This is a genomic window from Muricoccus nepalensis, from assembly GCF_006438825.1.
In the GTDB taxonomy this organism is placed as follows: Bacteria; Pseudomonadota; Alphaproteobacteria; order Acetobacterales; family Acetobacteraceae; genus Roseomonas; species Roseomonas nepalensis.
In genome coordinates, this window is the sequence record NZ_RCZP01000019.1 from 1 (window position 1) to 57,671 (window position 57,671).

The 57,671-nt window shown below is 72.7% G+C and carries 44 protein-coding genes and 1 pseudogene (1 of these 45 running past the window's edge); 19 read left to right on the forward strand and 26 right to left on the reverse strand.

What is annotated here, in order from left to right; genetic code table 11:
- The 4 genes and pseudogenes from EAH89_RS17540 to EAH89_RS17555 all read left to right on the forward strand — a co-directional run.
- A pseudogene (locus tag EAH89_RS17540) lies at nt 1-476 on the forward strand (IS5 family transposase); the annotation flags it as partial.
- A 396-nt stretch (nt 477-872) separates the two neighbouring features.
- Nucleotides 873-1,178 carry a hypothetical protein gene (locus EAH89_RS17545; protein ID WP_140885012.1) on the forward strand — a complete coding sequence of 102 codons (306 nt, stop codon included), beginning with the start codon at nt 873-875 and terminating at the stop codon, nt 1,176-1,178.
- A gap of 225 nt (nt 1,179-1,403) precedes the next feature.
- On the forward strand, nt 1,404-6,053 hold the full coding sequence (locus EAH89_RS17550; protein ID WP_140885013.1) for a hypothetical protein: 4,650 nt from the start codon (nt 1,404-1,406) through the stop codon (nt 6,051-6,053).
- Nucleotides 6,054-6,256: 203 nt separating this feature from the next.
- A complete protein-coding gene (locus EAH89_RS17555) occupies nt 6,257-7,231 on the forward strand; it encodes a hypothetical protein (protein WP_140885014.1) in 975 nt (324 codons plus the stop codon).
- 23 nt (nt 7,232-7,254) lie between these two features.
- Here EAH89_RS17555 and EAH89_RS17560 read toward each other — a convergent pair whose 3' ends face one another.
- A complete protein-coding gene (locus EAH89_RS17560) occupies nt 7,255-7,662 on the reverse strand; it encodes a PAS domain-containing protein (RefSeq protein WP_206667592.1) in 408 nt (135 codons plus the stop codon).
- Nucleotides 7,663-7,672: 10 nt separating this feature from the next.
- Entirely contained in the window at nt 7,673-12,904 is a 5,232-nt protein-coding gene (locus tag EAH89_RS17565) for a PAS domain-containing protein (protein WP_140885015.1), read from the reverse strand.
- A 578-nt stretch (nt 12,905-13,482) separates the two neighbouring features.
- On the opposite strand from EAH89_RS17565, the gene EAH89_RS17570 reads away from it, so the two are divergent.
- The 10 genes from EAH89_RS17570 (at nt 13,483) to mazG (ending at nt 24,414) form a co-directional block, all read left to right on the forward strand.
- A complete protein-coding gene (locus tag EAH89_RS17570; RefSeq protein ID WP_140885016.1) occupies nt 13,483-15,513 on the forward strand; it encodes a cache domain-containing protein in 2,031 nt (676 codons plus the stop codon).
- An 87-nt stretch (nt 15,514-15,600) separates the two neighbouring features.
- A complete protein-coding gene (locus tag EAH89_RS17575; RefSeq protein ID WP_140885017.1) occupies nt 15,601-16,575 on the forward strand; it encodes a lytic murein transglycosylase in 975 nt (324 codons plus the stop codon).
- Nucleotides 16,572-17,480 carry a septal ring lytic transglycosylase RlpA family protein gene (locus tag EAH89_RS17580; protein ID WP_241667072.1) on the forward strand — a complete coding sequence of 303 codons (909 nt, stop codon included), beginning with the start codon at nt 16,572-16,574 and terminating at the stop codon, nt 17,478-17,480. The genes EAH89_RS17575 and EAH89_RS17580 overlap by 4 nt, the downstream gene beginning before the upstream one ends.
- Before the next feature lie 50 nt (nt 17,481-17,530).
- A complete protein-coding gene (locus tag EAH89_RS17585) occupies nt 17,531-18,748 on the forward strand; it encodes a D-alanyl-D-alanine carboxypeptidase family protein (protein ID WP_140885018.1) in 1,218 nt (405 codons plus the stop codon).
- Nucleotides 18,738-19,379, forward strand: coding sequence for a dTMP kinase (tmk, locus tag EAH89_RS17590; RefSeq protein WP_140885019.1), 642 nt, complete (start codon nt 18,738-18,740; stop codon nt 19,377-19,379). The genes EAH89_RS17585 and tmk overlap by 11 nt, the downstream gene beginning before the upstream one ends.
- The gene (locus EAH89_RS17595; protein WP_140885020.1) at nt 19,376-20,404 is read left to right on the forward strand and encodes a DNA polymerase III subunit delta'; all 1,029 of its coding nucleotides are present in this window, start codon (nt 19,376-19,378) and stop codon (nt 20,402-20,404) included. Before tmk ends, EAH89_RS17595 begins: the two co-directional genes overlap by 4 nt.
- A gap of 32 nt (nt 20,405-20,436) precedes the next feature.
- Nucleotides 20,437-21,993, forward strand: coding sequence for a methionine--tRNA ligase (gene metG, locus EAH89_RS17600; RefSeq protein ID WP_140885021.1), 1,557 nt, complete (start codon nt 20,437-20,439; stop codon nt 21,991-21,993).
- Entirely contained in the window at nt 21,993-22,766 is a 774-nt protein-coding gene (locus tag EAH89_RS17605) for a TatD family hydrolase (RefSeq protein ID WP_140885022.1), read from the forward strand. The genes metG and EAH89_RS17605 overlap by 1 nt, the downstream gene beginning before the upstream one ends.
- Before the next feature lie 10 nt (nt 22,767-22,776).
- Nucleotides 22,777-23,574: an MBL fold metallo-hydrolase gene (locus EAH89_RS17610; RefSeq protein WP_140885080.1), complete on the forward strand. Its 798-nt coding sequence runs from the start codon at nt 22,777-22,779 to the stop codon at nt 23,572-23,574.
- A 42-nt stretch (nt 23,575-23,616) separates the two neighbouring features.
- The gene (gene mazG / locus EAH89_RS17615; RefSeq protein ID WP_140885023.1) at nt 23,617-24,414 is read left to right on the forward strand and encodes a nucleoside triphosphate pyrophosphohydrolase; all 798 of its coding nucleotides are present in this window, start codon (nt 23,617-23,619) and stop codon (nt 24,412-24,414) included.
- Here mazG and EAH89_RS17620 read toward each other — a convergent pair.
- From EAH89_RS17620 to dusB, 10 genes are all read right to left on the reverse strand, one after another.
- On the reverse strand, nt 24,411-25,247 hold the full coding sequence (locus tag EAH89_RS17620; RefSeq protein ID WP_241667073.1) for an inositol monophosphatase family protein: 837 nt from the start codon (nt 25,245-25,247) through the stop codon (nt 24,411-24,413). The genes mazG and EAH89_RS17620 overlap by 4 nt on opposite strands.
- Nucleotides 25,244-26,506 (reverse strand): GTPase HflX, encoded by a 1,263-nt coding sequence (hflX, locus tag EAH89_RS17625; RefSeq protein ID WP_241667074.1) that lies wholly within the window; start codon nt 26,504-26,506, stop codon nt 25,244-25,246. The genes EAH89_RS17620 and hflX overlap by 4 nt, the downstream gene beginning before the upstream one ends.
- Before the next feature lie 25 nt (nt 26,507-26,531).
- Entirely contained in the window at nt 26,532-26,864 is a 333-nt protein-coding gene (gene hfq, locus EAH89_RS17630; protein WP_140885025.1) for an RNA chaperone Hfq, read from the reverse strand.
- Nucleotides 26,865-27,027: 163 nt separating this feature from the next.
- Entirely contained in the window at nt 27,028-27,690 is a 663-nt protein-coding gene (locus tag EAH89_RS17635) for an HAD family hydrolase (RefSeq protein WP_140885026.1), read from the reverse strand.
- A complete protein-coding gene (locus EAH89_RS17640) occupies nt 27,687-28,562 on the reverse strand; it encodes a D-amino-acid transaminase (RefSeq protein ID WP_140885027.1) in 876 nt (291 codons plus the stop codon). Before EAH89_RS17640 ends, EAH89_RS17635 begins: the two co-directional genes overlap by 4 nt.
- Nucleotides 28,563-28,589: 27 nt before the next feature.
- A complete protein-coding gene (gene ntrX / locus EAH89_RS17645; protein WP_140885028.1) occupies nt 28,590-29,990 on the reverse strand; it encodes a nitrogen assimilation response regulator NtrX in 1,401 nt (466 codons plus the stop codon).
- Nucleotides 29,980-32,229, reverse strand: a complete 2,250-nt coding sequence (locus EAH89_RS17650; protein WP_140885029.1) for a sensor histidine kinase NtrY-like — start codon at nt 32,227-32,229, stop codon at nt 29,980-29,982. The genes ntrX and EAH89_RS17650 overlap by 11 nt, the downstream gene beginning before the upstream one ends.
- A 10-nt stretch (nt 32,230-32,239) precedes the next feature.
- Nucleotides 32,240-33,682 carry a nitrogen regulation protein NR(I) gene (gene ntrC / locus EAH89_RS17655; RefSeq protein ID WP_140885030.1) on the reverse strand — a complete coding sequence of 481 codons (1,443 nt, stop codon included), beginning with the start codon at nt 33,680-33,682 and terminating at the stop codon, nt 32,240-32,242.
- A gap of 58 nt (nt 33,683-33,740) precedes the next feature.
- Nucleotides 33,741-34,877, reverse strand: coding sequence for a two-component system sensor histidine kinase NtrB (locus EAH89_RS17660; protein ID WP_140885031.1), 1,137 nt, complete (start codon nt 34,875-34,877; stop codon nt 33,741-33,743).
- A gap of 10 nt (nt 34,878-34,887) precedes the next feature.
- Nucleotides 34,888-36,006, reverse strand: a complete 1,119-nt coding sequence (gene dusB / locus EAH89_RS17665; RefSeq protein ID WP_140885032.1) for a tRNA dihydrouridine synthase DusB — start codon at nt 36,004-36,006, stop codon at nt 34,888-34,890.
- A gap of 146 nt (nt 36,007-36,152) precedes the next feature.
- On the opposite strand from dusB, the gene ispD reads away from it, so the two are divergent.
- Complete coding sequence (ispD, locus tag EAH89_RS17670; protein WP_140885033.1) at nt 36,153-37,298, forward strand: 2-C-methyl-D-erythritol 4-phosphate cytidylyltransferase; 1,146 nt, start codon at nt 36,153-36,155, stop codon at nt 37,296-37,298.
- On the opposite strand, the gene EAH89_RS17675 is transcribed toward ispD, so the two are convergent.
- The 14 genes from EAH89_RS17675 to EAH89_RS17740 all read right to left on the reverse strand — a co-directional run bounded on the left by EAH89_RS17675 (nt 37,276) and on the right by EAH89_RS17740 (nt 53,276).
- On the reverse strand, nt 37,276-38,418 hold the full coding sequence (locus EAH89_RS17675) for an acetoin utilization protein AcuC (RefSeq protein ID WP_241667078.1): 1,143 nt from the start codon (nt 38,416-38,418) through the stop codon (nt 37,276-37,278). The two genes, ispD and EAH89_RS17675, sit on opposite strands and share 23 nt — an antisense overlap.
- Nucleotides 38,415-39,602 carry an acetyl-CoA acetyltransferase gene (locus EAH89_RS17680; protein ID WP_140885034.1) on the reverse strand — a complete coding sequence of 396 codons (1,188 nt, stop codon included), beginning with the start codon at nt 39,600-39,602 and terminating at the stop codon, nt 38,415-38,417. Before EAH89_RS17680 ends, EAH89_RS17675 begins: the two co-directional genes overlap by 4 nt.
- 89 nt (nt 39,603-39,691) lie before the next feature.
- Entirely contained in the window at nt 39,692-40,528 is an 837-nt protein-coding gene (locus tag EAH89_RS17685; protein ID WP_140885035.1) for a flagellin, read from the reverse strand.
- A gap of 244 nt (nt 40,529-40,772) precedes the next feature.
- On the reverse strand, nt 40,773-41,543 hold the full coding sequence (locus EAH89_RS31780; protein ID WP_162559127.1) for a cold-shock protein: 771 nt from the start codon (nt 41,541-41,543) through the stop codon (nt 40,773-40,775).
- Between the two features lie 82 nt (nt 41,544-41,625).
- The gene (locus EAH89_RS17695; RefSeq protein WP_140885037.1) at nt 41,626-42,933 is read right to left on the reverse strand and encodes an NAD(P)/FAD-dependent oxidoreductase; all 1,308 of its coding nucleotides are present in this window, start codon (nt 42,931-42,933) and stop codon (nt 41,626-41,628) included.
- On the reverse strand, nt 42,923-43,714 hold the full coding sequence (locus EAH89_RS17700; protein ID WP_140885038.1) for an FAD binding domain-containing protein: 792 nt from the start codon (nt 43,712-43,714) through the stop codon (nt 42,923-42,925). The genes EAH89_RS17695 and EAH89_RS17700 overlap by 11 nt, the downstream gene beginning before the upstream one ends.
- Nucleotides 43,715-43,719: 5 nt before the next feature.
- Nucleotides 43,720-44,223 (reverse strand): (2Fe-2S)-binding protein, encoded by a 504-nt coding sequence (locus tag EAH89_RS17705; protein ID WP_140885039.1) that lies wholly within the window; start codon nt 44,221-44,223, stop codon nt 43,720-43,722.
- 99 nt (nt 44,224-44,322) lie between these two features.
- The gene (locus EAH89_RS17710) at nt 44,323-45,360 is read right to left on the reverse strand and encodes an ABC transporter ATP-binding protein (protein WP_140885040.1); all 1,038 of its coding nucleotides are present in this window, start codon (nt 45,358-45,360) and stop codon (nt 44,323-44,325) included.
- Complete coding sequence (locus EAH89_RS17715) at nt 45,357-46,355, reverse strand: ABC transporter ATP-binding protein (RefSeq protein ID WP_140885041.1); 999 nt, start codon at nt 46,353-46,355, stop codon at nt 45,357-45,359. The genes EAH89_RS17710 and EAH89_RS17715 overlap by 4 nt, the downstream gene beginning before the upstream one ends.
- 2 nt (nt 46,356-46,357) lie before the next feature.
- Nucleotides 46,358-47,299, reverse strand: a complete 942-nt coding sequence (locus EAH89_RS17720; RefSeq protein ID WP_456306509.1) for an ABC transporter permease — start codon at nt 47,297-47,299, stop codon at nt 46,358-46,360.
- On the reverse strand, nt 47,296-48,237 hold the full coding sequence (locus EAH89_RS17725) for an ABC transporter permease (protein WP_140885042.1): 942 nt from the start codon (nt 48,235-48,237) through the stop codon (nt 47,296-47,298). The genes EAH89_RS17720 and EAH89_RS17725 overlap by 4 nt, the downstream gene beginning before the upstream one ends.
- Nucleotides 48,238-48,247: 10 nt before the next feature.
- The gene (locus EAH89_RS17730; protein ID WP_140885084.1) at nt 48,248-49,852 is read right to left on the reverse strand and encodes an ABC transporter substrate-binding protein; all 1,605 of its coding nucleotides are present in this window, start codon (nt 49,850-49,852) and stop codon (nt 48,248-48,250) included.
- A gap of 145 nt (nt 49,853-49,997) precedes the next feature.
- On the reverse strand, nt 49,998-51,581 hold the full coding sequence (locus tag EAH89_RS17735; RefSeq protein WP_140885043.1) for an ABC transporter substrate-binding protein: 1,584 nt from the start codon (nt 51,579-51,581) through the stop codon (nt 49,998-50,000).
- A gap of 72 nt (nt 51,582-51,653) precedes the next feature.
- On the reverse strand, nt 51,654-53,276 hold the full coding sequence (locus tag EAH89_RS17740; protein WP_206667593.1) for an ABC transporter substrate-binding protein: 1,623 nt from the start codon (nt 53,274-53,276) through the stop codon (nt 51,654-51,656).
- A gap of 171 nt (nt 53,277-53,447) precedes the next feature.
- Here EAH89_RS17740 and EAH89_RS17745 point away from each other — a divergent pair, with 171 nt between their 5' ends.
- From EAH89_RS17745 to EAH89_RS17760, 4 genes are all read left to right on the forward strand, one after another.
- Nucleotides 53,448-53,900, forward strand: a complete 453-nt coding sequence (locus tag EAH89_RS17745; RefSeq protein ID WP_140885045.1) for a GtrA family protein — start codon at nt 53,448-53,450, stop codon at nt 53,898-53,900.
- A complete protein-coding gene (locus tag EAH89_RS17750) occupies nt 53,897-54,865 on the forward strand; it encodes a glycosyltransferase (protein ID WP_140885046.1) in 969 nt (322 codons plus the stop codon). The genes EAH89_RS17745 and EAH89_RS17750 overlap by 4 nt, the downstream gene beginning before the upstream one ends.
- A gap of 98 nt (nt 54,866-54,963) precedes the next feature.
- A complete protein-coding gene (locus EAH89_RS17755) occupies nt 54,964-56,688 on the forward strand; it encodes a type I secretion system permease/ATPase (protein ID WP_140885047.1) in 1,725 nt (574 codons plus the stop codon).
- Nucleotides 56,685-57,671, forward strand: the 5' portion of a protein-coding gene (locus tag EAH89_RS17760) for an HlyD family type I secretion periplasmic adaptor subunit (RefSeq protein ID WP_140885048.1). It continues 384 nt past the right edge of the window; only the first 987 of its 1,371 coding nucleotides appear in the window; it begins with the start codon at nt 56,685-56,687; the stop codon falls past the right edge of the window. Before EAH89_RS17755 ends, EAH89_RS17760 begins: the two co-directional genes overlap by 4 nt.

Here is a 57,671-nt window from a genome sequence, read left to right on the forward strand (position 1 = left end):
CAGAAGGCAGCAGGGGCGGCCAAAAAGCCGCGACAGCGGCGGAGCGGGACGAGCGTGAGGCGCTTGGCCGTTCTCGTGGCGGCTTCGGCACCAAGGTCTGCGTCATCGCGGACAGCGCAGGCCGCGCTGTCGCCTTCTCACTGGCGCCAGGGCAAGCGCACGAGCTGCCTTATGCCATGCCCCTTCTCGCCACGCTTCCCGGCGCGCCGCTCTGGGTGGTGGGCGACCGAGGCTACTCCAGCCATGCCTTCCGCCAGCACGTCTGGGACCTCGGCGCACGCCCCGCGATACCGCCCAAAAGGAACGAGGCGCCGGTCGCCTGTCGAGACTGGATCTACAACAACCGCAACCACGTCGAACGCCTCTAGGCCAGGCTTAAGGAGCGGCGCGCCGTCGCCACGCGCTACGAGAAAACCGCCTCCAGCTCTCTCGGCGTCCTACACCTCGCCGCCACACTCGACTGGCTCAAGCGCTAACAGGACCTAACTATGCCACGGAGTAAACACGTAAAGAATTTGGTGGTCGTGCTCTTCTTCCAACGCGATCATAAATTTGGGGATGCTATCTCCGCCGCCCACGAACTGGCGGAGTTTAGGCCGGTCAGTGCTTCAAAAATCTCAGGGAGCGGCAACCGGCCATGACGGGAATGATGTACGGAATGATAAGTTATAAGTGACCAAAAAGCATGCGACGCTCTGGACACTATTGCCGGCTCAAGCCTACGCTTCGGAAGCCTGAATACCGAAGAGAGTTTGGCCCTCATTTGGGATAGTCCAACCAGGGCTCACGCAGCTCCTTCAACGCGTGCAATGCCGTTTACCATCGTTGCTCACTTGCCCACTGGCATGTGGTCAGCTTAGCCGGAAGCTCGAATGAACGATGTCGGTGGCGTCGATCCGGAAGCAACCCTGGACTCCGAAATGGAGAGGATTAGAGAGGACATCGTTCGGATCGGCGCCCTCTACGACCTGGTCTCACGCTTGGAGACCCCACACGCCGAAGACCTCGATCGTATCGCTACCATGGCCGCCGAAGCGGCGCGGGCACTTCGATCGGTAGAAGGCGCGGCGGCGAACCGCCGCAGGACGCGGTTCTCCTCGATCATGTTGTCTTTTCCTCAGCTGAATCTTCCGGCGATGTTCGATCCGGCGGTGCTGGACGACGACGACCTCGATTAACTCGACGATGCAGCGATACAGGTCAGCGAGGCTCACAGGCGACTCGAGTCAGCGAAGGTGCGGCTGAGGGACGCTATTAATCAGGATGAGTTTGAGGAAGTCGCCCACCTCAACTCGGAGGCGAAGGCCGCGCAAGAGGCTGGGACCGCGGCAAGATCGCAAGCGGCTCAGCGGCTTTCTGCCCGAGTCACCGGCTCGAACGATGTGGGGGGTACGCCGACGGCCTTGGCCGATCCGGCGCCGAGCCAACTGGAGCGTTCTCCGGCGGAGGCTCCGTCCAAAGAGACAGGGCTGTCCATCCTGGCGGCCGATCTGGCCATCGGGCAGAAGGCTGAGTTGGTCAGCAACCAGGAAGATGCTTCCTTCGCATCAGACGCCACCACCACGTCGCTGGGACTTTCAGAGGAACTGTCCGACAGACTGCCCGAAGACAAGGATGACGGCATGGTCGCCGCCACCCCGGCGGAGTTCAAGCCGTTTGAGGCGGCGGTCCTGCCGGTCGACGCGGAGGAGAGCGACGCGCTGGCGGCCCTCGCCTTGGACGTGCCGTCGTCTGAAGAGGCGGAATGGCAGCCCGAGCCGCTGCCGAACGCTCTGCTGCGGGCGCTCGAGAGTGAGCGCCTCGGCCTCGCCACCGCGGTTGCCGAGGTGACTGCGGTGGGTGAGGTGCCCGAGTTGCTGAAGGCCGCCCTTCCGCTCGTGGCAATGGCAATGGTAGCCGACACCAGTGGCGAATTCGACGATCGCGCACGCGATGCGACGCGTCACGCGCTGGACGCACTGCCGGAAGCTCCTGTGGGCGACACGACCCGTCTCGCCCTTGTCCTCCTGCTGCCAGCGGCGACCACTCTCGCGCTCCTCGCGCCCGGTTCGGGGCAGGCAAGCCTTCTGGCGGCCATGTTGGGGAATGGGGGGAACGATCCGGGCCATGCAGACAGCCTGCCCCGGCTACGCGACCTCGCCCAAGAAATGTACCAGGGCCGGCACGTGGCCGGCACGGCGCTGATCTCCGCCTCAGCCCTCATGGCCGGCCTGGTGACGGAAGAGGCATGGCGCCAGGAGCTCGACGCAGCTTCCAATGACATCGCGGCTTGGGCGCGGCAGCAGTTGGCCCGCAGCATCCGCTACGCCGCAGCGACGGATGTCTGGCGCGAGATGCTGCGACCTGGGGGCACGTTCTACGCCCACTTGCAGGTCGCGGCACAGGCCGCGACCGGGCGGGCCGAGGAGGTACGGCGCTTCGTCACCACCATCGATATCGATCGCGAGATTCGGCAGGTCGAGCGCCAGGTACGCGGGCTCAATCCGGCCCGGCGATCCCCGATCTCGGGACCTGCTTACCGGGAGCTCCACGACGCCGTCGAGGAGGCGGTGCATCACCTGCGGCATTGGCTCTCCATCGTCGAGCGCGCGCCGTCGCGTGCGGAAAGATCTCGAACCAAGCCTATTGCTGATCTGCGAGCCCGCCTGCTCTCGCGCATCCGCGCTGCGGAAGAGGAGCTGCTCCGGCTCGACGGCCTGCTGGCCGCCGGTGTGCCGTGCGGCACGGCAGCGCTCCGGCGCCTCATGAGCGTTCTGGAAGGCGCGACACTCCGGCGCGCCGCGCCCTCGCTCGACGCGTTGCTCGGGCGCGACCTAGTGGGGGTACCGGGCATCGTGTTCGGTGCCGGCTGGAGCCGTCAGCACCCGCCACTAGAGGAAGTTCGAGAGGAGCTGTTCGCCCTTGCCCAGGCGCCGGCACCGCCTCCGCTTGCCCAGTCTGCCCGCCGGCGCATCGCCGCTGGCGACTACCTTGGCGCGGAGTTGGTCATCGAACTGACCGGGGACGCCGAGGAACGCCCTGTCCTCCAGCGCGAGTTGCGCAATGCCCTTGAGCGCCGCAAAGCCGACGAGGCGCAGGCGCTCGACGAGAAGCATACGAAGGTGGAGGAAGCGGAACGCGCCGGGCGGCTGGATGCCGGCTTGGCACATGAGCTGACCGAACGACTCCTCCGTGTACGGGAGCAGGTGGCCGCGGCGGTTCCGGCGAGCGCGGCGGAACTCTTTGCCGAGGCAAGGCGGCATGTGGCGCTGGCCGACGCAAAGCTGAGCGAGCGCGCCGTCCTGGCACGCGACCGTATCACCCTTCGCCTTGACCAGCTGCGCCAGCTACCCGAGCCGAACCGTGACAGGGTGGAAGGGCTACTCGAGGCTGGCCAGTTCGCCCTCGCGGAGGACTTGGTCGAGCGGCTGGAAGCAGGCGAGCCGCTGGACCCGGATGTGCCGGTGCCGGTGGAGGAAGCCTTCGCCGCTTTCTTCCCGGCGGGCGCCGAGCGGCTGGCCGGTTGGCTACGCGGCCGGCGCACGGCCATGCGCGACATTGCCGACGGCACCTGCGCCGTCCCGCAGGACCTCTTCGCGCCTGGCCAAGAGCTCACCGCGGACCTGCCAACGCTGGCGGAAGCCTGGGCCGACTGTGTGCGGGAGAACTCGCGCAACGCCCTGCAGGACGCGTTGCTGCGCCTTTTCGCCGCCTTCGGCTTCACCGATCCCGAGCTACCGGGCTTCGCCACCCCTGCGCGGAAGGTCTCCGAAGCGGTGCTGCAACTGCGCGTGCGCGCGCTGCGGGACCGAGACACGGCGGTGCTGCCCCAGTTCGGCTCGGAGGCGGAGGGGACCTATCGCCTCCTCTGCCTGTGGCACAAGCGCGACGCCGAGGACATCGCGCAGGCGCTGGCGGCGTTGCCCGTCAGCAGCGCGCCGACGATCGTGCTGTTTTTCGGCCCGCTCGACCACGAGCAGCGACGCCGCCTCGCCGCGCTCGCGCGCGCGGACCGGCTGCGCTCCACCATCGTTGTGGACGAAGTACTGGCGCTGCATCTCGGACTGCTCCCCCGTGGGCGGCTGATGGCCCTTTTCGCCTGTACTCTGCCCTTCACCGATAGCCGGCCATGGGCCGACACCGGGACGCCGGCCCCGGAGATGTTCTTCGGCCGCGCCCGTGAACTGCGCGCCGTCACCGCCCGCAGCGGCGAGTTTACCCATCTTCTCTATGGCGGCCGCCAGCTCGGCAAGACGGCGGTGCTGCGGCAGGTCGAGCGATCCACCGCAGCGGACCCGGACACGGTCGCCCGCTACGTCAGCATTGCGGAAATAGGCTTGCAGCAGCCGCCGGCCGAGCTGTGGCCGCGCTTGGCCGAGGAGCTGGCCCGTGCCGGCATCGCGGTGCCCCGCGCCAGCGGCGCGCAAGGCGTGCGCACGGCGGTCCGGGAATGGCTGGACAAGCGGCCCGGACGGCAGATGCTGATGCTGCTGGACGAGGCGGACGCCTTCTTCGAGAAGGATCGGCAGGCAGGCTTCACCGTCACCTCGGCCCTGCGCGATCTGACTGTCGACACGGATCGGCGGTTCAAGCCGGTTTTCGCCGGGTTGCGCAACGTCCAGAAGCTGGCGCGGGACCCGAACAGCCCCATCGCCCATCTCGGCGCGCCCCTGGTGGTTGGCCCGTTGCTGCGCGGCGAGGAGCGGCGGCAGGCGGAGAGCCTTGTGCGCTGGCCCTTCACGGCGCTCGGCTACCATCTCGACGAGGCCGTCGTCTCGCGGATCCTCGCCTTCGCCAACTACTATCCCAGCCTGATCCAGGTGGTCTGCCAGCGCCTGCTCCGGTCGCTCCGCCAGCAGAGCGGGAGCGGTGGGCCTCCCTGGATGGTGCGGATGGAGGATGTCGAGCGCGTGCTGGAAACGCCGGAGGTGCGCACCGCTGCTTTCGAGCGCTTCCGTATCACCCTCGAGCTGGACCCTCGATACAACCTCCTGACGTTGCTGATGGCCAACTTCAGCATGGACGAACCAGAGCTGCTTGCCAGCGGCATCGACGGCACCATGCTGCGCGCTCTGGCCGCAGACGCGTGGCCGTCCGGGTTCCCGGCAACGTTCGCCGATGATGCCTTCGAGGCGCTGCTTGACGAGATGGTCGGGCTGGGGCTGCTGCGGGGGGTAACGGGCGCGCACTACGCGCTGCGGAGCGCGAACCTTGCGCATCTCATCGGCAGCCCCGGCGAGATCCGCCGGCAGCTGGAGAGCTTCGCCAGCCGCCCTGCTCCCGCGATCAGCGACCCGCTGGAGATGCGGCGCATGATCGGTGGGCGCCCCGGGTTGCTGACCGCGCGACAGGAGGGACACTTGCTGGCCCCTGGCAGCGGCGTCGCGATCCTGGCAGGCACAGTGCTTTCGGGAGTCGGAAACTGGCGGACCGCGGTGGACACCGCGTGCCGTATCGCGCGCGAGCGTCACGGCCGCGACGTCAACGCCCGCGTGCTGGGCGGCCCGTTCGGCCTTGACCACTTCCGCGCTGCGCTGGCCAAGACGCGGTCCACGGGCTCCACCCTGCACCTCGTGCCGCCCGCGGCACCCTGGGATGCGGCCTGGGTGGAGGAGGCGGTGCGACGGGTTCGCGCCGCTGCAAAGGGTGCTGCCTCGCTACCGGTTCTGTTCCTGGCCGATGCGCAACGTGCCTGGGAATGGGTGGCCGATCCCCGCCGCACCGCGGTGCTGGACGAGGGGGATCCCGCCTCCCGGGTGGTGGAGCTCACCGCCGGCCCCTGGAGCCTCGACGACGTCAACCTCTGGGCAAACGACGCTCCCCTCCGCCTCCCGGGAGACGCCATCATGCGGGTCACGGGCGGTTGGGACCTCCTGATCCGTCAGTTGGAGGCGCTGCCGCCGGCCGGGCGCGCCGCGCCGGCCGCCGAACTCGCGCGGAGCCTTCTGGACCCTGGATCAAACGGCGATCCGTTGGAGGATCTGCGGGCCCTGCCGGAGGTGGCCGAGACATTGCGGGCGCTCGGGGACTGCCAGGACGGAAGGCTCGACGGCGAGGTGGTCGAGGCTGCCTAGGTCGTTGCCTACTCCGAACTTGGGGAGGAGACGGTCGCCCGCGTGCTGGCCTGGGCAAGTCTGACTGGGCTTGTCGGGCGCGGGGCGGAAGGCTTGGTGCTCGGCAAGGAGCTGCGCCTCGGCCTTGCCCGACCCATGCCAGCCGGCGCGGCGTGATCGGGGTTTGGTCGCTCCCTGGCCCGTCGGCGCTCGTAGCGCGCGTCGTGGCCGAACTTGCGGATGGCCGGCAGTGCCTGCCTGTTGGCGCTGCGCCGCCCGGCTTCCGTCGGGCGGTCGAGGACGCGCTGGCGGTTCGGCAAATCCGCCTTCGTTTGGTCTATGACGATCCTGTCCTTGATCCATGGGGGTTGTTGCGGCGCGAGGCCGAACTGCCGCGCGCCGAGGAGAGGCTGCCGTCGGGCGTTTGGTGGGTGGACGGCGTCGAGGCGGCAAGGGCCGAGGCCTGGAGCGAGGTTGCTCGCACGCTGGGGGAGGCGATGCGCCACGACGCGCCCCACCGTCGCGCGCTGATGGTCGTACCGCTTCCGCCTGGCGGTTCGCCTGTTACTGGGCTCGACCTGGCCTGGCTGCATGCGGAACCGCTCGACCGCGTCGATTTAGAGGTCGCCGCCCGCTACGCGGTAACGGCAGCAGAGTGCCACGGCACCCTCGCGCGTCTTCGCGTCGAGTTGTCCGTAGAAATGGCAAGTGCGCGACTACCCGCGACCCGCGCGCTCGACACGCTGGACCATTGGATGGGGGCGCCGGATGACGCACTATGCGACCCTGTACGCTTCCTGTGCCATGCGCGGGCGGACGGTGCTGAGCCGACCCTCGCCGAGTTCGACCTATGGCGCATTCACCACGCCGTGCTCCTGGACGCGATTGAGCGCGAGAGGCTCGTGATCGTGCGCGCGAACCGTGGCCGTTGGCGCATTCCCTACGACATCCCGGAGAACGAGGGACGGCCAGCCAAGCGGGTGCGCGCGGCTGAGCTGCTGGAGTTGAAGCACCTCTGCCTGCAGCTCCGGCAGAGCGGCGAGCCGCTTCACTCGCCGCTCTTGAGCCGCCTGCAGATGTTGCGAGAGATGCGCAATGCCCTGAGCCACCTGGAGCCCGCGTCGATCGCCGAGGTGTCGGCCCTGCAGGTGGGCACAGCACGGGTTGGATCGGCCGCAACGCGGCCTTCAGGCGCGTAGAAGGAAGACAGGCCTGGCTTTCCTCAGTAGTCGCTGAGCGCCACCGCACCCTCGCGGCGCATGAAGATCCAGCAGCCTCCCCCGGCGGCGGACTGCACGCGCACGCGGAGCGAGCGCTCGGCGTCGCCGAAGTCGCCGGTCCAGCCGAACTCGAGGTCGAGGCCGCCCGCCGCCATCGCGCGCTCGATCCGGCCGCGGTAGCGCGGGCCGTCCATGCAGGGCGCGACTTCGCGGAAGAAGTGCAGCCCGAGGCGCGGCCGGTCCCCCGAGCCCGAGAGGCGCCGCTCCGCCCCGCTGTAGACCCGGACCACGCCCTCCGCGTCGAGGCGGATGGCACCGAAGGGCAGGTCGTCCAGGGCCTTGATGGGCAGCCCCTCCACGGCGCGGGCAAGATCCGGCTGGTCGAAGCTGGGCAGGGGCGGGACGGGCAAGGGCGTCTCCTCAGGCCGGATCGGAAAAGAAGGCCAGGCCGACAAGATGGGTCGGCCGGGTGCCCCCGTCATCGGCCAGCGGCAGCAGCAGCCGTTCGAAGTAGAGCGGCTCGCCGCCGTCGCCGAAGCCGAAGCGGGCGTAGTCGTGGCAGGGCACGCCGAGGCGGGCGCAGCGCCGGTAGGCGTCGTCGAGGCCGCCGAACACCTCGTCGCCGTCGAGCTCGCCCCCGGCCTCCTGCCCGACCAGCGGCCGGCCCAGGCGCCGCTCCAGCGCGGTGCCGACGCGGACGAAGCGAAGGCGCGGCTCGCCGCCCTCCGCGCGCTCGAGCGCGACCGTGAAGGCGTGGTCGCCGCCGCCGATGCCCGCCCCGTCGAAGGCGTCGGGCGTGGGCAGGCCCTCGCCGCCGCCCGCCGCGTCGCGGAGGGCGCGCCAGGCCAGGTAGGTCTGGCGCAGCTCGGGTCTGCTCAGGCGCATGAGCATCCTCTCGTGCAGGGGGGTGGGCAGGCGGCCGAGGGCGGCCAGGACCCGGCGCGACAGCTCGGCGGGCGTGAAGGGCTTGGCGAGGATCACCTCGCTCGGCGGGCTGGCGGGATCGCCGTAGCCGCTGACGAAGAGGATGGGGATGCCGGGCCGGCTGGCGCGCAGGCGGAGCGCGAGGTCCGGCCCGCGCCCGCCCGGCATGGTGATGTCCGTCACCACGAGGTCGAGGCTGGCCGCGGCGGAGGCCTGCACCATGGCCGAGGCGAGTCCGCCGGCCTCGATCACCTCGTAGCCGAGGTCGCGGAGCTGCGTCGCCGTGACCAGACGGACCTGATCGTCGTCGTCCACGACGAGGACCGTCGCGGAGCCGTGCAGCGCCGGGTTCGGCTCGACCTCCACCGCGGCCGCCGCCACGGCGGCCTCGCCGGCGGCGCGCGGCAGCCAGATCTCGGCCGTGGTGCCCTCGCCGGGCGCGCTGCGCAGGCGGAGCACCCCGCCCGACTGCCGGGCGAAGCCGTGCACCATGGCGAGGCCGAGCCCGGTGCCCTGGCCGCGCGGCTTGGTGGTGAAGAAGGGCTCGGATGCCCGGGCCAGCACCTCCGGCGGCATGCCGGGGCCGCTGTCCTGCACGGAGACGACGACGTAGTCCTGCTTCGGGTCGAGGCCCTCCGGGCGCGCGGCGCCGGGCGCCGGCGGCGCGTTGCGGGCCTCCACGGCAAGGCTGCCCACGCCTTCCATGGCGTCCCGCGCGTTCACCGCGAGGTTCAGCAGCGCGATCTCGAGGCGGTGCGGGTCGGTGAGGACGGGCCAGGCGGTCGGGTCGGCGCGGAGCGACAGGGCGATGCCGCTGCCCACGGAACGCCGGAGCATCTCGTCGACCTCCTCCAGCACGCGGGCGGGCCCGACCACGACGGGGGTCAGGTCCTCGCGCCGGGCGAAGGCCATGAGCTGGCGGATGAGCGCCGCCGCCCGCTCCGCCGCCTGCCCGCCGCCCCGCGCGAGGGCGAGGATCCCCTCGTTGCCGTGGGCCCGCCGCTCGATCAGCCTAAGGCTGCCCATCACGGCCGCGAGCACGTTGTTGAAGTCGTGCGCGACGCTTCCCGTGAGCTGCCCCAGCGCCTCGAGCTTCTGCGCCTGGGCGAGGGCGAGCTGGGTCTGCTCGCGGCGCCGCATCTCGGCCTGGAGCTCCTCGGCGGCCTCGCTCAGCGCGCGGGTGCGCTCGGCGACCCGTGCCTCGAGCTCCGCGTTGGCGCGGGCGAGGGCCGCTTCGGCGTTCTTCCCCTCGGTGACGTCGATGTTGACGCCGATCACGCGCCGCCCGGCGGCGCCGCGGGCCGATCCGGCGCCGCCGCGGGCCGATCCGGCGCCGCCGCGGGCCGATCCGGCGCCGCCGCGGGCCGGGAGGACGATGCCGCGGCCGACCAGCCAGCGCACCCCGCCGCCCGGCAGCACGACCCGGTAGTCCGTCCGGAGCTCGCCGCCCTCGCGCAGGACGCGGGCGAGCTCGCCCTCCGCGCGGTCGCGGTCGTCGGGGTGCACCGCCGCGCGCCAGGCCTCCATGGAGGCGGTGGCGGTCGCCGGGTCGAGGCCGTGGAGGGTAAACTCGCGGTCCGACCAGCGCTGCGCGCCGCTCGCCACGTCCCATTCCCAGATGCCGATGGCGGCGGCGTCCTGCGCTAGGCGCAGGCGCTCCTCGCTCTCGCGCAGCCCGAGCTCCGCCGCCCGCCGCTCGGTGACGTCGAGCTCGGCCACGACGCCGCCGATGACCTGCCCCCCGGCATCGCGGATGGGGGCCGCGTTGTTGAGGTAGAAGCGCCGCTCACCCGAGCCGAAGCGCGCGCACTCGACCATCTCGTCGCGCACCGTCTCGCCCCGGAGCAGCGCCCGGGCCATCGCCCATTCCTCCGCCCGGATCCGCTCGCCGGTCTCGGGCCACCAGCCCGCCCAGTCGGCATAGGCTTCCCAGCCAGTGGTCTCCGGCGGGATGCCCCAGAGCTCGCGGTTGGCGAGGTTGTCGCGCAGAATGCGGCCCTTGGCGTCGGCGATGATGACGCCGACCGGCAGGGCGTCGAGCACGGCCGAGAGCGTCGCCTCGCTCTCGCGCAGCGCCCGCTCGGCCACGCGCTGGGCCGTGACGTCGACCAGCGCCTCGAGCACGAGGGCGGGCGTTCCGTCCGCGTTGCGGCGCAGCGCCTTGTGGGCGGCGACTAGGACCTCCCGGCCGTCCCGCGTGCGGTGCCGCAGGTCGCCGGACCAGGCGCCGTCGCTCTCCAGCGCCGCCTCGATGGCGGCCAGCGGGACGGGGAAGGCAGTCCCGAGAAGCTCGTGCGAGGAACGGCCCACGGCCTCGGCCGCCGTCCAGCCGTAGAGGCGCTCGCAGCCGCCGGACCAGTAGCGGATGGTGCCGTCGAGGTCGCGGGCCATGAAGGTGCCGAGGTCGAGGGTCTCGACCAGGTCGTCCGGCCGCGCCGCGCGGGGACGCTCGGCCTGCTTGCGCGCGGTGATGTCGAAGGCTACGCCGCGCAGCCGCGCGGGCATGCCGCCCGGACCGGGCCCCGGATCGCCCTCGCCCATGGACTGTATCCAGCGGGTGCCGCCGCCCGACAGGAGGACGCGAAACTCGGCGACGAAGCGGCCGCCCTCGGCGGCGAGCCGCCGGTGGTCGACCAGGAAGGCGTCGCGGTCCTCGGGATGCACCCGGTCCAGCACGGTGGCGAAGTCGCAGCGCGCGTCGGGTGGCAGGCCGTAGAGGGCGCGGAAGCCGGGCGAGACCCGCGCCTCGCCGCCGGTGCCCGGGTCCTCCACCTCGAAGGTTGCGATCCGGCCGGCCTCGGTGATGCGGCGGAGCGCGGCCTTGCTCTCGGCGAGGGCGAGTTCGGCGCGCTTGCGGTCGGTGATGTCGAAGTCGATGCCGATCATGCGGGTCGGCCGCCCGGTGCCGTCCCGCAGCACCGTGCCGCGCGTCACCACCCAGCGCTCCCCGCCATCGGCCCGGCGCATGCGGAACTCGATGTCGTAGGGCGCCTCGTCGGCGAGCGCGGCGCGGAGCGCCGCCTCGACCCGCGGCAGGTCGTCTTCGTGGACGAGCGCGCGGAAATCGTCGACTGTGCCGCCGAAGGAGGCCTCGGACATGCCGAGCGCCGCCTCCAGCCCGCCCGACCACTGCACGGCGCCGGTGACCACGTTCCAGTCCCAGGAGAAGATCCGCGCCGCCCCCATGGCGAGGTGCATCCGCTCGTGCGCGTGGGCGAGCGCCGCCTCGGTGGCCTCCCAGCCCGAGAGGTCGACGACGAAGGCCGAGGCGGCGCCGACCGTACGGTTGTGGAAGGCGAAGAACATCAGCACCGGCACGCGCGTGCCGTCGGGGCGGACGTACTCCTTCTGGTAGGGCGCGCAGGCGCCGTTCCGCGCCGCCTCGGCGATGGCGGCCTCGTCGCGCCCGATCCACTCGGGCGGCGTCAGGTCGTCCCAGCGGATGCGGCCCGCGGCGAGATCCTCGCGCGTCATGCCGACGATGCAGAGGAAGGCGTCGTTGGCGGCGGTGACGCGCCCGCCCGCGTCCGACCGCACGACGCCGACGGGGCTCGCGTCGAACAGCGCGCGCGCCTCGGCGGCCGCGGCCTCGCGCGCCTCGGCGCGGCGCGCGAGCAGCGCGCCGAGCTCGTCGATCTCCCGCACCGCCGCCCCGGCCGGCGCGCCCGCCAGCCCGGGGTCGCCGAGGCGCCGGAGCGAGCGGGTCAGGCGGTCGGCGAAGAGGACGCCGAAGACGAGGGTGACCGTGAGCAGGCCCGAGCCGATCAGGAGGGTGGGCAGCAGCGCCTGGCGGAGCGAGGCCTCGAAGGCGACCGCCGGCACGGTCACCTTCACCCAGTAGCCGGACTGCGGCGCCAGCGCGTAGGCCGCGTGCACCCGCTCGCCCTCTGTCGCGGTGAAGGGCGGGATGGTGCCCGCCGGCGGCCCGATCGCGGCCAGCACCTCGGCCGGCGGCTTGGTGGCCAGCGTCTCGCGGTCGCGCGCGGTGCGCGCCACGATGGTGAGCTGCCGGTCGAGGGCGGCGGCCACCGCGCCCGGCGGCATCCGCTGGTCGGTCAGCGTCGAGAGAAGCCGCTCGCGAGGGACGATCAGCCCGAGGACGTGCCGGATCGGCGGGGCCCCCGCGGGCCCGGGGGCCATGATCGGTACCGCGACGCCCACGGACCACTCGCCCACGCTCGGGCTGACGAAGAGGTTGCCGACGACGCTGCGCCCGGTGGCCAGCGCCTCGGCCGCCGGTCCGATGGAGAGGACGTCCGGCCGCTCGCCGGGCAGCCAGCTCGTGCTCAGCCGGATGCGCCCGTCGGGTCCGATGAGGTTCACCGCGCGGGCGCCGTAGGCCAGGCCAGCCGAGCGCATCTCGGACCAGAAGGTCGGAAGGTCCCCGCGCGCGAGGGAGGGCGAGCCCGCCAGGGCCGCCAGCAGGCGCTCGGCGCCCGCGAACTCACGGTCGAGCAGAAGGGCCATGGCGTGGGCGCGGGCAACGAGGCCCTCTTCCGCCCGCAGCCGCTCCGCGCGGTTCTGCTGCCAGACGGCGCCGCCCGCCAGCACGAGCAGGGGAAGGGCCGCCCCGAGGGCGAAGACCAGGACGCGGCGGCGAAGGGTCGGGGAGCGCCTCGGCCATGCGGGCGCGTGGAAGCCCGACCGGGCGCTGCCGGCGGGGGCCGTCTCGGGGCACGGGCCCGGAGGATCCGCCCGGCGGCGCGCGACGATGTCTTTCAGCACCACCAAGACCGCCCCCGCCCGAATGCTTCCCCGCAAGCGCCGCTCGCTGGCGCTTGGTAGGGCTTCCGTTGTCGTTGAGCAATCAAGAAGGACTTGGCGCGGGGCGAGAACCGGAGGGCGGAAGCCGGAAGAAGGGTGTCTCACAACCGGTGGTTGGTTGCTGGCCGGACCCGCCCCTTAACTTGGTGGTGGCGTCGGCAACTACATCCGTCATCCGCGGCAGAGGCAGGCGTGCTGTTGTTTCATCTACGGAACCAGGAACGTTCCTTTGCGACGCTGCGGGTGGAGCGAAGGCATGCTGGTGGATGGATTGCACCCGCCATGATTGCGACGGAAAGTCCGGTTTCGACCCGGAGAGTGTCGTAACGGCTAACGCCCTAAGCCAGCGGTGACGTGGCGACGCGCGTGCCGGGAGGTTGCCCTGGGACTGGCTGGCGCTTCGAGGGACCTGCGGAGGACGGCCACGGCCCGCGCCGCCGGGCCCGCTTCACGCCTCCTTAAACGAGGTCGTGTAGGCTCCCGCCAAAGCTCCCGCCTGCGTCGACAGGGGCTTACCCTCACTCAGGCGAGCGTCCGAAGACATGCCCCACCCGCTCCGTTCCCTGGAGCCGCTTCGCGGCCGCCTGCGTCGCATCGGCATCGTGCCGCGGCTGCTCGTCGCGTCGCTGCTTGCGGTGGCGGTGGCGGTGGTCGCCGTCCAGGCCTGGACGCTGCGCGTGGCGCGGGAGGCCGGGCTGGAGGCCTCGCAGAAATCGCTCGGGATCAACCTGGCGGTGCTGCACCGTGAGCTCTCCCTCCTCGGCACCGAGTGGCGACTCACCGGGGACGGCACGCTCACCCTGGGCGGCGTTCCCGTGAATGGGCGCGAGGACCTGGTCGATCAGGTCGGCCGCGTCGCGGGCGGCGTCGCCACGATCTTCGCCGGGGACACCCGGGTGGCGACGAGCCTGCGCCGCCCCGACGGCGCGCGGGCGGTGGGCACGCAACTGGCGGCGGGGGCGGCGCGCGACGCCGTGCTTGGCCGCGGCGAAACCTACCAGGGCAGCGCCGAGATCCTGGGCGCGCCCTACCTGACCATCTACGAGCCGATCAAGGACGCGCGGGGACAACCGATCGGCATTCTCTTCGTCGGCGTGTCGCTCGCCCAGGCGCAGGGCGCGCTGGAGCGGATCGTGCGCGAGGCGCTGCTCGCGGGGTTGCTCGTCGTCCTCGTGGTGGGCGCCGTGCGCTGGTTCGCCCTGCACCGCTCCATGCGGCCGCTGGGCGAGCTCGCGGCGAGCGTCCGCGCGATCGCCGCCGGCGATCTCGACCAGCCCGCCCCCTGCGCCGACCGGACCGACCAGCTCGGGCAGATCGGCGGCGCGATCGAGGTCCTGCGGCAGATGGCGATCCGGGCGCGCGAGGCCGAGAAGGGCCTGCTCGTCGAGCGCGCGGCCAAGGACCGGCGCCAGGAGGCCATGGACCGCCTGACCCGCGACTTCGGCACGACCGTCTCCGGCGTCCTCGGCAAGCTGACGACCTCCGCCGAGGGCACGCGCGGCGCCGCGGACACCATGGCGCGGGCGGCGGAGGAGACGCGACTCTCCATGGAAGGAGCGGCCGAGGGCGCGGGCGTGTCGGCGCAGAGCCTCGCCGCCGTCGCCGCGGCCACCGAGGAGCTCACCGCGAGCGTGGGCGAGATCTCGCGCCAGGTGGGCGAAGCGTCCCAGGCCACCCGTGACGCGGTGGAGCGGGCGCGGGCCACCGACGCGACGGTCGAGGGGCTGCGCGAGGCGGCCGGGCAGATCGGCGAGGTGGTCCGGCTCATCTCCGACATCGCCGGCCAGACGAACCTGCTGGCGCTGAACGCGACCATCGAGGCGGCGCGCGCGGGCGAGGCGGGGCGGGGCTTCGCCGTGGTCGCGGCGGAGGTGAAGCAGCTTGCCAGCCAGACGGCGGAGGCGACGGGCCGCATCGGCGCGCAGGTGAGCGCGATCCAGGCGGCGACGGGCGAGGCGGTAGGCGCCGTGCGCGGCGTGGTCTGCACCATCGACCGGGTGAGCGAGATCGCGGGCGCCATCGCGGCCGCGGTGGAGCAGCAGGGCGTCGCCACGCGCGAGATCGCCGTCCAGGTCCAGGGCATCTCCCGGATCACCGACGAGGCCACCCGGGCCATGCGCGAGGTGTGCGGCACGGCCGAGAGATCGGGGGCGATCAGCCGCGAGGTGCTGGCGGCGGCGGACGGCGTGGCCGGGCAGTCGGACGGGCTGCGCCAGGAGGTGGACCACTTCCTGGCCGCCGTGGGCGCCTTCCGCAGCAGCGAGGAGCGCCGCCGCTACGAGCGCATCCCGGGAGGCGAGGCGCCCGTCCAGATCCGCGGCGCGACTCACGGCACGGCCGCGCTGCGCGACATCTCGCTCGGCGGGGCGGCGCTCGTCGGCGGATGGCCCTGCGACGCCGGTGCGGAACTCCTCGTCGGCCTTCCCGGCGGTGGCGACGACCTCGTCTCGGCGCGCGTCGTCAGCTCGCGCCAGGGCCTCCTCGCCGTCGCCTTCCGCCAGGACGCGGCGACGCTGGAGCGCGTCGGCCGCGCGATGGAGACGCTCGGCTACCGCAGCGAGCGGGCGGCCTGAGCCACCCGTGACCTAGCCATCCCCGCGGGCCGGCAGGGCCGCGAAGCTCCGTTGCCCCAGGGGACGGGAAGTGGCACCTCTCGGCGCATGAAGCGCCCCGGCCGCCGGTCCGTCGTGTCCCTTCTCGCCGCCCTGCCGCCCTCGGCCGCGACGGCGCAGCGGGAGGGCTTTGACGCCTTCGTCGAGGGGGTGCGCGAGGAGGCGCGGCGCGGCGGGATCTCCCCCGCCACCTTGCAGCAGTCCCTGACGGGCCTGCGCCCGCTGGACCGCGTGATCGAGCTCGATCGCCGCCAGCCCGAGTCGACCCTCGCCTGGGAGACCTACCGCGACCGTGTCCTTGGCCAGGCGCGGATCGATGCCGGGCGCCGGGCCCATGCCGACAACCGCGCGCTGCTGGAATCGCTGCAGGACCGCTTCCGCGTTCCCGGCCGCGTGCTCGTCGCTATCTGGGGCATGGAGACGAACTACGGGGCCAGCACGGGCGGCTTTGGCGTGGTCGAGGCGCTGGCGACCCTTGCCTGGGAGGGGCGCCGGGCCGCCTATTTCCGCGGCGAGCTGCTGGCGGCGCTCCGCATCCTCGACGCCGGCCACGTCGCGCCCGACCGGATGCGCGGGTCCTGGGCCGGCGCGATGGGCCAGCCGCAGTTCATGCCGACCAGCTTCGAGCGCCTCGCGGTGGACGCGGACGGCGACGGCCGCAAGGACATCTGGGACAGCCGCGCCGACGCGCTCGGCTCCATCGCGAACTACCTCGCCGTGTCCGGCTGGCAGGACGGCCAGCGCTGGGGGCGCGAGGCGCGGCTGCCCGACGGCTTCGACCCCGCGGGCGCGGGGCGCGACACCCCGCGGCCGCTGCGCGACTGGGCGGGCATGGGCCTGTCCTACGCCGACGGCACGGCGATCGCGCCCGGCGACGAGAGCGCGGCGCTTGTCGTCCCCGGCGCCGCCACGGGCAGCCGGCAGGCCTTCCTCGTCGGGGAGAACTTCCGGGCCATCCGCCGCTACAACCCCTCCGACTTCTACGCGCTGGCGGTCGGCCTCCTGTCCGACCGGGTCGCGTGAGGGCCGCCGCCGCGTGCGGGGCGCTGCTGCTCCCGCTGATGCTCCTGTCGGGCTGCTGGAAGCCGGAGCCGGCCACCCTGTCCGGCGAGCCGCGCTACGTCGTGGGCGAGGCCTACCAGCTGCGGAACCTCTGGTTCTACCCGCGCGAGGACTTCGCCCTCGTCGAGACCGGCCTCGCGACGCTGGCCGCCGACTCGCGCCCCGGGCGCCGGATCGCGAACGGGGAGGTGCACGACCCCTCCGCCGCCACCGCTGCCCACCGCACCCTCCAGCTTCCGGCGGTGGTCCGGGTCACGAACCTGGAGAACGGGCGCTCGGTCCTGCTGCGGGTGAACGACCGGGGTCCGGCCGACCCGGGCCGCGTCCTCGAGCTGTCCCGCCGGGCGGGGGAGCTGCTCGGCGTCGGGGCGGGCCGCCCGGCCCAGGTCCGGGTCGCGGTCGAGGGGGACGCGTCGCGGGCGCTGGCGGCCGGGCTGCCCCTCCCGGAATCGTCCCGTCCCCGGATCGAGGCGGCGCCCTCGGGCAGCGTGGAGCGTGAGACGCTGGCGCCGCTGGCCGGCAGCCGCCAGGCGGAGCGGGTGCGGGAGGGACGTCCGACGGCGGTGGCGGTCGCCGGGGGGGAGGCGTCGCGCCCCGCCCCCGCCGTCCCCTTGCCGGAGCAGGTCGTCCAGGGGCCGTCCACGCCGGGCCGCCTGTTCGTGCAGGGAAGCAGCTTCTCGACCCCGGCCGCGGCGCAGCGCCAGGCGTCCCGGCTGGGGGGGGCGAGGGTGGAGCCGGCCGGGCCCGCACGCCGGCCGGAGTGGCGCGTGCGCCTCGGTCCCTTCGCCAACGTGGCGGAGGCCGACAGGGCGCTCGACGAAGCCCTGCGCGGCGGCGTATCGGAGGCGCGGATCGTCGTGGACTAGGGGCCGGGCCGCGTGCCCGGGTGGCGCGGCGGGAAATGGGGGGCGTGAGCATGCCGAAGCGTCGTGACGTGATCGGGGCGGTGGCCGGCATCGGCCTTTCCGCGGGGCTGCTGGCCGGGGAGGCGAGGGCGCAGGGAAGGCCGCAACGGCCCTCGCGCGCGCCCGCGCCGCCGCCGCCGGGGAGCCCCGCCAGCACGCCGCTCGGTCCCGTCGACACCGCCGCGCGCCTCGCCCTCATCATCGACGCGGACACGGGCGCCGTCCTCCTGGAGAAGAACGCGGACGAGCGCATGCCGCCGTCCTCCATGTCCAAGCTGATGACGATGTACGTCGTCTTCGACCTGCTCAAGCAGGGCCGCCTGACGATGGACCAGGAGCTTCCCGTCAGCGAGCGTGCCTGGCGCATGGGCGGGAGCAAGATGTTCGTCCAGCTCGGCACCACCGTGAAGGTCGGCGACCTGATCCGGGGCGTGATCATCCAGTCCGGCAACGACGCCTGCATCGTGCTCGCCGAGGGTATCTCGGGCAGCGAGACCCAGTTCGCGGAAACGCTGAACGAGTACGGCCGGAAGCTCGGCCTCACCGCCAGCAGCTTCCGCAACGCGACGGGCTGGCCGGACCCGGAGCACCGGATGACCTGCCGCGACCTCTCGGTCCTCGCCAGGCACCTCATCAACGACTTCCCGGAGTACTTCCGCATCTACTCGGAGCGGAGCTTCGTCTGGAACAACATCACCCAGGAGAACCGCAACCCCCTGCTCGGGCGCGTCGCCGGCGCGGACGGGCTCAAGACCGGCCACACCGACGAGGCCGGCTACGGGCTGACGGGCACGGCGAAGCGCGGCGACCGCCGGCTGATCCTCGTGGTGAACGGCCTACCGAGCATGGCCGCCCGCCGCGAGGAGACCGAGCGGCTGATGGAGTGGGGCTTCCGCGAGTTCGAGAACGTCTCCCTCTTCCGCGCTTCCGAGACCATCGAGGAGGCGCCGGTCTATCTCGGCGACCGGCTGAAGGTGCCGCTGGTCGGCGCGCGCGACGTCGTGCTGACGCTGCCCCGCCAGTGGCGCCGGAACCTGCAGGTGAAGCTGCGCTACGAGAGCCCGATCCCGGCGCCGGTGGCCAAGGGGCAGGAGCTCGGCAAGCTCGAGGTCTCGGGGGCCGGCGTGCCGCCGATGAGCGTGCCGCTGCTGGCGGGGGTGGATGTCGCGCGGCTCGGCCTTCTTCCGCGCATCCCGGCCGTGATCGGACGGCTCGTCAGTGGCGCCTGACGGCGCCGGCGGGGAGGGGCGCGGCCGGTTCATCACGCTGGAGGGCGGGGAGGGGGCGGGGAAGACCACGCTCTCCCGGGCGCTCGCGGTCGAGATCGCGCTGGCGGGGCACCCGGTGCTGCGCACGCGCGAGCCGGGCGGGGCGCCCGGCGCGGAGGCGGTGCGGTCGCTCATCCTCGACCGCGGGCCCTGGGACCCCGTGGCCGAGGCGATGCTGCACTTCGCCGCCCGCCGCGAGCACGTCGCCCGCACGATCGTGCCGGCGCTGGAGGCCGGGATCTGGGTTGTCTGCGACCGCTTCGCCGACAGCACCCTGGCCTACCAGGGGGCCGGGCAGGGGCTCCCCCGCGACGTCTGGGAGCGGCTCTGCGACCTCGCGCTCGGCGCGCTGCAGCCGGACCTGACGCTCGTGCTCGACCTGACGCCCGCGAGCGGCATGGCGCGCGCCCTCTCGCGCGGGGACGCGAACCGTTACGAGCGGCAGGAGGAGGGCTTCCACCGCCGCATCCGTGAGGCCTTCCTCGCGATTGCCGCGGCGGAGCCGGGGCGCTGCGCGGTGATCGACGCCGCCCGCCCGCCGCCCGAGGTGCTCACGGCGGCGCTGGCCGCGGTCGGCGAGCGCCTCGCGTGAGCCTTCCTCCCGAGCCGCGGGCGAACCCGTCCCTCTACGGACACGACGCCGCGGCCGCCGCGCTGCGCGACGCCGCCCTCTCGGGCCGCCTGCACCACGGCTGGCTGCTGACCGGCCCGGCCGGCGTCGGCAAGGCGACGCTCGGCTGGCGCTACGCGCGCTGGATGCTGGCGGGGCTGCCGCGGGGCACCCCGCCCGGCGAGGCGCCTCTCCATGTCCGGCCGACGGAGCCGATCTTCTCCCGCGTGGCGGCGGGCGCGCACGCGGACCTGCGCGCGCTGGTGCCGGGCACCGGGGAGAAAGGCAAGAAGGTGATCATCCGCGTGGAGGAGGTGCGCGAGCTCGCGCGCTTCCTCGCCATGACGCCGGCCGAGGGCGGCTGGCGCGTGGTGGTGATCGAGGCGCTGGAGGCGATGAACGAGCAGGCGCAGAATGCCCTTCTCAAGACGCTGGAGGAGCCGCCGCCGCGCGCCGTGCTGGTCCTGACCTCCGCCGCGCCCGACCGCCTCCTGCCGACCATCCGCAGCCGCGTCCGCCGGCTGGACCTCTTCCCGCTGGACGAGGGGCTGATGGGCGAGGTTCTCGCGCGCTGGATGCCAGAGTTGGGGGAGGGCGACCGGGCCGCCCTCGCCCGCCTCTCCGCCGGCAGCCCGGGGCGGGCGCTGTCGCTGGCCGACGGGGAGCGGCTGGCCATGGCGCGGGAGGTCGAGGGCTTCCTCGCGCGCCTGCCGCGCCCGGCCCCCGCCGAGCTGCACGCGCTGGCGGACCGGCTGGCGGCCAAGCGCGATGGCAGCGCCTTCGTCACCTTCATCGCCCTGCTGCGGGACAGCCTGGCCACGGCGCTCCGCCAGGCCGGGCGAGGGCAGGGGGCACCGCCCTGGCTGGACACCTCGCCGGGGGGGCGTGGCCTTGCCGACTGGGCGGGGCTGTGGGACATGCTCGGCCGGCTGGCCGATGAGACCGAGACCCTCAACCTGGACCGCAAGCAGGCCGTGCTGACGGGTCTCTCGCGGCTCTCGACCTGACGGACCAGCCCCTATCGGCGCGGGGTCTTGGCATGAGCGACAGCAGCACGGCGGGCAACGGGAAGCGCTTCTTCCTGACGACGCCCATCTATTACCTGAACGGCCAGCCACATATCGGCCACGCCTACACCTCCATCGCGGCCGACGTGCTGGCGCGATGGAAGCGGCTTGGCGGGCACGAGGTCTTCTTCCTCACGGGCACGGACGAGCACGGGCAGAAGGTGGAGCGCGCCGCGCTCGACGCCGGCATGACCCCGCAGGCCTTCACCGACCGGCTGGCCGGGGACTTCCGCGCCATGGCGGAGCGGATCGGCATCTCCTTCGACGACTTCATCCGCACGACGGAGGAGCGCCACAAGCGATCCTGCACCGCGTTGTGGGAGAAGCTGGCGGCGGGCGGGCACATCTATCTCGGCCACTACGAGGGCTGGTACGCGGTGCGCGACGAGGCCTTCTACGGGCCGGAGGAGATCGAGGACCGCAACGGCCAGAAGGTGGCCATCGCCTCCGGCGCGCCGGTGGAGTGGACGCGCGAGCCCTCCTACTTCTTCCGCCTCTCCGCCTGGACGGACCGGCTGCTCGAATTCTACGAGGCCAATCCCGGCTTCATGGCGCCCGAGGGCACCCGGCGCGAGGTGCTGTCCTTCGTGCGCGCGGGGCTGCAGGACCTCTCGATCTCCCGCGCCTCGTTCAAGTGGGGCATTCCGGTGCCGGGCGACGCCGAGCACGTCATGTATGTCTGGCTCGACGCGCTGACCAACTACATCACCGCGCTCGGCTATCCCGACACCGCCTCGGACCGCTGGGGCTTCTGGCCGGCCGACGTGCACCTCGTCGGCAAGGAGATCACGCGCTTCCACTGCGTGCTCTGGCCCGCCTTCCTCATGGCCGCGGACCTGCCGCCGCCGCGGCGGGTCTACGCCAACGGCTGGCTGACCATCGAGGGCCAGAAGATGTCGAAGTCCCTCGGCAACGGGCTCGACCCGCTGGTCCTGGCCGAGGAGTTCGGGCTGGACCCGCTGCGCTACTACCTGCTGCGCGAGGTGCCCTTCGGGAATGACGGCGACTTCTCGCGCCGGGCCGTGATCGGGCGCCTGAACAGCGAGCTTGCCAACGACCTCGGCAACCTCGCCCAGCGCAGCCTCTCGCTCATCCAGCGGAACTGCGAGGGACGCCTCCCCGCGCTGACGGCGCCGACGGAGGCCGACCGGGAGTTGCTCGCGCCGCTCGCGGCCCTGCCGGCCCAGGTGGACGAGGCGATCTCGCGCCAGGCCTACAGCGAGGCGCTGGAGCGGATCTGGGTGGTGGTGAGGCTCGGCAACTCCTGGATCGACGCGCAGAAGCCCTGGTCTCTGAAGAAGACCGACCTCCTGCGCATGGAGGCGGTGCTGCGCAATCTGCACACGCTGCTGCGGGGGCTGGCCACGATCCTGCAGCCCTTCATGCCCGGCACCATGGCGGCCATGCTCGACCAGCTCGGGGTGGGGCAGGGGGCCCGCGCCCTGGCCGACCTCGCGGTGCCGATCGCCGACGGCACGGCGCTGCCGCCGCCCGCGCCGCTCTTCCGCAAGATCGACGAGGCCGCCTGATGCTCGTCGATAGCCACTGCCACCTCGACTACTACGGCGAGGACGAGATCGACGCCGTGGTCGACCGCGCCCGGGCGGCGGGGGTCGGGCGGATGGTGACGATCGGCGTGCGGGTGGAGCAGGCCGCGGCGGTGAAAGCGCTGGCCGATCGCTTCCCGGAGGTCTGGGGCACGGTGGGCGTCCACCCGCAGAACGTCGGCGAGGCGCCGATCCCGAGTGTGGGTGAGATCGTCGCCCTGGCGGACCACCCGCGGGTGATCGGGATCGGGGAGTCGGGGCTCGACTACTTCTACGACAAGGCGCCGCGCGAGGTTCAGCAGGAGAGCTTTCGCCGCCACATCCGCGCGTCCCAGCGGACGGGGCTTCCGCTGGTGATCCACGCGCGGGACGCCGACGACGACATCGCGGCGATCCTCGCCGAGGAGCGCGCGGCGGGCGGGGACTTCCCGGCGCTGCTGCACTGCTTCTCGTCCACGCGCGCCCTCGCGGAGCGGGTGGTGGCGGACGGCGGCTACGTCTCGCTCTCCGGCATCCTGACCTTTCCGAAGAGCGAGGAGCTCCGCGCGATCGCGGCGGACCTGCCGGAGGACCGGTTGCTCGTGGAGACGGACAGCCCCTACCTGGCGCCGGTCCCGCTGCGCGGGAAGCGCAACGAACCCGCGCTGGTCGCCCACACGGCGGCGGTGCTGGCCCGGGTGCGCGGCAAGGACGTGGCGAGCACCACGGAACTCACCACCAGCAACTTCCTGCGGCTGTTTAGCCGGTGCCGGTAAACCATTGATGATAAAAGTTACACTCCTTGGCTGCGGGGGGTCCGGCGGCGTGCCGTTGCTGGGCGGCGAGGACGGGCGAGGGGCCTGGGGCGCCTGCGACCCGCGCGAGGCCCGCAACCGGCGAACCCGGTCGAGCATCGTCGTCCAAGGGCCAGATGATCAAACAATTCTCGTCGATGCCGGACCTGACCTCCGGGCCCAGCTCCTCGACCACGGGATCGGCCGTGTGGACGCGGTGCTGCTGACCCACGCTCACGCGGACCACGTCATGGGCCTGGACGAGCTTCGGATCATGAACCGGATCATGGGCAAGGCGCTGCCGGTCTTCGGCACGGCGCGCACCCTGGCCGACGTGACCGGGCGCTTCGAGTACGCCTTCCGGCCGCCGACGCCGGGCTTCTTCCGGCCAGCGCTGGAGCCGGTGACGGTGGAGGCCGGGCAGGTCGTCCGGCTGGCCGGGCTGGACGTCCGGCTGTTCTCCCAGGACCACAAGGTGATGGAGACGCTTGGCCTGCGCATCGGCGGCTTCGGCTACTCGACCGATGTGGTGGAGATGCCGGAGCCGGCCTTCGAGGCGCTGGCCGGCGTGCGCGACTGGGTGGTCGGTTGCTTCCAGCGCGCGCCGCACCCGGTGCACGCCCATGTGGAGAAGGCGGTCGACTGGGCACGGCGCCTGCGGCCCGCGCGCACGGTGCTGACTCACATGGGCCCGGATCTCGACTGGTCCTGGATGCGGGAGTCGCTGCCGCCGGGGATCGAGCCCGGACACGACGGCATGGTCCTGGAGAGCCCCCTTGGTGACGCATAGATTTTACATAATCTACATTACGCGGTCGATGGCGACGCCTCGGTGAGCCATCCCGAACCCGCCCCCGAGCTCCTCCGCCTGCTCGGCATCATGGCCCGGCTGCGGGCGCCTGACGGCTGCCCCTGGGACCAGGTGCAGGACTTCGCTTCCATCGCGCCCTACACGGTGGAGGAAGGCCACGAGGTGGCGGACGCGATCGCGCGGCAGGACTGGGCGGGGCTGCAGGACGAGCTGGGCGACCTGCTTCTCCAGGTCGTCTACCACGCGCGCATGGCCGAGGAGGCCGGCTGGTTCGGCTTCGGCGACGTCGCGAAATCGGTGAACGACAAGATGGTCCGCCGCCATCCTCATGTCTTCGGCGAGGATGCCGCGCGCGACGCCACCACCCAGACCCTCGCCTGGGAAGCCCAGAAGGCCCGCGAGCGTGCCGCCCGGGCGGAGACGGGAACGCTGGCGGGCGTTGCCGGGAACCTCCCTTCCCTCACCCGCGCCGCCAAGCTCACCCGGCGCGCGGCGCGCGTTGGCTTCGACTGGCCTGACGTCGGCCAGGTCCTCGACAAGCTCGAGGAGGAAGCGGCCGAGCTGAGGGCGGAACTTTCCGCCGCCGACCCGGCGCGGCTCGCCGACGAGGTCGGCGACCTGCTCTTCGTGCTGGCGAACCTCGCCCGGAAGCTGGACCTGGACCCCGAGGCCTGCCTGCGCGGCGCCAACGCGAAGTTCGAGCGCCGCTTCGGCGCGGTCGAGGCGGCGCTGGCCCGGGAGGGCCGCAGCCCCGCGGAGGCGCGCCTGGCGGAGATGGAGGCGCACTGGGCCGCGGCGAAGGCGGCCGAGCGCCGCTAGTCGCCGAGCAGCGCCGCCCAGGCCGCCTCCCAGCTCGCGGCGTCCGGCGCGCAGATGAGGCCCCCTGCCCGGTCCCGCGCGGCGTCGTAGGGGCTGCCGTCGAAATGGGCGGCGTAGCCCCCGGCCTCCCGGTGGATGAGCCAGCCCGGCGCGTGGTCCCAGGGCATCAGCCGGTTGTAGAGGGACAGGTGGGTGTGGCCGGCCGCCAGCAGCCGGTACTCGTGCGCCGCGCAGCCGAGCTGCCAGGTCTTGGCCAGCCGCGGCAGGCGGGCCGCGACGTGGCTCTTCAGCGGCTCCGTCAGGTAGCCGTAGGAGACGCAGCCGACCATCGCGGAGACCGGCGCCGGCGCGGCGACGCGAAGCGGCGCGCTGCGGCTTCCGTCGGCGGCGGCGAGCCAGCTCCCCTGGCCGAGGGCCGCCATCAGCGTGTCGTCCCCGGTCGGGTCGTGGATCCAGGCGGCGACCACCTCGCCCCGGAGGAAGGCCGCGGCCATGCAGCCGAAGAGCGGCATGCCCGCCGCGAAGTTGGCCGTGCCGTCCACCGGGTCCACCACGAAGGCGAGCTCCGCGGTGGCCAGGCGGTCGGCGAGGGAGGGATCGGCGGAACAACCCTCCTCCCCCACCACCACGCAGCCCGGGAAGGCCTCCGAGAGGGCGGCGGCGATCGCGCGCTCCGCCTGTTCGTCGGCGTCGGTCACCATGTCGAGGGGACCGGTCTTGGTTCGGACGTCGCCGGCGGCGAGTCGGCGGAAGCGCGGCATGATCTCCTCGCGCGCGGCCTCGCGCAGGATCGCGTCCACGGCCGCGAGCGCCGCGGCGTCGAGGCCCCTCACGCCGCGCCGCGCTGGGCGAAGCGGGCGAGGTCGGTCGGCGAGAGGCGGACGGACAGGCGGATCGCGTCCTCGGAATCGCGGCGGTCGAGGACCTCGCCGTGCTCGTAGAGCCAAGCGAGGGCCGCGCCGTCGTCGGGCGGCAGGCTGAAGGCCTCGGTGACGTAGCCGGCGCCCACGCGCTCGTCGAGCAGGGCGCGGAGCGCGTCGAGCCCCTCCCCGGTCAGGGCCGAGACGGGGATGGCGGCCGCCGTCGCGGGCGGCGGGTCCTCCAGCAGGTCGGTCTTGTTCAGAACCTCGACCATCCGGGCTTCCCAACCCTCGTCGAGCGGCGCGTCCGGCCCCTCCGCGAGGTCGTTCAGGACGCCGACCACGTCGGCGCGCTGCGCGGCGCTGTCGGGATGGGCGATGTCGCGGACGTGGAGGATGACGTCGGCGGCCGCCACCTCCTCCAGCGTGGCGCGGAAGGCCTCGACGAGCTGCGTCGGCAGCTCCGAGATGAAGCCGACCGTGTCGGAGAGGATGACGGTGCGGCCGGAGGGAAGCCGGATGGCACGCATCGTGGGATCGAGCGTCGCGAAAAGCTGGTCCTGCGCGTAGACGCCGGCGCCCGTCAGCGCGTTGAACAGCGTTGACTTGCCGGCGTTCGTGTAGCCGACCAGCGCGATGATCGGGTAGGGCACCTTGCCGCGCTGCTTGCGGTGCAGCCCGCGGGTGCGGCGGACCTGCTCCAGCTCCTTCTTCAGCTTCACGATCCGCTCCCCGATCAGGCGGCGGTCGATCTCGATCTGCGACTCACCGGGGCCGCCGAGGAAGCCGAAGCCGCCCCGCTGGCGCTCGAGGTGGGTCCAGGAGCGCACGAGCCGGGTGCGCTGGTACTCCAGGTGGGCGAGCTCGACCTGCAGCGAGCCCTCCCGCGTGCGGGCGCGCTCGCCGAAGATCTCGAGGATGAGGCCCGTGCGGTCGATGACCTTGCAGCCCCAGGCGCGCTCGAGGTTGCGCTGCTGCACGGGGGTGAGCGCCGCGTCCACCACGGCCACCTGCACGCCCTGGGCGGCCATGGCGGCGCGCGCGGCCTCGACTTGGCCCTCGCCCAGTAGGGTGCTCGGGCGGCGGGCGCGGAGGGGAAGGACGGCGGTGTGGACGATGGCCACGCCGATCGAGGCGGCCAGCCCGACCGCCTCGGCCAGCCGCGCCTCGGCGGCACGGCTGGCGCCTCGTCCATCGGGGGTGCCGTGGGGTCGCTCCCACGGCAGGATCACGGCGGCGGGGGTCGGCCCCGCGCGGTCAGTCGTGGCTTCCGACAGGGCTTGGCTCGCGGGGCGTGAGGGTCATCGTGGTCTCGCGGGCGGGCGCGCCGCCCTGGGTGGGGGCCTGGGCGCCGGCCGAGGCGGCGTCGAACAGCATGATGGGCGCGCCCGGCATGACCGTGCTGATCGCGTGCTTGTAGACGAGCTGCGTGTGCCCGTCCCGGCGCAGGAGCACCGAGAAGTTGTCGAACCAGGTGATGATGCCCTGGAGCTTGACGCCGTTCACCAGGAAGACCGTGACCGGGGTCTTGCTCTTGCGAACGTGGTTCAGGAACACGTCCTGAACGTTCTGGGACTTGTCGGCAGCCATGGGCTGAGGTCCTTCTTCACTCCGCCCGGCTTTGCCGTGGCGGACCAAGGGGGCGGCTTTTCTTCGCGGCCCGTCCCGGTGATCCCCGGGGTGGTCCCCAAGGTGATCGCCGGGCGCGCCGCCTTTCGGGGACGCGCACCCTCGCCCGCCGAAGCGCCCAACCTCAGCCCTGCGGGGGGGCCTTTGCAAGCGCGCATAGCGCATTCGTCATCTGCGCCGCGCTCAGGAAATGGTGCGCAGGCGCCGAGGCGCCGGGGCCGCCGTCATGCGCGGCGTCGCCGAGCAGCACCGGCACGCAGCCGGCGCGGCGCGCGGCGTCCATGTCGAGGGCGTTGTCCCCGACATACCAGACGCCCGACCCCGCCGGCACGCCGCAGGCGGCGCAGGCCACGCGCATGGGGCGGGGGTCGGGCTTGTCGCCGGCGCCGTCCCCCGCGCCGACGAGGGCGCGGAAGCGCGACGCCCAGCCGAGGCTCGCCGCCTCCGCGCGGAGAAGCGGGCCGGACTTGTTCGAGAGCACCGCCAGCGGCGCGACGCGCGCGGCCTGGGCGAGCAGGTCCCCTGCCCCTTCCATCGGCCGCAGGACCGCGAGGTGCTGGGCGCGCACGGCGGCGTAGAAGAGGTCCCGCGCCCGCTCCCACCGCGCCCCGAATAGGCCGGGGAAGCTGTCCCTGAGGGAGTGGCGGACGCGGGCGCGCACCTCCTCCAGCGTCCATTCGGGCAGCCCCGCGTCGCGGAAGGCGGCGTTCAGCCCGGCCTGGATGGCCGGCCAGCCGTCGACGAGGGTGTTGTCCCAGTCCCAGACGATGGCCCGCGGGCGGATCATGCGGCCCTGTTGCGCGGGCCACCCTTCACGTGGCGCGCGAAGAGGTCGAAGAGCCGCCGCGTCACCGGGCCGGGTTGCCCGTCGCCCACCGGCCGCCCGTCCACGGCCAGAACCGGCTTCACGAAGGAGGTGGCGGAGGTGATGAAGGCCTCCCGCGCCGTGGCCAGGTCGTCGAGGGAGAAGGGGCGCTCCTCCGCCCGCAGGCCGGCGGCCGCCATCTCGGCGAGCAGCGCCGCCCGGGTGCAGCCCGGCAGGATGGCCTCGCCGAGGGGCGGGATGCGGATTGTGCCCTCGGCGTCGACGATCCAGAAGCTCGTCGCCGCGCCCTCGGCCACGAGGCGCGTCGCGGGGTCGTAGAGGATCGCCTCCCCCGCCCCGGCCTCGCGCGCCGCCTGGCGGGCGAGGACGTTGGGCAGGAGGTTGACGCTCTTGATGTCGCGCCGCGCCCAGCGGAAGTCGGGCAGGGTGATGACGCTCATGCTCCAGCCGTCGAGGCTCGCCGGGTAGGGCGCGATGCGGCGCACGGTGACGACGAGGCTGACAGGCACCGGCACCTTCGGGAAGGCGTGGTCCCGCCGGGCGACGCCGCGCCCGACCTGCATGTAGAGCAGCCCCTCCGTCACGCGGTTGCGGCGCGCGACCTCGGCCAGGACGAGCCGGAGCGCGGCCAGCGGCATCGGCAGGTCGAGGCGGATCTCGCGCACGGAGCGCTCGAGCCGCGCGAGGTGGAGGTCCGCGTCCACGAAGCGGCCGTCATAGAGATGGACCACCTCGTAGATGCCGTCGCCGAACTGGTAGCCGCGGTCCTCGATGTTCACGCAGGCGTCGCGCTGCGCGACGTAGCGCCCGTTCACGTAGGCAATGCGCGACATGGGGGTCTGTCCGTCCGGTGGGCCGCGCTAGGAGACCGGGGCCCGGTCCTCGGCCTGCACGCCGAGGAACTTCAGCTTCCGGTGCAGGGCCGAGCGCTCCATGCCCACGAAGTTCGCGGTGCGGCTGATATTGCCGCCGAAGCGGAGAAGCTGGGCCTCGAGGTACTGGCGCTCGAAGAGCTCGCGCGCGTCGCGGAGCGGCAGGGTCATGATCTCGCTCGATCGGTCGAGCTTGAGCATGGCGGGCGCGGACGACCCCACCTCGGGCGGCAGCATCTCGGGGCGGATCGGGTCGGCGGGGCCGCCCGGCGCCATGATCAGCAGCCAGTCCACGAGGTTGCGGAGCTGGCGCACGTTGCCGGGCCAGTCATAGGCCTGCATCGCCGCCATGGCGTCCTCGCTGATCTCGCGCGCGGGCACGCCCGAGTTCTCGGCGGACTTGGCCATGAAGTGCCGCGCGAGCGCCGGCACGTCCTCGCGCCGCTCGCGAAGGGAGGGCATGCGGATCGGGACGACGGCGAGGCGGTAGAAGAGATCCTCGCGGAAGCGTCCCGCCGCGATCTCGGCGGCGAGGTCGCGGTTCGTGGTGGCGGTGACGCGCACGTCCACCTTCACCCGCGTCGCGCCGCCGATGCGCTCGAAGCCCTGCTCCTGCAGGGCGCGGACGATCTTGCCCTGGGTCTCCAGCGGCATGTCCGCGACCTCGTCGAGCAGCAGCGTGCCGCCATGGGCACGCTCGAGCACGCCTTGGCGCCGCGGCTGGGTCAGCGGGTCCGGCCCGCCCTCGACGCCGAAGAGCTCCTCCTCGAAGCGGGACGGGTTGAGCGTCGCGCAGTTCAGCGCGACGAAGGGCTCGTCGGCCCGGCGGGAGCGGGCGTGGATGGCGCGCGCCGCCACCTCCTTGCCGGACCCCGCGGGGCCCGTGAGCAGGACGCGCGAGCCCGTGGGGGCCACCTTCTCGATGGCGTTGCGGATCTGCGCGATGAGGGAGGAGCTGCCGACGAGCTCCGTCTCCGAGCCGCCGCGCAGCTTCAGCTCGCTGTTCTCCCGCTTGAGGCGGGCGGCCTCGAGCGCGCGGGCGACGATCAGCAGCAGGCGGTCGGACTTGAAGGGCTTCTCGATGAAGTCGTAGGCGCCCTGCTGGATGGCCTGGACCGCCGTCTCGATCGTGCCGTGGCCGGAGATCATGACCACCGGCACGCGCGGCTCCTCCCGGTGGATGGAATCGAGGATGCCGAGGCCGTCCAGGCGGGAGTTCTGCAGCCAGATGTCGAGGATGACGAGGCTCGGCCGCTTCTGGCGGAAGGCCGCCAGGGCCTGGTCGCTGTTCGCGGCCTGCCGCACCTCGTAGCCCTCGTCGGCGAGCACGCCGTCGATCAGGGCCCGGATGTCCGGCTCGTCGTCCACGATCAGGATGTCATGCGCCATGGCGCAGCATCTCCGTTCCTTTTTCGTGCAAGCCTTCGAGCTCCGCCAGTCCGTTTTGGGGCAGGGTGAGTGTCGCCCGGGCCCCGCCGTCCGACCCGTCGGCGAGCGTGAGCCCGCCTCCGTGGTCCTCCATGATCTTCTTCACGATGGCAAGCCCGAGCCCCGTCCCCTTCACCTTATGGGTTACATAAGGTTCCGTGAGCCTGTCCCTCTCGCCGTCGCCGGGCAAGCCCACGCCGTTGTCCTCGACCGAGATATGCACCCAGGGGCCGGCGACCACCACCTCCAGGATCACCTGGCCGCCCGCTTCTCCACCGGGGCGCATGGCGATCGCGTCGGACGCGTTCTGCAGGAGGTTGGTCAGGGCCTGGTTCATCAACCGCCGGTCGCAGCGCACCGCGGGCAGCGCGTCCGGCAGGATGAGGTCGTAGCGGATCACGGGGTGGGCGTCCCGCTGCAGGACGAGGGCCTCGCGGACGAGCTGGGCGGGGCTCTCGGCCCGCATGACGGGGTGGGGCATGCGGGCGAAGGCCGAGAACTCGTCCACCATCCGCCCGATGTCGCCGACCTGCCGGACGATCGTGTCCGTGCAGGCCCGGAACGTGTCGGGGTCGTCGGTGATCTGCTTCAGGTAGCGCCGCTTCAGCCGCTCGGCCGAGAGCTGGATGGGCGTCAGCGGGTTCTTGATCTCGTGGGCGATGCGCCGGGCGACGTCCGCCCAGGCCGCGGTCCGCTGCGCCGAGAGGAGCGCGGTAATATCGTCGAAGGTGAGGACGTAGCCGGACACCCCGCCGGCGTCGAACTCGGCGCCGATGCGGGCGAGCAGCGTGCGGCGGCCGGAGGGGCCGGGCACGGGGATCTCCTCCGTCCGCGCGCGCTCGGGCGTCGCCGCGGCGGCGGCGAGGAAGGCGCGGAACTCCGGCACCACCTCGTCCAGCGGCTCGCCCACGGCGGCCTCGAGGTCGCGACCGAGAAGCTCGCTCGCGGGACGGTTGGGCAGGTTGATCCGCCCGTCTGCGTCGAGGCCGATCACCCCCGCGGAGACGCCGGCCAGCACGCTTTCGGTGAAGCGGCGGCGGTCGTCGAGCTGGCGGTAGGCCTCGAGCAGCTCGCTCCGCTGGGCCGCGAGCTGGTTGGTCATGCGGTTGAAGGCGCGGGACAGGCTGCCGACCTCGTCGTCCGCCCGGCCCTCCTCCACCCGAAAGGAGAGGTCGCCACCCCTCACCCGCTCCGCCGCGTTGATGAGGCGCGAGATCGGGCGGGCGATCTGGTTCGCCATGACGAGGCCGATCAGCACCGCCGCCAGCAGCACAAGCAGGGTCGCGATGGCGAAGATGAGGGCGAAGGTGACCTGCAGGCCCGAGCGGTTGCGGTCGAGCTGGTCGTATTCCTGGAAGGCCAGCTCCGTCCGCTGCATGTGCTCGATGATGGAGGGGTCCATCGGGCGGTCGATCATCAGCATGAGGCCGGGATCGATGTCGAGGGCGACGAGCCCCCTCACCCGCCCCTCCTCGCCCTCGGAGGCCAGCACCGCGACGTCGCCCTGGCGGGCGATCTCCATGGCCCAGGCCGGCGGCGGGTCGATCACGAGCGCGTTGCCGAGCCCCGCGCTCGCGATCACCCGGCCGAGCACCGGCTCGAAGACGGTCGCCTCCGTCAGCCCGCGCAGCGCGGTGTGGGTGGTGAGCACCCGGCTGAAGCCGATGGTGTTGTCGGGCAGCATCGGCGCCGCCCGGTTCAGGTCGGCCGCCATGGCCAGCGCGTCGGCCCGGATGGTGTTGCGGTTCTCGTCGAGATAGGCGCGCGACGCCACGAGGCTGGCCTCGAGCGTGTCGCGCACCTTGTCGCCGAACCAGGCCTGGATGCCGAGCTCGAAGAAGACGGCCGCGAAGACCGCGACGAGCAGCGCCGGCACCACCGCGACGACACCGAACAGCATGACGAGGCGGACGTGCAGGCGCGACCCGGCGCTGCCCCGCCGCCGCTCCGCCCAGACCCGGACGAGGCGCCCCGCGAGGCTCGCCAGCAGCAGCAGCACCACGGCCGCGTTGAAGAAGACGAGGACGGCGGTCTTGGCCGGGCTGGTGGCGCCGAAGGGATTGCCGCCCGAGAGCACGGCGAAGGAGGCGATGCCGAGCAGCAGCGCCCCCACCGCCAGCGCGAGGGTCATGACGCGGCCGAGCAGCATGTCCGCCAGCCGGCGGGCCAGCCCCACCGGCTCCGCCCTGTCGCGGGTCATGGCGCCCCCGTCACAAGAGGCCGCGGACCACCGGCAGCTCCAGTTCCCGGATCTTCTTCCGCAGGGTGTTGCGGTTCAGCCCGAGCATGGCGGCCGCCTTGATCTGGTTGCCCCGCGTGTTGGCCAGCGCCAAGCGCAGCAGCGGCCGCTCGACCTCCGCCAGCACGCGCTCGTAGAGGTCGCGGACCGGCAGGCCGTCGCGCTGCGCGCTCATGAAGGTCGCGAGGTGGCGCTCCACCGCCTGCTCCAGCGTCTCCGCGCTCGCGGGGGCGGAGGGCGCGCCGGGGGCGGGCTCGGCCTCGGCCAGCTCGGCCGCCACCGCGTCCTCGCCGATCACCTCCTGCGGGTAGAGGGCGGCGAGGCGCCGCATCAGGTTCTCCAGCTCGCGCGCGTTGCCTGGCCATGGGTGGGACTTCAGCCGCTCCACCGCCCCGTTGTCCAGCGACTTGCCCGGCAGCCCCGCGGCCCTGGCGCGGTCGAGGAAGTGGCGGGCGAGCAGGGGGATGTCTTCCGCCCGCTCGCGCAGCGGCGGCAGGCGGATGGGCACGACGTTCAGGCGGTAGAAGAGGTCCTCGCGGAACAGGCCCTGGCGGATGGACTGGCGCAGGTCCCGGTGGGTGGCGGCCACGATCCGCACGTTGGCCTTGATGGGCGTGCGCCCGCCGACCGTCGTGAACTCGCCCTCCTGCAGCACCCGCAGGAGGCGGGTCTGGGCCTCGGAGGGCATGTCGCCGATCTCGTCGAGGAAGAGCGTGCCGCCGGCGGCCTGCTCGAAGCGGCCGACGCCGCGGGCCATGGCGCCGGTGAAGGCGCCGCGCTCGTGGCCGAAGAGCTCCGCCTCGATCAGGTCGCGCGGGATGGCCGCCATGTTGACGGCGACGAAGGCGCCGCTGCGGCGCCGGGAGTAGTCGTGCAGCGCGCGGGCGACGAGCTCCTTCCCCGTGCCGGACTCGCCCGTGATCATCACGGTCAGGTCGGTCGTCGTGAGTCGGGCGACCGTGCGGTAGATCTCCTGCATCGCGGCGGAGCGGCCCACCAGCGGCAGGCGCTCCTCCTCCGGCTCCTCGGCCTCGGGCGGGGGCACGACCGGGGCGGCCAGGGCGCGGCCGACGAGGGAGAGGAGGTCCTTCAGGTCGAAGGGCTTGGGCAGGTAGTCGAAGGCGCCGCGCTGGGCGGCCTTTAGCGCGGTCGCGAAGGTCGACTGCGCGCTCATCACCACGACCCGAAGCTCCGGCCGGACGCGGCGGATGCGGGGGACGAGGTCGAGCCCGTTCTCGTCGGGCATCACCACGTCGGTGATGACCATGTCGCCCTCCCCGTCCTCCACCCAGCGCCAGAGCGTCGCGGCCGAGGAGGTGGCGCGCACGTTGTAGCCGGCCCGGCCCAGCGCCTGGGCGAGCACGGTGCGGATGGCGCGGTCGTCGTCGGCGATAAGAATGGTGCGTTCGGTCATCGGGTTCTTTGATTGGGTACGGGGGCTTGGGACGGGCGTAACCCCGCCGGCGCGCTGGTCAGGCGGGCTGGCGCAGCCGGGCGGGGGCCGGCGGCGCCCCGCTGGTCGGCGGCATGGCGAGCGAGAGCCGGAAGGAGGTCCGGCCCGGCCGGCTCTCGCACGCAATCAGCGCGCCATGGTCGGCGACGAGCTTGGCCACGAGCGCGAGGCCGAGCCCCTGCCCGCCCCGCTTTGTCGTGATGAAGGGCTCGAACAGCGTCGCCCGGACCTCCTCCTCAATGCCGGGCCCGTTGTCGCGGACGCTGACCTCGAGCGGCAGGTGGACGCGCTCCAGCGAGCCGGGGATGGCCAGGCGCACGCCGTGCCGGTAGGCGGTGGAGAGGACGATCTCGCCGCCGAGCGGGTCGACCGCCTCGGCCGCGTTCTTCACGAGGTTGAGCAGGATCTGCACGAGCTGGTCGCGGTTGCCCCAGACCGGCGGCAGCGAGGGGTCGTACTCCTCGACGATGCGGATGTGCGAGGCGAAGCCGGTCCCGGCGATGCGGCGGACGTGGTCCAGCACCTCGTGGATGTTCACGGCCTCCCGCTCCAGCGGGCGCTCGGAGAACATGTCCATGCGCTCGACGAGGTCGCGGATGCGGTCCACCTCGTCCTGGATGAGGACACAGAGCTCCCGGTCCGCCTCGGGGGCCGACTGCTCGAGGAGCTGGGCCGCGCCGCGGATGCCGGAGAGGGGGTTCTTCACCTCGTGCGCCAGCATGGCCGCCATCGCGCTCGCGCCGCGCGCGGCGCCGCGGAAGTTGAGCTGCCGGTCGAGCTTCTGCGCGGTCGACCCGTCCTGCAGCGTCAGCAGGACGGCCCCGGGCATCTCCGGCAGCGGCGTGCCGCGGGCCGCCACGCCGTCCCGGTAGAGGCGGGGCGACTGGAGGGTCAGGTCGTGGTCCGAGACCGGTGCGTCCGCCGCCCGCACCTGCCGGACGAGGGCCGGGAGGCGGGAATCCTCGGGCAGCAGGTCGGTGAGGTGCATCTGGGAAAGGCTGGCGGAGGAGAGGCCGAGGAAGAGCTCCGCCGCCGGGTTGGCGAAGCGGAAGCGCTCCTGCGCGTCCAGCAGCACGACCGGCACGGGAAGGGCCGAGAGAAGATGCGCGCTGCTGGGCAGGGCCTGGAGGCGGAGGCTGTCGTGGCTGTCGGGCATGGCGGCCTCCTCAGGCGGCCAGGGCGGCGTGGCCGGCGCCATCCGCCGCCGCGCGGCCGGCGTCGCGGAACAGGTCCCGCACCCCCTCCACCCCGGCGTCGAGAAGCGGGCGGTAGAAGGCCTCGATCGTGGCCAGCGCCTCCTCCACCGTCTCGGCGGCGTTGACGCGCACGCGGAACTCGGCGCTGCCGGGCAGGCCGCGCGAGTACCAGGCGATGTGCTTGCGGGCGAGGCGGAGGCCGGGGTTGCTGCCGTGGTGCGACAGCATGGCCGCATAGTGCTCGAGCAGGGTCGCGTGCTGCTCGGCCAGCGGGGGCGCCTCGGGCATGGTGCCGGTGGCGAGGTACTCGGCGACGAGGCCGGGCAGCCAGGGGCGGCCATAGGCGCCGCGGCCGATCATCACCCCGTCCGCTCCGGACTGGCGCAGCGCCTCCTCGGCGTCGAGCGGGCCGAGGATGTCGCCGTTGACGATCACCGGGATGGAGACGGACGCCTTCACCTTGGCGACGAAGGCCCAGTCCGCCGTGCCCGTGTAGAGCATCTGCCGCGTGCGACCGTGGACCGTGACCATGCGGATGCCGCAGGCCTCGGCGATGCGGGCGAGGTTGGGGGCGTTGAGGCTCGCGTGGTCCCAGCCCATCCGCATCTTCAGCGTGACCGGCACCGGCACGGCGCGCACGGTGGCCTCGAGGATGCGGGCGGCCTTGATCTCGTCCCGCATGAGGGCGCTGCCGGCCTGCTGGCCGACCGCCACCTTCTTCACGGGGCAGCCGAAGTTGATGTCGACGAGAGCGGCCCCGTGGTCGACGGCCAGACGCGCGGCCTCGGCCATGACCTCCGGGTCGCAGCCGGCGAGCTGCACGCTGGCCGGGCCGCCGAAGCCGTCGACCTCCACCATCTTCAGGGTCTGGCGGTTCTCGCGGACCATCGCCTGGCTCGCGATCATCTCGCTGACCACCATCGGCGTGCCGCGGCCACGGGCCACCTGGCGGAAGGGAAGGTCGGTCACGCCCGACATGGGCGCGAGGATGACGGGGCGCTCGATGCGGATCCCGCCGAGCACGATCGGACGCAGCGTCGGCCTGCCCTCCGCTTGGGCAGGAACTCCGGGGCTTGGAGGTGTGGGCATGGGCAAGTGCCTATCAACCGGGCAGGTGGGCGGTCAAGAAGCATTGCGTCCGCGCGGCCACAGGCTTGCTCCGGCGACTGCCCCCGGCCCCTGGGCGGCGCTGCCCGCGGCGGCTAGGTTCCGGCGCGATCTGAGGGGGACGGCGGATGCGGGTGGCGGCGTTGCTGATGGCGGCCGGGCGCGGGGAACGCCTCGGCGGGGCCGAGCCGAAGCAGTTCCTGCCCCTGCTCGGGCGCCCCGTCCTGCGCCACGCCGCCGAGGCCCTGTTGCGCGACGGCCTCGTCGACCGGGTCCAGCCGGTTTGCGCGGCGGCCGAGCGGGAGAGGGTGGACGCCGTGCTCGCCGGGCTTCCGGCCCTGCCGGCGGTCACCGGCGGGGCGACTCGCCAGGAGAGCGTCCGGGCGGGGCTGGAGGCGCTGGAGTCGCACGCCCCGTTCTTCGTCCTCGTCCATGACGCCGCCCGGCCCTACGTTCCCGCGGGAACGGTCGCGGCCCTTCTCGCGGCGCTGGAGGAGGCGGAGGGCGCCATCCCCGCCCAGCCGGTCGCCGACACGCTGAAGCTGGCCGAGGGCGACGTTGTCCGGCGGACCGTGCCGCGCGACGGCCTGTTCCGCGCCCAGACGCCGCAGGGCTTCCGCTTCCCCCTCCTCCTCGCGCTCCACCGCGCGGCGCCCGAGGGGGCGACCGACGACGCCTTCCTGCTGGAGGCGGCGGGGCACGCCGTGCGGCTCGTGCCGGGCTCGGAGGGCAACGTGAAGATCACCCTTCCCGGCGACCTCGAACGAATGGAGGCCTCGATGACGGCCATGATGCTGCCGCGGGTCGGCACCGGCTTTGACGTCCACCGTCTGGTGGAAGGCCGACCCCTCTTCCTCTGCGGGGTCGAGGTGCCCCACGCGCTAGGGCTGGACGGGCACTCGGACGCCGATGTCGGGCTCCACGCCCTCTGCGACGCGATCTACGGCGCCCTCGCCGAGGGCGACATCGGCCGCCACTTCCCGCCGAGCCAGGCGCAGTGGAAGGACGCCGACAGCGCGGCCTTCCTGCGCCACGCCGCCGGCCGGATCGCGGCCCGCGGGGCGGTGCTGGCGAACGCCGACGTGACGCTCATCTGCGAGCGGCCGAAGATCACTCCCCACGCGCCCGCGATGATCGCGCGGGTGGCCTCCCTGCTTGGCGTGGACGAGGGGCGGATTTCCGTGAAGGCGACGACGACGGAGCGCCTGGGCTTCCCGGGCCGCGAGGAGGGGATCGCGGCCCAGGCCGCCGTCAGCCTGCTGGTTCCGGCATAGCCGGCGCCGGCAGCCTCTCCAGCACCGACGCGCAAGCGGCCGCGACCTCCTCCCGCAGCGGCCCGGGGCGGGGCGCGTCGACGAGGGTGGTGAACCAGTGCTCCGGCGGGTTCCGCCCGGCGGCGCGGTGCCAGTCGAGGGCGCGGAGCACCGCCTCGGCCGCTGGGGGCAGCCGCGCGGGCATGGGGCGGCCGTCGAGCGTGCCCCAGACCGCGGCCCAGCAGCGCGCGACCGTCCAGGGGTTGTAGCCCCCTCCCCCCGTCACGATCAGCCGCGGGGCTTCGGCGGCCAGCGCCCGGGCGACGGCCAGGTGCGCGTTGTTCGAGAGGGAGAGCCGCGCGAGCGGGTCCTCCTCCAACGCGTCGGCCCCGCACTGGAGCATCACGGCCTGCGGGCGGAGGTGCCGCAGGATCGGCAGGATGGCCGCATGCAGGACGTGGTCCATCTCCGTGTCGTTGAAGCCGGGGGGGACGGGGATGTTCCGGGCATGGCCCCCCGCGCGGTCCTCAAGGCGCCCCGTGAAGGGCCAGCGCCCGGCTTCGTGCACGGAGAGCGTGAAGACCCGCGGGTCGTCCTGGAAGGCGAGTTCCACCCCGTCGCCGTGGTGGGCGTCGATGTCGACGTAGAGGATGTTGGTCAGGCCGAGGTCCAGCCACTCGAGCAGGCCGAGGACGGGGTCGTTGACATAGCAGAAGCCGCTCGCGCGGTCGGGCAGAGCGTGGTGGGTGCCGGCGCCGGGGACGTGGACGATGCCACCCACCCGCGTGAGTCGCGCGGCCAGGATCGCCCCGCCGGCGCTTGTGGCGGGGCGGCGGAAGACCTCCCGGTAGACGGGATTGCCGTGCGCGCCGATGTGGTGCCGCTCCCGCACCGCTGGCGGCACGGACTGGTCCTCCTCCGCCTGGCGGAGGGCCGCGACGTAGTCGAGCGTGTGGTAGCGCGCGAGCTGCTCGACCGTGGCGCGCGGGCTGTCGAGGTAGCGCGCGGGATCAAGCCAACCCAGCGCCCGCACGAGGTCCAGCATCGCCGGCACGCGCGGGATGGCCAGCGGGTGCTTCGGCCCGTAGGTGGAGCCGCGGTAGATCTCCGAGCCGATAAGGAGCGGGCGCCGAGGGGTCAGCGCAGCCTCTCGAGGATCGAGACGTAGTTCGCGACCGCCGCGCCGCCCATGTTGAAGACGCCGCCGAGCGTCGCGCCGGGGACCTGCATTACGCCGGCCTCCCCGGCCAGCTGCATCGCGGCGAGGACATGCATGGAGACGCCGGTGGCGCCGATCGGGTGCCCTTTGGACTTCAGCCCGCCCGAGGGATTGACCGGCAGCCGCCCCCCCTTCGCGACCGTGCCGTCGAGCACGGCGCGCGCGCCCTGGCCCTCGGGCACGAGGCCCATGGCCTCGTAGTCGATCAGCTCCGCGATCGTGAAGCAGTCGTGCACCTCGGCGAAGGACAGGTCGCCGACACCGGTGCCCGACGCGTCGTAGGCGCGGCGCCAGGCCTCCCGCGCGCCCTCGAAGCGGGTGATGTCGCGCGCCGAGATCGGCATCAGGTCGTTCACCTGCACGGCCGCGCGGAAGTGGACGGCCTTGCTCATGGACGCGGCCGTCTCGGCGTCGGTCAGCACCATCGCCGCCGCGCCGTCCGAAACCAAGCTGCAGTCGGTGCGCTTGAGGGGGCCGGCGACGACCGGGTTCCGCTCGCTCTCCGTGCGGCAGAACTCGTAGCCGAGGTCCTTGCGCATCTGGGCGTAGGGGTTGTCGACGCCGTTGCGGTGGTTCTTCGCGGCGATCGCGGCCAGGGCGTCGGACTGGTCGCCGTGGCGCTGGAAATAGGCGTCCGCGATGCGGGCGAAGACGCCGGCGAAGCCCGCGGGGATGTCCCCTTCCTCGCGCCGGTAGGCGCAGCCGAGAAGAACGTCGCCGACCTGGGCACCGGGGATGCCCGTCATCTTCTCGACGCCGATGACGAGGGTGAAGCGGCCGCGCCGGGCGGCCAGGAAGTCCATCGCGCCGTGGATGGCGGCGGAGCCGGTCGCGCAGGCGTTCTCAAGCCGGGTGGCCGGGCGGAACCGGAGCTCCGGCAGGGACTGCAGCACGAGGGAGGAGGGAAAGTCCTGCTTCTGGAAGCCGCCGTTGAAGTGGCCGACGTAGATCGCGTCGACCTCCGACGGATCGATCCCCGCGTCCTCGATGGCGGCCCGGGCCACGCGGCCGATCAGCGCCTCCGCGTCCGGCGCGTCCTCGAGCTTGCCGAAGGGGCTGTGCGACCAGCCGACGATGCAGGCCCCTTCGATCGCGCGCGCATCCATTGCCCCGTCCTCCCGTGCTTCGCCGGGAAGATAGGGTGGGGCCGTGCGATCCGGAATAGGGGCCGGCCGCCGCGCCCGGCGCCGGCGCCTCAGCCGCGGAAGAGGCTGAGCAGTCCCTGCGGCGCCTGATTGGCGATGCCGAGCGCCTGCGTGCCCAGCTGCTGCCGGATCTTCAGGGCCTCGAGCTTAGCGCTCTCCTTGGCCAGGTCGGCGTCGATGAGCGAGCCGAGCCCCGTGTTCAGCGAGTCCAGCTTCTCCTTGTTGTAGTTCATCTGGGCGTCGAGATAGTTCGAGTTCGAGCCGAAGGTGTTGAGCGCGGTGTTCACGGCCGCCATCTTCGTCACGAAGTCGCCGGTCGAGGCGAGGGCCGCGGCCGCCGCCGTTGCGTCCGTCGGGGCGGACGCGACCACCAGCGTGGAGGCGCCCTCGACCGCCGTCAGCGTGAAGAGCGTCGCCTGCTCGTTCCGCGTGGTCGCGATGTCGCCGCCGCCCGCGGCGACGGTGGTGTTGAGGAGGGTGCGGCCGTTGTAGGTCGCGTCCTCGATGAAGTTGGTGACCTGGGTGCGCAGGGAGTCGTACTGCGACTGGTACTGGGTGCGCTGGGAGTCGGACAGCGTGCCGTCCGCGAGCTTCACCAGCACGCCGCGGATCTGCGACATGGTGTCGGAGACCTTGTTCAGGCCGGCGAGCGTGGTGTCCAGGATGCCCTTGACGCTGCCCATCTGCTCGTTGGCCGAGGTCAGGCCCGCGATGTCGGCGCGGACCGACTGCGCGACGGCGAAGGCGGCACCGTCGTCCTTCGCGTCCGCCACGCGATAGCCGGTCGAGACGCGCTTCTGCGTCATGGCCAACGACTCGTTGGTGCGGTTCAGCGATTGCAGCGCGACCTGCGCGCCGATGTTCGTATTGACCGAGTTCGTCGCCATCGGGGTCTTCCCTTCGCGTCGGCGGGTTTCCCGCCCTCTGCTGGAGAATGGACGCGACCGGTGAAGGAAAGGCTAACGGCGGCCGGTGCCCGTCACCGAGTGTGAATCACGGCACCGCGATCATGAGGCCGGCACCACCTGCGGAACGCCGCGCGCGGGACGCCGAGGATCGGAGATGCAGGCCGGAATCAAAAAGCCCCGGCGCAGGGCCGGGGCCTTCCGAACGCTTGGGGCGGCGAGTGGATCAGTCGCCCTTGTACTGCACGGCCTGGCGGCCGCGCTGGCCGTCGCGGACGTCGAGCGCCACCTTCTGGCCCTGCTGCACGTCGGTCACGCCGGCGCGCTGCAGGACGGAGGAGTGCAGGAACACGTCCTGCCCGCCGTCGTCCGGGGTGACGAAGCCGAAGCCGCGCACCTGGTCGAACCACTTGACCGTGCCATTCACAGCGTAGGTCGGACCGCCTTCATCGCGGCCGAAGTCGCGGCGCGGCGGCGGACGGTCCCCAAAGTCGCGGCGCGGCGCGCCGAAACCGCCGCCCGCGGGCGCGCCGAAGCCGCCACCACCACCGAAGTCACGGCGCGGCGGACGGTCCCCGAAGCCGCCGCCACCACCACCGAAGTCACGGCGCGGCGGACGGTCCCCGAAACCGCCGCCACCACCACCGAAGTCACGGCGCGGCGGGCGATCGCCGAAGCCGCCGCCGCCACCACCGAAGTCACGACGCGGCGGGCGGTCCCCGAAACCGCCACCCCCGCCGGAGCCGCCCGGGCCGGGCTTCAGCTCAACGATACGGGTCACGAGGCGGCGGCCCTGGCGGTCCGTGCCGATCTCGCAGACGAGCTTGTCGCCCGTGTCGGCCGACTGGATGCCGGCCTCTGCCATTGCGGATGCGTGGAAAAAAACGTCCTGCCCATCGGGACCAAGCACAAAGCCAAAGCCCTTGCGGCCGTTGTACCACTTCACCTCAGCCTCTACGGGCCCGGTGCCACCCTGCGATTCATTCTCGGGGAACACTGTATCTCTATTTCCGCAAACCAGTCGGCCCGACGGGATGCAGGACCGGTATCGTCATGCTCGCACGGTCCTGCAAGGAATGCTAGGTGAATCGTCGGGGATTGTAGGGCGCGAGGTCCAGCGGCGGCGGGGTTCCGGCGGCCAGGGCGGCGGCGGCCTCGCCGCTCCGCGGGCCGCCGACCAGGCCGACATGGCCGTGCCCGAAGGCGAGGACCACGTCGGGCGTCGCGCCGGAGGGGCCGAGGCAGGGCAGGCCGTCCGGCATCGACGGCCGGTGCCCCATCCAGAAGGAGACCTTCTCCTCGGGAAGGTCGCGCGGGAGCGCGGGGAAGCTCCGCAGCAGGTGGTCCCGCAGGATGCCCGCGCGCCGCCAGTCCGGCGCCGCCTCCAGCCCCGCGATCTCCACCTGCCCGGAGACGCGGAGGCCGGCGCGCGTCCCGGTAATGGCCATCTTTCCGTCCGAGGGCATGACGGGGATGCGGGGACCGGTCCGGGCGTCGAGCACAACCGCGTGATACCCCCGCTCCGTCTCCAACGGCACGCGCGACCCGGCCGCCGCGGCGAGCGCCTTCGACCGGGCGCCCGCGCAGATGACGGCGCGGTCGGCCGCGATCTCTCCTTCCGCGGTCGCGACCGCGCGCAGCCTTCCGCCCTCGATCCGAAAGCCCGTGGCGGCGACGCGGCGGAGCGCCGCCCCCTCGGCGACGGCCTGCGCCACCAGGGCCGCGACATAGGCGCCGGGGTCAGTGCAGTGGCCGCCCTCCTCGAAGAGGGCGCCAAAGCCGTAGCGGCGGTCGAGTTCCGGCTGGAGCTGCCGCATCTCCTCCGGCCCGACCTCCTTCCAGGCAAGCCCGACGGCGCGGCGGATGCGCCAGCCCAGGGCTTCCGCCTCGTACTCGGCGCGCGACGGGTAGACGTACATCAGCCCGTCGCGCCGGATCAGCTCCGGCACGCCGGCGCGGGCGGCGAGCGCCCGGTGAAGCTCCGGGCCGTCCCGAAGGAGCGGCCGCAGGGCTTGGGCCGTCCGGAGGACGCGCGCCTCCGTCGCGCCCGAGCGGAGGTAGGCGACCAGCCAGGGGAGGACCTTCGGCAGGTAGGACCAGCGGATGGCCAGCGGCCCCAGCGGGTCGCGGAGGAAGCCCGGCACCTTGCGCCACAGGCCGGGCACGGAGGGCGGGATGACGGACATGGGCGAGAGCCAGCAGCCGTTCCCGTAGGAGGCCGCCTGCTCCCCGCCGGGTGGCCCGGGGTCGAGGAGGGTGACGCGCAGCCCCCGGTCGAGGGCGGCGAGGGCGGTGCAGGCGCCGACGATGCCGGCGCCGATCACCACCAGGTGGGCCCCGGCGGAGGGGGAGGTCTGCGATCCGGCCGCGGCCGGATCAGCCGGCATCAAGGATCGCGCGCTTCGCCATGACGGTGACGAGGTGGGCGCGGTACTCGGCGCTGCCGTGGATGTCGCCGTTCAGCCCCTCCGCGGACTGGCGGATGCCCGCGACCGCCTCGGGCGACCAGTTGGAGGCGAGCGCCGCCTCCATCTCGGACTGGCGGAACACGCCCGGCCCCGCCCCGTTCACCACCACCCGCACGCCCGCGGGACCCCGCGCGACGAAGACGCCCGTCATGACGTAGCGGGACGCCGGGTTGCGCATCTTCGCGTAGCCGGCCTTTTCGGGGATGGGGAACTCGATCGCCGTCAGCAGCTCGCCGGGCTCGAGGGCGGTGGTGAACATGCCCTGGAAGTAGTCGTCGGCCGCGATGCGGCGGCGGTCGGTCACGAAGGTGGCGCCGAGGGCGAGGGCCGCGGAGGGGTAGTCGGCCGCGGGGTCGTTGTTCGCGAGCGACCCGCCCATCGTGCCGCGGTTGCGGACCTGCGTGTCGCCGAGATGGCCCGCCATCCAGGCGAGCGCCGGGATCGCCGCCTTCACCGCCGGGTCGTTCTCGATCTCCTGGTGGCGCGCCATGGCGCCGATGACGATCTTGCCCCCCTCCCGCCGGATGCCGCGGAGCTCCGCGATACCGGAGAGGTCGACGAGGGCGGAGGGATGGTCGAGCCGGTGCTTGAGCGCCGGCAGGAGGGTCTGCCCGCCCGAGATCGGGCGCGCCTCCGGGTCGGCGAGAAGCCCCACGGCCTCGGCGATGGTGGAAGGCTTGTGGTAGGCGAAGTCGTACATGGCGATCAGACCTCGGCCGGGGCGAGCGCGTCGCGGCGGCCGTGCATGACCTCCTGCGCGGCGGCGATCGCCTTGACGATGTTGTGGTAGCCCGTGCAGCGGCAGAGGTTGCCCTCCAGACCCTCGCGGATCTCGTGCTCGCTCATCCCGTCCGGGTGCTTCTTCACGAGGTCGATGGCCGACATGACCATCCCCGGCGTGCAGAAGCCGCATTGCAGCGCGTGATACTCGCGGAAGGCCTCCTGCATCGGGTGCAGCGTGCCGTCGGGCGCGGCGAGGCCCTCGATCGTCGTGACGTCGCTGCCGTCGGCCTGGACGGCGAGGATGGTGCAGGCCTTCACGCTCTCGCCGTCGACGTGCACGACGCAGGCGCCGCACTGGCTCGTGTCGCACCCGACATGGGTGCCCGTCAGGCGCAGCTTCTCCCGCAGCAGCTCCACCAGGAGGGTCCGCCCCTCCACGTCCACGCTGTGGCGCTGGCCGTTCACCGTCAGGCTGACATTCGGCATTTTCGGCTCCCGCTCGGGTCCCCCGGGGGGACCTCCCTTGCGCGGAGGGTCGCCCGGCACCCCGGGGCCGTCAAGCGAGCCCTCCCCGCTCCTCGCCCCTTAATGAAGGGGCGTCGCGTCGCGTGCCAAGGGGTTCCGGTCCGCCGGCAGGTCGTGGAGGTGGCAGGCGGCGGTGTGGCCGGGGCTGGTGGGCTTGAGGAGCGGCTCGTCGACGCGGCAGCGGTCGAAGACGTAGGGGCAGCGCGTGTGGAAGCGGCAGCCGCTCGGCGGGTTGATCGGGCTCGGCACGTCGCCCTGCAGGACGATGCGGGTGCGCGCCGCGCCCGGCTTGGGGACGGGCACGGCCGAGAGCAGCGCCTGGGTGTAGGGGTGCTTGGGCGCGGCGAAGAGCCCGCGGCGCGGCGCCACCTCCACGATCTTGCCGAGGTACATGACGGCGACCCGATGCGTCATGTGCTCGACGATGGCGAGGTCGTGGCTGATGAAGAGGAGGGCGAGGCCGAGCTCCTTCTGCAGGTCCTGCAGGAGGTTCACGATCTGCGCCTTCACGGAGACGTCCAGCGCCGAGACGGCCTCATCGCAGATGATCAGGTCCGGCTCGGCGGCCAGGGCGCGGGCGATGCCGATGCGCTGGCGCTGGCCGCCCGAGAACTCGTGCGGCCAGCGGCCGACGGCGTCGCGCGGCAGGCGGACCGTGTCCATCAGCCCCGCGAGGCGGCGGTCGAGGTCGGCGGCGTCCTTCGCGAGGCCGAAGTTGCGGATGGGCTCGGCGAGGATGTCGCGCACGCGCATGCGGGGGTTGAGGCTGCTGAAGGGGTCCTGGAAGACCACCTGCACGCGCCGCCGCATGGGGCGGAGCTGGGACTGGCGGAGCGTGTCGATCCGCTGCCCGTCGAGCACCACCTGCCCCGCCGTGATGTCGAAGAGGCGCAGCACCGCCTTGCCCACGGTCGACTTGCCGCAGCCGGACTCGCCCACCAGCGACAGGGTCTCGCCCTTGGCGATGTCGAAGGAGACCCCGTCCACGGCGTAGACATGGCCGGTCACGCCGCCCAGCAGCCCGCCCCGCAGCGGGAAGTGCTTCTTGAGGTCGTCGACGCGCAGCAGGGGCGCGGGGGTGTTCGGGCTGGCGCTCATGCCGCGAGGCGTTCCTTCTCGGCGTAGTGGCAGGCGGCGGTGTGGCGCGGGGCCTTGGGCTCCAGCGCCGGGGCCACGGCGCGGCAGAGGTCGGTCACCTTCGGGCAGCGGCCCGCGAAGACGCAGCCCTCGATCCGCTGCTTGAGGCTCGGCACGAGGCCGGGGATCTCGGCCAGGCGCTCCGTCGTGCCGTCGAGGGAGGAGCCGAGCTTCGGCACGGCGCCGAGCAGCCCCTGCGTGTAGGGGTGCTTGGGGTTGGCGAAGAGGTCCTCCACGGAGGCCTCCTCCACCTTGCGCCCCGCGTACATGACGATCACCCGCTCCGCGACCTCGGCCACCACGCCGAGGTCGTGGGTGATGAGGACGATGGCGGCGCCGACCCGGTGCTTGAGATCGCGCATGAGGTCGAGGATCTGCGCCTGGATCGTCACGTCGAGCGCGGTGGTCGGCTCGTCCGCGATGAGGAGCTGCGGGTTGCAGGCGAGCGCCATGGCGATCATCACGCGCTGGCGCATGCCGCCCGAGAGCTGGTGCGGGTACTCCTTCACCCGGCGCTCGGGCGCGGGGATGCCGACGAGCCGCAGCATCTCCACCGACTTCCGCTCGGCGTCCTGCCGGCTGAGCCCCTGGTGCAGGCGGACCGTCTCGCCGATCTGGCGCGCCACCGTCAGCACCGGGTTGAGGGAGGTCATCGGCTCCTGGAAGATCATGCTGACCTCGTTGCCGCGGATGGCACGCATCTCGGGCTCGGAGAGCTTCAGCAGGTCGCGACCCTGGAAGCGGATCTCGCCGGCGATCTTGCCGGGGGGCTCGGGGATCAGCCGCAGGATCGACATGGCGGTGACGGACTTGCCGCAGCCGCTCTCGCCGACGATGGCGACGGTCTCGCCGGCGTTGACGTGGAAGGACAGGCCGTCGACGGCGCGGTTCACGCCGTCGGGGGTGCGGAAATGGGTCTGCAGGTTGCGGACATCGAGGAGCGGGGCCTCCGTCATGCTCAGACCTTCTTCGCCATGCGGGGATCGAGCCAGTCGCGCAGCCCGTCGCCAAGCAGGTTCACGGCGAGCACGGTCAGCGAGAGGAAGATGGCCGGGAAGAAGACGATGTAGGGCTTCACCTGCCAGAGCGCCCTCCCCTCCGCCATGATGTTCCCCCAGGAGGGGATGATCGGCGGCGTGCCCGCGCCGATGAAGGAGAGGATGCTCTCGGCGATCATGGCGCTGGCGCAGATGTAGGTGGCCTGCACGGTGAGCGGCGCCAGCGTGTTCGGCAGGATGTGGCGGACGATGATGCGGGGCGTGGAGGTGCCCGACGCCACGGCCGCGTCGACATAGGGCTGCTCGCGGAGCGACAGCACCACGCCGCGGACGAGGCGGGAGACGCGCGGCACCTCGGCGATGGTGATGGCGAGGATGACGTTCCCCACGCTGCCCCTCGTCAGCGCCATGAGGGCGATCGCGAGCAGGATGGAGGGGATGGACATCAGCCCGTCCATGATCCGCATGATGATGGCGTCCGCCCAGCGGATGAAGCCGGAGGTGAGCCCGATGGCCAGGCCGATGACGGAGGAGAAGAAGGCGACCGCGAAGCCCACGATGAGCGAGACCCGCGCGCCGTGGAGCACGCGGGAGTAGACGTCCCGGCCGAGCATGTCGGTGCCGAACCAGTAGAGGGCGGAAGGCTCCCGCGTGCGCCGGGCGGGGGCGAGGGCGGTCGGGTCCACGGTCCAGAGCAGGGGGGCGAGGACCGCCATGAGGATGATGAGCAGCATCAGGCCGCCCCCGACCGCGATGGTCGGGTTCCGGCGCAGGAATCCGAGGAAGCCGCGCCGGGCCTTCACGGGCGGTAGGATGTCGGGCATCGGCGCGGCGGCCGCGACGTCCTCCGCCCGGAGGGCGGCCCGCGGGAGGGCGCCGGGCTGGAAGGTGGAGGTGCTCAATACCGGATCCTCGGATCGAACAGGGTGTAGAGAAGGTCGATGACCAGGTTCACCAGCACATAGGTGAAGGAGAAGAGCAGGATCACGCCCTGGATCACCGGGTAGTCGCGCCGAAGGATGGCGTCCACCGTGAGGCGCCCCAGCCCCGGGATGGCGAAGACGCTCTCCGTGACGACCGCGCCGCCGATCAGCAGCGCAACGCCGATGCCGATCACCGTGACGATCGGCACCGCCGCGTTCTTCAGCGCGTGCAGGAAGAGGATGCCGGGCTGGGCCACGCCCTTGGCGCGGGCCGTGCGGATGTAGTCCTGCTGCAGCACCTCGAGCATGGTGGCCCGGGTGATGCGGGCGATCAGCGCGATGTAGACGCCGCCCAGCGCCACCGAGGGCAGGATGAGGTTCTGCAGCCAGGGCCAGAAGCCGCGCTCGAAGGGCGTGTAGCCCTGCACCGGCAGCCAGTCGAGCTCGAGGGCGAAGACATAGGCCAGCAGGTAGCCGACCACGAAGACCGGCACGGAGAAGCCGAGCACGGCGAAGCCCATCACCAGCCGGTCGATCCAGGTGCCCTGCTTCCAGGCGGCGACCACGCCCATCGGCACCGCGATGCAGATCGCGAGGATGAGGGTGATCACCATCAGCGACAGCGTCGGCTGGATGCGCTGCTGGATCATGGTGCTGACCGGCAGGTTGGTGAAGATCGAGGTGCCGAGGTCGCCCCGCATGATGTTCCAGGCCCATTCGGCGAAGCGCACGAGATAGGGCCGGTCGAGGCCGAGGCTCGCGCGGATGCGCTCGACGTCGGCGGGCGTCGCCTGGTCGCCCGCGATCACCGCCGCCGGGTCGCCGGGGGAGATGTAGAGAAGGCTGAACACGAAGAGCGCCACCACCGCCATGACGGGGATGGTGGCGACGATCCGGCGGAGGGTGTAGGCGAGCATCCGGCGCTCCTCAGCTCTTCGACACGCCCCAGAAGAAGGGGAGCGGTCCCTTCACCACGCCCGACACGTTCCGCCTCCAGGCCTGGTAGGAGAGGAAGAAGCCGGTCGGCGCGTAGAGGGCGAAGTCCATCGCCTCCTTGTTCAGGCGGTCCATGGCGATCTTCTCCGCGGGGGTATCGGGGGCGGCGAACCACGCGTCGCGCGCGGCCTCCACGCTGTCGCTCTTCGGCCAGCCGAACCAGGCGCCGTCGCCGTTCGCGCGGATGGCGGTGTAGGCGGCCGGGTTGATGCAGTCCGCGCCCGCGTGCCAGGTGTGGAAGATGTGCCACCCGCCCTGGGACGGCGACGTCTTCAGGGCGCGGCGGGAGCCGACCGTGCCCCAGTCCGTCGCCACGAAGTCCACGGTCATGCCCATCCTCTTCAACAGGTCGGCCGAGACGTCGCCGAAGGCCTTCGTGATCGGCTGGTCCTGGGCAACCACGATGGTGATCGGCTCGCCCTTGTAGCCGGCCTCGGCCAGCATCCGCTTGGCGGCGTCGTAGTCGCGCCGGCCCTTGAGGATGTCGCCGCCGGCCTCGCTGTAGATCGGCGTGCCCGGGGTGAAGAAGCTCGGCAGCGTCTTCCAGAGGTTGCGGTCCTCCCCCACCAGGGCCTGCATGTAGTCCTCCTGGCTCAGCGCCTGCAGCACGGCGCGGCGGGCGCGCACGTCGTTGAAGGGCGGGTGGAGGTGGTTCATGCGGAAGGAGCCGATGTTGCCCAGCGGGTCCGCGATGTCGACCACGATGTTCCGGTTGCGCCGGAGGGTCGGCACGAGGTCGGTGATGGGGTTCTCCCACCAGTCGACCTCGCCGTTCTGCAGCGCGGCGGAAGCCGTCGCGGGATCGGGCATGATGACCCACTCGATGCGGTCGACCATCGCCCGCTTGCCGCCAGCCAGCCAGGAGGCGGGCTCGTCGCGCGGGACGTAGTCCGCGAAGCGCTCGAACACCGCCTTCGCGCCGGGCACCCACTCGTTCCGCACGAAGCGGTAGGGGCCGGAGCCGACATACTCGCCGATCTGCTGGAAGGGGTCGGTCTTCGCGATCCGCTCGGGCATGACGAAGGAGCAGGGCGCGTTGTTCTTCGCCAGCGCCAGCAGCATCTTCGGGTAGGGCGCCTTGAGCGACCAGCGGAAGGTCCGGTCGTCCACCGCCACGAGCTCGTTCTGGATGGCTAGGATCATCTGGCCCATGGGGTCGCGCACGGCCCAGCGCTTGAGGCTGGCCACCGCGTCCTTCGCCAGCACGGGCTCGCCGTCGTGGAACTTCAGGCCGGGGCGGAGGCGGAAGGTCCAGGTCAGGCCGTCGGCGGAGGCCTCCTCGCTCTCGACCATCTGGCGCTGCGGGCGGATCTGCTCGTCCACGCCGTAGAGCGTGTCCCAGACGAGGGCGGCGGCGTTGCGGACGACGTACTGCGTGCCCCAGATCGGGTCGAAGTTGGCGAGGTTCGCCTGCGGCACGAAGCGAAGCGTCCGGGCGTTGGCGCCCTGGGACAGCGCCGGCGCCGGCAGGCCCGCCGCGCCCAGCCCCAGGGCGGCAAGGCCCGGCCCGGCCTTCAGAAACCCACGACGATCCATCATCCCACTCCCATCCGCGCGGGCCTTTGCCCGGCCATCAAAGCCCTGTCCGGCGCAGCCTGCCGCAGAAAGCGGCACCGCGCCACCGTGCCGAGGCCGGCTTGCACGGCCCGTGCCACCCGTCCCCGACGAAGGCCGCCCGCCCTCAGGCCCGCTTGAGGTTCCAGAAGATCGCGAAGCCCGGCACGCGGTCCCGCAGGTCGCGCCGGATCGCGGTCAGGGACTTGTAGGAACCGACGGGGATGTAGGGCAGCTCGTCCATCGCGACCCGCTGCATCTCGCGCGCGATCCGCTGCTGCTCGGGCAGGTCGGGGGCCACGAACCAGGCGTCGCGCAGGGTCTCGAGCGCCGGGATGTCCGGCCAGCCCGGCCAGGCGCTGGTCCCGTTCCCGCGCAGCGGAAAATGCGCCGAGGGGTCCACGAAGTCGAAGGAGGAGAAGGAGGTGAGGATGATGCTCCAGCCCCCCTTGTCCAGCGGCTCGCGGCTCGTCCGGCGCTGCACCGTCGTGCCCCAGTCCGTCAGCACGATGTCCGCGTTGAAGCCGAGGCGCCGGACGAGGTCGGCGCAGACCTGCGTCATCGCGGCCGGGGCCAGGATGTCGGTCGGCCCGACGAGGCGCATCGGCTGGTTCGTGTAGCCGGCCTCCCGCATCAGCGCCTTCGCGCGGTCGAGGCTGCGTGGGCCGGACAGCGCCTCCAGGCCCACCTCGTTCGCGAGCGGCGTGCCCGGCGTGAAGACCCCGGCCCTCTCCCACAGCCCCGGCTCCGTGCCGACGATGGCCTGCATGAAGTCCGCCTGGTCGATCGCCGGCAGCAGGGCCTGGCGCATCCGCTTGCTGTCGAACGGCGCGTGCAGGTGGTTGAAGCGGAGGATGCCCGTCAGCGGCAGCGGGTCGATCGCCTCAATCGCCAGTGCCCGGTTACGGCGGAGCAGGGTCTGCAACTCCGGCGGCGGCTGCTCGAACCAGTCGATCTCGCCGTTCTGGAGCGCGGCCGCGGCCGTGGAGGCGTCGGTGATGATCTGCCACTCGACCCGGTCGAAATGGGCGCTCTTCGGCCCTGCGGTCAGGCTCGGCACGCCCGCGGTCGTCGGGCTGTAGTCCGGGTTGCGCTCGTAGACCACGAGGCTGCCCGAGTTGAACTCGTCCCGCTTGAAGCGGAAGGGCCCGCTGCCCGTGCTGTCGCGGATCTGCTGGAAGGCATCGGTCTGCGCGATCCGCTCCGGCATGATGAAGGCCGGGCTGTTGCTGACCTGGGCCAGGGCGGGCAGCAGGAAGGGGAAGGGCCGCTTGAGGCGGAACTGGAGGCGGCGGTCGTCGAGGGCGGAGAGGTCGTCGACGAACTCCGCCAGCTTCTGGCCGGAGGGCGAGCGCTTCATCCAGCGCCGCAGGCTCGCCACCGCGTCCGCCGCGCGCACCGGCTCCCCGTCGTGGAACTTCGGGCCGGCGCGGAGCGTGATGGTCACGCGCCGGCCGTCCTCCTCGACGGCATGCCCCTCAGCGAGCTGCGGCTGCGGGCGGAAGCCCGCGTCCATGCCGTAGAGGTTGTCGTAGACCATGTACCCGTGGTTGCGGGTGATGTTCGCCGTGGTCCAGATCGGGTCGAGGCTCGTCAGGTTCGCCTGCGGCACCATCCGCAGGACCCGCGACCCCGAGGGCTGCGCGAGGGCGGGCATGGCCGGGCCGAGGGCCGCGGCGGCGGCCCCCAGGACGTGACGGCGGCGGATCATGGCACCTGCTCCCCTCTCAACCCGTGAAAGCCACCGGCGCGGGGCGTCCCGGCGGGCGCCCCGCGCCGCGGGTCAGCTCTTCTGCACGCTCCAGAACATCGGGAAGCCCTTCGGCACGCCCGACAGGCCGCGGCGGTAGGCGGTGGCCTGGAAGTACTGCCCGAGCGGCAGGTAGGGCACCTCCTGGAAGGCCTCTGCCTGCACCTCGCGCGCCACCTTCTTCTGGCCGTCGAGGTCAGGCGCGTCGAGCCAGGCGTTCCGCAGCTCCTCCATCTTCGGCATCGTCGGCCAGCCGAACCAGGCGTTGGTGCCGGTGCCGCGCAGCGCCTGGCTGACGCCGGGGTTGAAGACGTCGAGCCCGGCGAAGAAGGTGAAGAACATGCTCCAGCCGCCCCGCTCCGGCGCCTCGCGCGAGGCGCGGCGCTGCACGACGCTGCCCCAGTCCGTCGAGACGAACTCCACGTTCATCCCGCACTTTGTCAGCATGTCGTTGCCGACCTGGGCGAGGGCGTTGAGCGAGGGGAAGTCGGAGGCGGCGATGACCACGACCTTCTCGCCCTTGTAGCCGGCGGCGGCGAGGTCGCGCTTGACCTTCTCGTAGTCGCGCGGCGTGCCCAGCGCCTCGAGCCCGGCGTCGCTCGCCATCGGCGTGCCCGGCGGGAAGAAGCCGATGTTGTCCTTCCAGAGGGATCGGTCGGTGCCGATCACCGCCGTCATGAAGTCGCCCTGCACGACGGCGCCGAGCAGGGCGCGGCGGATCGCGGGGTTGTTGAAGGGCGGGTGCAGGTGGTTGAAGCGGGCGAGCGCGCAGAGCCCCGTCGGGTCCGGGATCTCCATCACCACGTTGCGGTTGCGCCGGAGCGTCGGCTGCAGGTCCGCCGTCGGCTGCTCCCACCAGTCCATCTCGCCGTTGGCGAGCGCGTTGGCGGCGGTGGAGGCGTCGGGGATGACGTTCCACTCCACGCGGTCGAGGTGCACGCGCTTGGGCCCCGCCGTCCAGCTCGGCGTGCCGTCCGCGCGCGGCGCGTAGTCGGCGAAGCGCTCGTAGACGACCTTCGCCCCGGGCACGCGCTCGTTCGCGACGTAGCGGAAGGGGCCGCTGCCGATCATCTCGCGGATGGCGGTGTTCGGGTCGGTCTGCGCGATCCGCTCGGGCATGATGAAGCAGACGGGCGTGCTCGGCTTGCCGAGCGCGGAGAAGAGCAGCGGGAAGGACTGCTTGAGGCGGAGGACGATCGTGCGGTCGTCCGGCGCCTCCATGGCGTCCGTCCGGGCGAGCAACACCTGCCCGAGCGCGTCGCGCACCGCCCAGCGGCGGATGGAGGCGATGGCGTCGCGCGCCCGCACCGGCTCGCCGTCGTGGAACTTGAGGCCCGGCCGCAGGCGGATCGTGACGCGCTTGCCGTCCTCCTCCACCGCGTGCCCCTCGGCCATCTGCGGCTGCGGGTTGAAGTCCTCGTCGAAGCCGTAGAGCGTGTCCCAGACGAGGTAGCCGTGGTGGCGCGTGACGTAGGCGGTGGTGATGATCGGGTCGAGCACCGTCACGTCCGACTGCGGGATGAAGCGCAGCACGCGCGAGCCCGCGGCCTGGGCCAGGGCGGGGCGCGACAGGCCGAGGGGCCCCGCGCCGCCCAGGGCTCCGCCGAGGGCCAGGCCGGCCCCGCCGGCGAGGAAGTGGCGACGATCCGTGGCCATCTGCTGCATCGTTCCTTCCGGGTGTGTGGCGCGAAGGGGAGCCCAGCCGCGCAGCGGGCGCAAGCCCCGCCGTTCCGGCCGGCGCCCCCTGCCCCGCCCCGGCCTCCCGCCTGGGCGAGCACCCCATCCGCGCCCTTCACGGGCCGGGTCCCAGCGGGTAGGACGCGGCCGATGCCTCCCTCCACCGCCTGGCACCAGCGCCTGCCCGCGCCGCGCCGCGCCCTCGCCGCCCAGTTCCTCCGCTTCGGCGCGGTGGGCACGGCGGGCTTCGTCGTGGACACGGCGGTGCTCTACGCGGCCCTCGCCGCGGGCGCCGGGCTCTACGGCGGCCGGGTGCTGTCCTACCTCGCGGCGGCGAGCTCGAACTGGGCGCTCAACCGCGCCTGGACCTTCCGCGCGGCCGCGCGCCCCGCAACGGGGCGCCGGGCGGCGGCGCGCCAGTGGGCGCTGTTCCTGCTGGTGAACCTGCTCGGCTTCGCGCTGAACTACAGCACCTACGCGCTGCTCGTCGCGAACGTCCCGCTCGTTACCGCGCACCCCGTCATCGGCGTCGCGGCCGGGTCGCTGGCGGGGCTCTCGGGGAACTTCCTCCTGTCGCGCCGCTTCGTCTTCGGGGGCGCATGAGCGGGCCGCGCGTCGCCGTTCTGGTGCCCTGCCACAACGAGGCGGTGGCGATCGCCGGCGTCGTCGCCGGCTTCCGCGCTGCCCTGCCCGGCGCCACGGTCTATGTCTACGACAACAACTCCACCGACGGGACGCCCGAGCGGGCCGCCGAGGCCGGCGCGGTCGTGCGCCGGGAGAGCCAGCAGGGCAAGGGCAACGTCGTCCGCCGCATGTTCGCCGACATCGAGGCGGAGGCCTACCTCCTCGTCGACGGGGACGGCACCTACGACCCGGCCGACGCCCCCGCCATGGTCGCGGCCCTCTTCGGGGAGCGCCTCGACATGGTCACGGGGGTTCGCGTGACCGAGGCGGCGGCCGCCTACCGCGCCGGCCACCGGCTCGGCAACCGCGTGCTCACGGGCGTGGTCCGCTACGTCTTCGGAGACCGGGTCACGGACATGCTCTCCGGCTACCGCTGCTTCTCCCGCCGCTTCGTGAAGTCCTTCCCGGGCATCGCCGAGGGCTTCGAGACCGAGACGGAGTTCACCGTCCACGCCCTGGAGCTCCGCCTGCCGGTCGGCGAGATCCGCACGGCCTACCGGGAGCGGCCGGCGGGCTCGGCCTCCAAGCTCCGCACCTACTACGACGGCTACCGGATCCTCCGGATGATCCTGGCGCTCGTCCAGCGGGAGCGCCCGCGCCTCTTCTTCGGAAGCGCCGCCCTGGTGCTCGGCGTGGCGTCCCTTGCGCTTTTCCTGCCGGTCCTGGAAACCTTCCTCGAGACCGGCCTCGTGCCGCGCCTGCCGAGCTTCGTGGCCTCGGGGATGATGATGAGCCTCGCCCTCGTCTCGGTTGCCTGCGGGCTCGTCCTCGACACCGTCACCCGTGGGCGGATCGAGGCGAAGCGCCTCGCCTACCTCGCCCTTCCCGGACCTGTTCTTTCTGGGGACAATTCACTACCGTATCATCACAACACGTCCGGTTAACTTTTTTGGCTCACCATTTTGTGTAATCACATGCTATCCCGAACCGCGGCGACGCCGGGCCCGGGGGCCGGGTGGAGCCGATGACGGAGAAACGAACGATGGCCCTTCCGGCTCCGCGGGCGGACGTGCTCGCCCGCGCCCTGGCGACGTGCCGCACCCAGTTTGCGATGGTCGGCGTGTTCAGCCTCGTCGTGAACCTCCTGCAGCTCACCGTGTCCCTCTACATGATGCAGGTGTTCGACCGGGTGCTCGCCACCCGCAGCATCGACACCCTTCTCTGGCTTACCCTCGTCGCCGTCTCGGCCATCGGGCTGCTCGCCCTGCTGGAGGGGGTGCGCTCGCAGGTGATGCAGCGCGTGGCGCTGTGGACCGAGAGCCGCGTCGCGCCCGAGGGCTTCGCCCGCGCGCTCGAGGCGACCCTGCGCGGCCGGCCCTACCGGATGGAGGCGCTGCGCGACCTCGGCACCTGCCGCGCCTGGCTGTCGGGCGCGGGGGCGCTCACCCTCTACGACGTGCCCTGGGTTCCGATCTACCTCGGGGTCATCTTCCTCCTGAACCCCCTGCTCGGCTGGATCGCCACCGGCGGGGCCGCCATCCTCTTTGGCCTGGCCCTCCTGACGGAGCTCGCGACCGCCGCGCCGCTGCGCGAGGCGAACACCGCCGCCATGATCTCCCAGCGCCGGGCGGACGCCATCGCCCGCAACGCGGAGGCGGCGGACGCCATGGGCATGGTCCCGGCGCTGCTGCGCCTCTGGCAGCAGGGCGTCGCCCAGGCGACTCCCCTCCAGCAGGCCGCCGCCGACCGCGCGGCACTGCTCTCCTCCATCACCAAGTTCGTCCGCCTCGCGGTGCAGATCGCCGTGCTCGGCGTCGGCGCCTGGCTGACGCTGCGCCAGCAGATGACCTCGGGCGCCGCGATCGCGGGCTCCATCATCATGGGCCGCGCCCTGGCCCCGGTGGAGCAGCTCATCGGCGGCTGGAAGGGGCTCGTCCAGGCCCGCCAGTCCATCCGGCGGCTCCGCGCCTTCCTCGCCCAGCCGCGCCTGCGGCCCGAGGCGGAGCCCCTGCCCGCCCCCGCCGGCCGCCTCTCGGCCGAGCGCCTGAGCTGGGCGCCGCCCGGCCAGGCCACGCCCTTCATCAAGGGCGTCACCTTCGCGCTCGAGCCCGGGGAGAGCCTCGGGATCATCGGGCCCTCCGGCTCCGGCAAGACGACCCTGCTGCGCCTGCTGGCCGGGACCCTCGCGCCGCTGGCCGGGCATTCCCGCCTCGACGGCGCGGACCTCGCGACCTGGCCGCGGGAGGACCTCGGCCGGTACATCGGCTACCTGCCGCAGGACGTGGAGCTCTTTGAGGGCACCGTGTTCCGCAACATCGCCCGCCTGCAGCCCGACGCCTCGCCCGAGGTCGTGCACCGCGCGGCGCGCCTCGCCGGCTGCCACGAGGCCATCCTGCGCCTGCCGCAGGGCTACGAGACCGAGATCGCCGAGACCGCGCTCTCGGGCGGGCAGCGCCAGATGGTGGGCCTCGCCCGCGCCCTCTACGGCGACCCGCGTCTCGTGATCCTCGACGAGCCCGACAGCAGCCTCGACGGCGACGCCGAGGCGCGGCTGCTCGAGGGCCTGTCCGGCCTGAAGGCGATCGGGGCGACGGTGGTCCTCGTCAGCCACCGTCCCTCCCTCGTGCAGGGCGTCGACAAGGTGCTGGTGATGCGGGACGGCGCGGCCGAGCTGTTCGGCCCCCGCGCCGACGTGATGAGCCGCCTCGGCGTCCGCGCCGTGCCCAAGCCCCGCGCCCCCGCCACCCTTCCGGGAGAAGCCGCATGAGCCTCGCCACCCTCCAGCCGGCGAATGTCCCCGCGGCCATCCCGGCCGGCTACGCGCCCCGCCCGCCGCTCGTCATCGACATGCCGCGCCCGCAGACCCGGGGCCCCGTCGTGCTGGGCTTCCTCGCGCTGCTGGCCTTCGGCGGCGGCCTGACGGCCTTCTCCGTGCTCGTCCCCCTCAGCGAGGCCGCCATCGCCCCGGGCACGATCAAGGCCGAGGGCAGCCGCCGCACGATCGCCCATCTCGAGGGCGGCATCGTGCGCGAGATCCTCGTCCGCGACGGCGACACCGTGCGGGCGGGCCAGCCGCTGCTCCGCCTCGACGACATCCAGGCCGCGACCGGGCGCGAGGCGCTGCGGGCGCAGCGCTGGGCCCTGCTGGCGCAGGACAGCCGCATCGCGGCCGAGATCGCCGGCGCGAACGCCATCGCCTTCCCGCCGGAGCTGCTGCAATCGACCGAGCAGCGCGCCCAGGAGGCGATGGACGGCCAGCGCATCCTCTTCGCCTCCCGCCAGGCGAGCCTGCGGAGCCAGTTCCAGGTGCTGGAGCAGCGTATCCTGCAGTACCAGTCGGCCGGCGTCTCGGCCGAGGCGCAGATCCTGAGCCAGCGCCGGCAGCTCACGCTCCTCCAGCGCGAGGAGGCGGATGTCCGCGACCTCGTCCGCCAGGGGCTCGAGCGCATCCCGCGCCTGCTCGGCCTGCAGCGCCAGATCGCCTCGGGCGACGGCTCCATCGCCGACCTCGTCTCCCAGCTCGACCGCTTCCGCGCCCAGGTGTCGGAGGCCCAGGCCCAGATCCGCCAGACCATGGACCAGCGCCTGCAGGAGGTCTCCACCGAGGGCCGCGACGTCCGCGCCCGCCTCAACGACGTCGAGGAGAAGCTCCGCGCCGCCGACGACGTCTCCTCCCGCCGGGAGATCCTCGCGCCTGAGGACGGCACGGTCCTGAACGCGAAGTTCTTCAACCCCGGCGCCGTCGTCCGC

Excerpts from the sequence above, each read along its gene's own strand:
- EAH89_RS17750 (WP_140885046.1), top strand. The coding sequence starts at position 53,897 with ATGAGCGGGCCGCGCGTCGCCGTTCTGGTGCCCTGCCACAACGAGGCG.
- EAH89_RS17725 (WP_140885042.1), bottom strand. The coding sequence starts at position 48,237 with ATGCTCGCCTACACCCTCCGCCGGATCGTCGCCACCATCCCCGTCATG.
- EAH89_RS17585 (WP_140885018.1), top strand. The coding sequence starts at position 17,531 with ATGCCGAAGCGTCGTGACGTGATCGGGGCGGTGGCCGGCATCGGCCTT.
- EAH89_RS17695 (WP_140885037.1), bottom strand. The coding sequence starts at position 42,933 with ATGCCGGCTGATCCGGCCGCGGCCGGATCGCAGACCTCCCCCTCCGCC.
- ntrC (WP_140885030.1), bottom strand. The coding sequence starts at position 33,682 with ATGACCGAACGCACCATTCTTATCGCCGACGACGACCGCGCCATCCGC.
- EAH89_RS17605 (WP_140885022.1), top strand. The coding sequence starts at position 21,993 with ATGCTCGTCGATAGCCACTGCCACCTCGACTACTACGGCGAGGACGAG.
- EAH89_RS17680 (WP_140885034.1), bottom strand. The coding sequence starts at position 39,602 with ATGGATGCGCGCGCGATCGAAGGGGCCTGCATCGTCGGCTGGTCGCAC.
- EAH89_RS17700 (WP_140885038.1), bottom strand. The coding sequence starts at position 43,714 with ATGTACGACTTCGCCTACCACAAGCCTTCCACCATCGCCGAGGCCGTG.
- EAH89_RS17685 (WP_140885035.1), bottom strand. The coding sequence starts at position 40,528 with ATGGCGACGAACTCGGTCAATACGAACATCGGCGCGCAGGTCGCGCTG.
- EAH89_RS17740 (WP_206667593.1), bottom strand. The coding sequence starts at position 53,276 with ATGGCCACGGATCGTCGCCACTTCCTCGCCGGCGGGGCCGGCCTGGCC.
- EAH89_RS17660 (WP_140885031.1), bottom strand. The coding sequence starts at position 34,877 with ATGCCCGACAGCCACGACAGCCTCCGCCTCCAGGCCCTGCCCAGCAGC.
- dusB (WP_140885032.1), bottom strand. The coding sequence starts at position 36,006 with ATGCCCACACCTCCAAGCCCCGGAGTTCCTGCCCAAGCGGAGGGCAGG.
- ispD (WP_140885033.1), top strand. The coding sequence starts at position 36,153 with ATGCGGGTGGCGGCGTTGCTGATGGCGGCCGGGCGCGGGGAACGCCTC.
- EAH89_RS17730 (WP_140885084.1), bottom strand. The coding sequence starts at position 49,852 with ATGGATCGTCGTGGGTTTCTGAAGGCCGGGCCGGGCCTTGCCGCCCTG.
- ntrX (WP_140885028.1), bottom strand. The coding sequence starts at position 29,990 with ATGGCGCATGACATCCTGATCGTGGACGACGAGCCGGACATCCGGGCC.
- EAH89_RS17635 (WP_140885026.1), bottom strand. The coding sequence starts at position 27,690 with ATGATCCGCCCGCGGGCCATCGTCTGGGACTGGGACAACACCCTCGTC.
- EAH89_RS17745 (WP_140885045.1), top strand. The coding sequence starts at position 53,448 with ATGCCTCCCTCCACCGCCTGGCACCAGCGCCTGCCCGCGCCGCGCCGC.
- EAH89_RS17575 (WP_140885017.1), top strand. The coding sequence starts at position 15,601 with ATGAAGCGCCCCGGCCGCCGGTCCGTCGTGTCCCTTCTCGCCGCCCTG.
- EAH89_RS17705 (WP_140885039.1), bottom strand. The coding sequence starts at position 44,223 with ATGCCGAATGTCAGCCTGACGGTGAACGGCCAGCGCCACAGCGTGGAC.
- EAH89_RS17715 (WP_140885041.1), bottom strand. The coding sequence starts at position 46,355 with ATGACGGAGGCCCCGCTCCTCGATGTCCGCAACCTGCAGACCCATTTC.
- EAH89_RS17570 (WP_140885016.1), top strand. The coding sequence starts at position 13,483 with ATGCCCCACCCGCTCCGTTCCCTGGAGCCGCTTCGCGGCCGCCTGCGT.
- EAH89_RS17650 (WP_140885029.1), bottom strand. The coding sequence starts at position 32,229 with ATGACCCGCGACAGGGCGGAGCCGGTGGGGCTGGCCCGCCGGCTGGCG.
- EAH89_RS17545 (WP_140885012.1), top strand. The coding sequence starts at position 873 with ATGAACGATGTCGGTGGCGTCGATCCGGAAGCAACCCTGGACTCCGAA.
- metG (WP_140885021.1), top strand. The coding sequence starts at position 20,437 with ATGAGCGACAGCAGCACGGCGGGCAACGGGAAGCGCTTCTTCCTGACG.
- EAH89_RS17735 (WP_140885043.1), bottom strand. The coding sequence starts at position 51,581 with ATGATCCGCCGCCGTCACGTCCTGGGGGCCGCCGCCGCGGCCCTCGGC.
- hfq (WP_140885025.1), bottom strand. The coding sequence starts at position 26,864 with ATGGCTGCCGACAAGTCCCAGAACGTTCAGGACGTGTTCCTGAACCAC.
- EAH89_RS17755 (WP_140885047.1), top strand. The coding sequence starts at position 54,964 with ATGGCCCTTCCGGCTCCGCGGGCGGACGTGCTCGCCCGCGCCCTGGCG.
- EAH89_RS17640 (WP_140885027.1), bottom strand. The coding sequence starts at position 28,562 with ATGTCGCGCATTGCCTACGTGAACGGGCGCTACGTCGCGCAGCGCGAC.
- EAH89_RS17710 (WP_140885040.1), bottom strand. The coding sequence starts at position 45,360 with ATGAGCGCCAGCCCGAACACCCCCGCGCCCCTGCTGCGCGTCGACGAC.